General features: G+C 70.8%; 54 protein-coding genes and 3 pseudogenes (1 of these 57 running past the window's edge). 27 read left to right on the plus strand and 30 right to left on the minus strand.

Features of this window, described 5'->3' with window-relative positions:
* Window positions 1-255: 255 nt before the first annotated feature.
* A complete protein-coding gene (locus tag ABZ635_RS15995; RefSeq protein WP_357765249.1) occupies window positions 256-1,059 on the plus strand; it encodes an alpha/beta hydrolase in 804 nt (267 codons plus the stop codon).
* Between the two features lie 41 nt (window positions 1,060-1,100).
* Here the strand turns inward: ABZ635_RS15995 and ABZ635_RS16000 are convergent, their stop codons facing one another.
* The gene (locus ABZ635_RS16000) at window positions 1,101-2,687 is read right to left on the minus strand and encodes an alpha/beta fold hydrolase (protein ID WP_357765085.1); all 1,587 of its coding nucleotides are present in this window, start codon (window positions 2,685-2,687) and stop codon (window positions 1,101-1,103) included.
* 294 nt (window positions 2,688-2,981) lie between these two features.
* Here ABZ635_RS16000 and ABZ635_RS16005 point away from each other — a divergent pair, with 294 nt between their 5' ends.
* From ABZ635_RS16005 to ABZ635_RS16015, 3 genes are all read left to right on the plus strand, one after another.
* Complete coding sequence (locus tag ABZ635_RS16005; RefSeq protein WP_357765088.1) at window positions 2,982-3,857, plus strand: glycoside hydrolase family 16 protein; 876 nt, start codon at window positions 2,982-2,984, stop codon at window positions 3,855-3,857.
* A gap of 131 nt (window positions 3,858-3,988) precedes the next feature.
* Window positions 3,989-4,435: a helix-turn-helix domain-containing protein gene (locus tag ABZ635_RS16010; RefSeq protein WP_357765091.1), complete on the plus strand. Its 447-nt coding sequence runs from the start codon at window positions 3,989-3,991 to the stop codon at window positions 4,433-4,435.
* On the plus strand, window positions 4,432-5,184 hold the full coding sequence (locus ABZ635_RS16015; RefSeq protein ID WP_357765094.1) for a DUF4097 family beta strand repeat-containing protein: 753 nt from the start codon (window positions 4,432-4,434) through the stop codon (window positions 5,182-5,184). The genes ABZ635_RS16010 and ABZ635_RS16015 overlap by 4 nt, the downstream gene beginning before the upstream one ends.
* A gap of 87 nt (window positions 5,185-5,271) precedes the next feature.
* Here the strand turns inward: ABZ635_RS16015 and ABZ635_RS16020 are convergent, their stop codons facing one another.
* The 5 genes from ABZ635_RS16020 to ABZ635_RS16040 form a co-directional block, all read right to left on the minus strand.
* Window positions 5,272-6,372 carry a hypothetical protein gene (locus ABZ635_RS16020; protein ID WP_357765097.1) on the minus strand — a complete coding sequence of 367 codons (1,101 nt, stop codon included), beginning with the start codon at window positions 6,370-6,372 and terminating at the stop codon, window positions 5,272-5,274.
* Window positions 6,373-6,646: 274 nt separating this feature from the next.
* A complete protein-coding gene (locus ABZ635_RS16025) occupies window positions 6,647-6,877 on the minus strand; it encodes a hypothetical protein (protein ID WP_357765100.1) in 231 nt (76 codons plus the stop codon).
* Between the two features lie 287 nt (window positions 6,878-7,164).
* Window positions 7,165-7,422 carry a hypothetical protein gene (locus ABZ635_RS16030; protein WP_357765102.1) on the minus strand — a complete coding sequence of 86 codons (258 nt, stop codon included), beginning with the start codon at window positions 7,420-7,422 and terminating at the stop codon, window positions 7,165-7,167.
* 260 nt (window positions 7,423-7,682) lie between these two features.
* Window positions 7,683-10,001 carry a hypothetical protein gene (locus ABZ635_RS16035; RefSeq protein ID WP_357765104.1) on the minus strand — a complete coding sequence of 773 codons (2,319 nt, stop codon included), beginning with the start codon at window positions 9,999-10,001 and terminating at the stop codon, window positions 7,683-7,685.
* 32 nt (window positions 10,002-10,033) lie between these two features.
* The gene (locus ABZ635_RS16040) at window positions 10,034-10,396 is read right to left on the minus strand and encodes a hypothetical protein (protein ID WP_357765107.1); all 363 of its coding nucleotides are present in this window, start codon (window positions 10,394-10,396) and stop codon (window positions 10,034-10,036) included.
* Window positions 10,397-10,793: 397 nt separating this feature from the next.
* Here ABZ635_RS16040 and ABZ635_RS16045 point away from each other — a divergent pair, with 397 nt between their 5' ends.
* The 3 genes from ABZ635_RS16045 (at window position 10,794) to ABZ635_RS16055 (ending at window position 13,388) form a co-directional block, all read left to right on the plus strand.
* The gene (locus tag ABZ635_RS16045; RefSeq protein WP_357765110.1) at window positions 10,794-12,092 is read left to right on the plus strand and encodes a YeeE/YedE family protein; all 1,299 of its coding nucleotides are present in this window, start codon (window positions 10,794-10,796) and stop codon (window positions 12,090-12,092) included.
* 62 nt (window positions 12,093-12,154) lie between these two features.
* A complete protein-coding gene (locus tag ABZ635_RS16050) occupies window positions 12,155-12,826 on the plus strand; it encodes a YdcF family protein (RefSeq protein ID WP_357765113.1) in 672 nt (223 codons plus the stop codon).
* A 79-nt stretch (window positions 12,827-12,905) separates the two neighbouring features.
* A complete protein-coding gene (locus tag ABZ635_RS16055; RefSeq protein WP_357765116.1) occupies window positions 12,906-13,388 on the plus strand; it encodes a YbaK/EbsC family protein in 483 nt (160 codons plus the stop codon).
* Between the two features lie 99 nt (window positions 13,389-13,487).
* Here the strand turns inward: ABZ635_RS16055 and ABZ635_RS16060 are convergent, their stop codons facing one another.
* A complete protein-coding gene (locus ABZ635_RS16060; RefSeq protein ID WP_357765119.1) occupies window positions 13,488-13,964 on the minus strand; it encodes a hypothetical protein in 477 nt (158 codons plus the stop codon).
* A 228-nt stretch (window positions 13,965-14,192) separates the two neighbouring features.
* On the opposite strand from ABZ635_RS16060, the gene ABZ635_RS16065 reads away from it, so the two are divergent.
* The gene (locus tag ABZ635_RS16065) at window positions 14,193-14,792 is read left to right on the plus strand and encodes a hypothetical protein (RefSeq protein ID WP_357765122.1); all 600 of its coding nucleotides are present in this window, start codon (window positions 14,193-14,195) and stop codon (window positions 14,790-14,792) included.
* A gap of 55 nt (window positions 14,793-14,847) precedes the next feature.
* Here ABZ635_RS16065 and ABZ635_RS16070 read toward each other — a convergent pair whose 3' ends face one another.
* The 3 genes from ABZ635_RS16070 to ABZ635_RS16080 all read right to left on the minus strand — a co-directional run bounded on the left by ABZ635_RS16070 (window position 14,848) and on the right by ABZ635_RS16080 (window position 17,544).
* Window positions 14,848-14,976, minus strand: coding sequence for a hypothetical protein (locus ABZ635_RS16070; RefSeq protein ID WP_357765125.1), 129 nt, complete (start codon window positions 14,974-14,976; stop codon window positions 14,848-14,850).
* Window positions 14,977-15,047: 71 nt separating this feature from the next.
* Window positions 15,048-16,406 carry an OFA family MFS transporter gene (locus tag ABZ635_RS16075; RefSeq protein WP_357765128.1) on the minus strand — a complete coding sequence of 453 codons (1,359 nt, stop codon included), beginning with the start codon at window positions 16,404-16,406 and terminating at the stop codon, window positions 15,048-15,050.
* Between the two features lie 169 nt (window positions 16,407-16,575).
* Complete coding sequence (locus tag ABZ635_RS16080) at window positions 16,576-17,544, minus strand: LysR substrate-binding domain-containing protein (protein ID WP_357765131.1); 969 nt, start codon at window positions 17,542-17,544, stop codon at window positions 16,576-16,578.
* A 150-nt stretch (window positions 17,545-17,694) separates the two neighbouring features.
* Between ABZ635_RS16080 and ABZ635_RS16085 the strand changes: the two genes are divergently transcribed.
* Window positions 17,695-19,980 carry an FdhF/YdeP family oxidoreductase gene (locus tag ABZ635_RS16085; protein WP_357765252.1) on the plus strand — a complete coding sequence of 762 codons (2,286 nt, stop codon included), beginning with the start codon at window positions 17,695-17,697 and terminating at the stop codon, window positions 19,978-19,980.
* Window positions 19,981-20,092: 112 nt separating this feature from the next.
* A complete protein-coding gene (locus ABZ635_RS16090) occupies window positions 20,093-20,431 on the plus strand; it encodes a hypothetical protein (protein ID WP_357765134.1) in 339 nt (112 codons plus the stop codon).
* Here ABZ635_RS16090 and ABZ635_RS16095 read toward each other — a convergent pair.
* Window positions 20,425-21,636, minus strand: a complete 1,212-nt coding sequence (locus ABZ635_RS16095) for an FUSC family protein (RefSeq protein WP_357765137.1) — start codon at window positions 21,634-21,636, stop codon at window positions 20,425-20,427. The genes ABZ635_RS16090 and ABZ635_RS16095 overlap by 7 nt on opposite strands.
* Before the next feature lie 256 nt (window positions 21,637-21,892).
* On the opposite strand from ABZ635_RS16095, the gene ABZ635_RS16100 reads away from it, so the two are divergent.
* Entirely contained in the window at window positions 21,893-22,420 is a 528-nt protein-coding gene (locus ABZ635_RS16100) for a hypothetical protein (RefSeq protein ID WP_357765140.1), read from the plus strand.
* Between the two features lie 174 nt (window positions 22,421-22,594).
* Here the strand turns inward: ABZ635_RS16100 and aroQ are convergent, their stop codons facing one another.
* Complete coding sequence (gene aroQ / locus ABZ635_RS16105) at window positions 22,595-23,062, minus strand: type II 3-dehydroquinate dehydratase (protein WP_357765143.1); 468 nt, start codon at window positions 23,060-23,062, stop codon at window positions 22,595-22,597.
* Between the two features lie 124 nt (window positions 23,063-23,186).
* Between aroQ and ABZ635_RS16110 the strand changes: the two genes are divergently transcribed.
* On the plus strand, window positions 23,187-24,983 hold the full coding sequence (locus tag ABZ635_RS16110) for an acyl-CoA dehydrogenase (RefSeq protein WP_357765146.1): 1,797 nt from the start codon (window positions 23,187-23,189) through the stop codon (window positions 24,981-24,983).
* Between the two features lie 85 nt (window positions 24,984-25,068).
* Here ABZ635_RS16110 and ABZ635_RS16115 read toward each other — a convergent pair whose 3' ends face one another.
* Together ABZ635_RS16115 and ABZ635_RS16120 are read right to left on the minus strand one after the other, a co-directional pair.
* Entirely contained in the window at window positions 25,069-25,422 is a 354-nt protein-coding gene (locus ABZ635_RS16115; RefSeq protein WP_357765148.1) for a hypothetical protein, read from the minus strand.
* Window positions 25,419-26,180 carry a MerR family transcriptional regulator gene (locus tag ABZ635_RS16120; protein WP_357765151.1) on the minus strand — a complete coding sequence of 254 codons (762 nt, stop codon included), beginning with the start codon at window positions 26,178-26,180 and terminating at the stop codon, window positions 25,419-25,421. Before ABZ635_RS16120 ends, ABZ635_RS16115 begins: the two co-directional genes overlap by 4 nt.
* Window positions 26,181-26,986: 806 nt before the next feature.
* Between ABZ635_RS16120 and dnaE the strand changes: the two genes are divergently transcribed.
* The 3 genes from dnaE to ABZ635_RS16135 all read left to right on the plus strand — a co-directional run bounded on the left by dnaE (window position 26,987) and on the right by ABZ635_RS16135 (window position 32,441).
* Window positions 26,987-30,142 (plus strand): DNA polymerase III subunit alpha, encoded by a 3,156-nt coding sequence (dnaE, locus tag ABZ635_RS16125; protein WP_357765153.1) that lies wholly within the window; start codon window positions 26,987-26,989, stop codon window positions 30,140-30,142.
* A 368-nt stretch (window positions 30,143-30,510) separates the two neighbouring features.
* Entirely contained in the window at window positions 30,511-31,713 is a 1,203-nt protein-coding gene (locus ABZ635_RS16130; RefSeq protein WP_357765156.1) for a methyltransferase domain-containing protein, read from the plus strand.
* Between the two features lie 38 nt (window positions 31,714-31,751).
* A complete protein-coding gene (locus ABZ635_RS16135; RefSeq protein ID WP_357765158.1) occupies window positions 31,752-32,441 on the plus strand; it encodes a protein kinase in 690 nt (229 codons plus the stop codon).
* Window positions 32,442-32,634: 193 nt separating this feature from the next.
* Here ABZ635_RS16135 and ABZ635_RS16140 read toward each other — a convergent pair whose 3' ends face one another.
* The 4 genes from ABZ635_RS16140 to ABZ635_RS16155 all read right to left on the minus strand — a co-directional run bounded on the left by ABZ635_RS16140 (window position 32,635) and on the right by ABZ635_RS16155 (window position 34,380).
* Window positions 32,635-32,796 (minus strand): DUF397 domain-containing protein, encoded by a 162-nt coding sequence (locus ABZ635_RS16140; RefSeq protein WP_357765255.1) that lies wholly within the window; start codon window positions 32,794-32,796, stop codon window positions 32,635-32,637.
* A gap of 263 nt (window positions 32,797-33,059) precedes the next feature.
* A complete protein-coding gene (locus tag ABZ635_RS16145; RefSeq protein ID WP_357765161.1) occupies window positions 33,060-33,230 on the minus strand; it encodes a DUF397 domain-containing protein in 171 nt (56 codons plus the stop codon).
* Between the two features lie 152 nt (window positions 33,231-33,382).
* Window positions 33,383-33,559, minus strand: a complete 177-nt coding sequence (locus tag ABZ635_RS16150; protein WP_357765164.1) for a DUF397 domain-containing protein — start codon at window positions 33,557-33,559, stop codon at window positions 33,383-33,385.
* Window positions 33,556-34,380, minus strand: a complete 825-nt coding sequence (locus ABZ635_RS16155; protein ID WP_357765167.1) for a helix-turn-helix transcriptional regulator — start codon at window positions 34,378-34,380, stop codon at window positions 33,556-33,558. The genes ABZ635_RS16150 and ABZ635_RS16155 overlap by 4 nt, the downstream gene beginning before the upstream one ends.
* Before the next feature lie 355 nt (window positions 34,381-34,735).
* Here ABZ635_RS16155 and ABZ635_RS16160 point away from each other — a divergent pair, with 355 nt between their 5' ends.
* The 5 genes from ABZ635_RS16160 (at window position 34,736) to ABZ635_RS16180 (ending at window position 37,551) form a co-directional block, all read left to right on the plus strand.
* Window positions 34,736-35,203, plus strand: a complete 468-nt coding sequence (locus ABZ635_RS16160; protein ID WP_357765170.1) for a hypothetical protein — start codon at window positions 34,736-34,738, stop codon at window positions 35,201-35,203.
* A gap of 297 nt (window positions 35,204-35,500) precedes the next feature.
* Entirely contained in the window at window positions 35,501-36,100 is a 600-nt protein-coding gene (locus ABZ635_RS16165) for an ATP-binding protein (RefSeq protein ID WP_357765173.1), read from the plus strand.
* The gene (locus tag ABZ635_RS16170) at window positions 36,100-36,414 is read left to right on the plus strand and encodes a hypothetical protein (RefSeq protein WP_357765176.1); all 315 of its coding nucleotides are present in this window, start codon (window positions 36,100-36,102) and stop codon (window positions 36,412-36,414) included. The genes ABZ635_RS16165 and ABZ635_RS16170 overlap by 1 nt, the downstream gene beginning before the upstream one ends.
* A 250-nt stretch (window positions 36,415-36,664) precedes the next feature.
* Window positions 36,665-37,063 (plus strand): ATP-binding protein, encoded by a 399-nt coding sequence (locus ABZ635_RS16175; RefSeq protein WP_357765179.1) that lies wholly within the window; start codon window positions 36,665-36,667, stop codon window positions 37,061-37,063.
* 143 nt (window positions 37,064-37,206) lie between these two features.
* Window positions 37,207-37,551: a hypothetical protein gene (locus ABZ635_RS16180; RefSeq protein WP_357765181.1), complete on the plus strand. Its 345-nt coding sequence runs from the start codon at window positions 37,207-37,209 to the stop codon at window positions 37,549-37,551.
* A 207-nt stretch (window positions 37,552-37,758) separates the two neighbouring features.
* On the opposite strand, the gene ABZ635_RS16185 is transcribed toward ABZ635_RS16180, so the two are convergent.
* From ABZ635_RS16185 to rpmG, 3 genes are all read right to left on the minus strand, one after another.
* The gene (locus ABZ635_RS16185) at window positions 37,759-40,167 is read right to left on the minus strand and encodes a lysylphosphatidylglycerol synthase transmembrane domain-containing protein (protein WP_357765184.1); all 2,409 of its coding nucleotides are present in this window, start codon (window positions 40,165-40,167) and stop codon (window positions 37,759-37,761) included.
* A gap of 118 nt (window positions 40,168-40,285) precedes the next feature.
* Complete coding sequence (locus ABZ635_RS16190) at window positions 40,286-40,531, minus strand: type B 50S ribosomal protein L31 (RefSeq protein ID WP_357765186.1); 246 nt, start codon at window positions 40,529-40,531, stop codon at window positions 40,286-40,288.
* 58 nt (window positions 40,532-40,589) lie between these two features.
* Window positions 40,590-40,754, minus strand: coding sequence for a 50S ribosomal protein L33 (gene rpmG / locus ABZ635_RS16195; protein ID WP_357765189.1), 165 nt, complete (start codon window positions 40,752-40,754; stop codon window positions 40,590-40,592).
* Between the two features lie 197 nt (window positions 40,755-40,951).
* Between rpmG and ABZ635_RS16200 the strand changes: the two genes are divergently transcribed.
* The 3 genes from ABZ635_RS16200 (at window position 40,952) to ABZ635_RS16210 (ending at window position 45,146) form a co-directional block, all read left to right on the plus strand.
* The gene (locus tag ABZ635_RS16200; RefSeq protein ID WP_357765192.1) at window positions 40,952-42,727 is read left to right on the plus strand and encodes an alkaline phosphatase PhoX; all 1,776 of its coding nucleotides are present in this window, start codon (window positions 40,952-40,954) and stop codon (window positions 42,725-42,727) included.
* A gap of 257 nt (window positions 42,728-42,984) precedes the next feature.
* A complete protein-coding gene (locus ABZ635_RS16205; protein WP_357765195.1) occupies window positions 42,985-44,502 on the plus strand; it encodes a sensor histidine kinase in 1,518 nt (505 codons plus the stop codon).
* Window positions 44,484-45,146 (plus strand): response regulator transcription factor, encoded by a 663-nt coding sequence (locus tag ABZ635_RS16210; protein ID WP_357765197.1) that lies wholly within the window; start codon window positions 44,484-44,486, stop codon window positions 45,144-45,146. The genes ABZ635_RS16205 and ABZ635_RS16210 overlap by 19 nt, the downstream gene beginning before the upstream one ends.
* 16 nt (window positions 45,147-45,162) lie before the next feature.
* Here ABZ635_RS16210 and ABZ635_RS16215 read toward each other — a convergent pair whose 3' ends face one another.
* From ABZ635_RS16215 to ABZ635_RS16225, 3 genes are all read right to left on the minus strand, one after another.
* A complete protein-coding gene (locus tag ABZ635_RS16215) occupies window positions 45,163-45,978 on the minus strand; it encodes a GNAT family N-acetyltransferase (protein WP_357765200.1) in 816 nt (271 codons plus the stop codon).
* Between the two features lie 126 nt (window positions 45,979-46,104).
* A complete protein-coding gene (locus ABZ635_RS16220; protein WP_357765202.1) occupies window positions 46,105-46,464 on the minus strand; it encodes an MmcQ/YjbR family DNA-binding protein in 360 nt (119 codons plus the stop codon).
* 215 nt (window positions 46,465-46,679) lie between these two features.
* Entirely contained in the window at window positions 46,680-47,195 is a 516-nt protein-coding gene (locus ABZ635_RS16225; RefSeq protein WP_357765205.1) for a lytic polysaccharide monooxygenase auxiliary activity family 9 protein, read from the minus strand.
* Window positions 47,196-47,820: 625 nt separating this feature from the next.
* Between ABZ635_RS16225 and ABZ635_RS16230 the strand changes: the two genes are divergently transcribed.
* Complete coding sequence (locus ABZ635_RS16230) at window positions 47,821-49,038, plus strand: MFS transporter (protein ID WP_357765208.1); 1,218 nt, start codon at window positions 47,821-47,823, stop codon at window positions 49,036-49,038.
* A 52-nt stretch (window positions 49,039-49,090) separates the two neighbouring features.
* On the opposite strand, the gene ABZ635_RS16235 is transcribed toward ABZ635_RS16230, so the two are convergent.
* From ABZ635_RS16235 to ABZ635_RS16255, 5 genes and pseudogenes are all read right to left on the minus strand, one after another.
* On the minus strand, window positions 49,091-49,963 hold the full coding sequence (locus ABZ635_RS16235) for a sulfite exporter TauE/SafE family protein (protein ID WP_357765258.1): 873 nt from the start codon (window positions 49,961-49,963) through the stop codon (window positions 49,091-49,093).
* A 168-nt stretch (window positions 49,964-50,131) separates the two neighbouring features.
* Window positions 50,132-51,493 (minus strand): annotated as a pseudogene (locus ABZ635_RS16240) (MBL fold metallo-hydrolase); the annotation flags it as partial.
* 138 nt (window positions 51,494-51,631) lie between these two features.
* Window positions 51,632-52,204, minus strand: coding sequence for a rhodanese-like domain-containing protein (locus tag ABZ635_RS16245; RefSeq protein WP_357765210.1), 573 nt, complete (start codon window positions 52,202-52,204; stop codon window positions 51,632-51,634).
* Window positions 52,205-52,434: 230 nt separating this feature from the next.
* Complete coding sequence (locus ABZ635_RS16250) at window positions 52,435-52,686, minus strand: metal-sensitive transcriptional regulator (protein ID WP_067599109.1); 252 nt, start codon at window positions 52,684-52,686, stop codon at window positions 52,435-52,437.
* Between the two features lie 335 nt (window positions 52,687-53,021).
* Window positions 53,022-53,497: pseudogene (locus ABZ635_RS16255) on the minus strand (NUDIX domain-containing protein).
* Window positions 53,498-53,609: 112 nt separating this feature from the next.
* Here ABZ635_RS16255 and ABZ635_RS16260 point away from each other — a divergent pair.
* From ABZ635_RS16260 to ABZ635_RS16270, 3 genes and pseudogenes are all read left to right on the plus strand, one after another.
* A pseudogene (locus ABZ635_RS16260) lies at window positions 53,610-53,819 on the plus strand (hypothetical protein); the annotation flags it as partial.
* Between the two features lie 561 nt (window positions 53,820-54,380).
* Window positions 54,381-55,316: a hypothetical protein gene (locus ABZ635_RS16265; protein ID WP_357765213.1), complete on the plus strand. Its 936-nt coding sequence runs from the start codon at window positions 54,381-54,383 to the stop codon at window positions 55,314-55,316.
* Window positions 55,317-55,767: 451 nt separating this feature from the next.
* Entirely contained in the window at window positions 55,768-55,896 is a 129-nt protein-coding gene (locus ABZ635_RS16270; RefSeq protein WP_357765216.1) for a hypothetical protein, read from the plus strand.
* Between the two features lie 299 nt (window positions 55,897-56,195).
* On the opposite strand, the gene ABZ635_RS16275 is transcribed toward ABZ635_RS16270, so the two are convergent.
* Window positions 56,196-56,336, minus strand: the 3' portion of a protein-coding gene (locus tag ABZ635_RS16275; RefSeq protein WP_357765264.1) for a hypothetical protein. The gene runs 72 nt beyond the window's last position; only the last 141 of its 213 coding nucleotides appear in the window; the start codon falls outside the window, past its right edge; the stop codon is at window positions 56,196-56,198.

Here is a 56,336-nt window from a genome sequence, read left to right on the forward strand (position 1 = left end):
CCAGGGCCAGTCCGACGATCCCCGCTCCGATGATGCCGATGTGTTCGGTGCTGCGCATGGGCGCACGCTAGCTAGCGCCCACCCGGCGCTCCGCCGACCGCGACCTGGACGCGTCGTGGCGACGCTCGATCGACGCTCTCCACCACGTTCTGACCGACTGGTCGAAGTCCTGAAACCGAAGAGGAGCCCCCCATCCACACGCTCACCCTCGACGACTCCACCGTCGGCTACGACCGCATCGGCACCGGCCCCGGCCTGCTCCTCGTCCCCGGAGGAGCCGGACACGGCGGCGTCCTGGAGCGGTTCGCCCTCCGCCTGGCCGACCACCACGACGTCGTCACCATGACCACCCGCGCCGCCTCCGCGCAGCGGGGCGGGACCAGGGGCGACCAGTCCCCCACCGCCCACGCGCAGGACGCGATCGGCCTGATCGACCACCTCTTCGACACGCCTCCGATCGTGTTCGGCTTCAGTTCCGGGGCGGTCACGGCCCTCGAACTCCTGGCCCGCCGTCCCGACCGCGTCCGCCGGGCCGTCGTCCACGAGCCTCCGCTGGTGCGCCTGCTCCCGAACGCCCCGGCCCACCGCGCCGCCCTCGAAGCGGTCCGTGACGCCGCCCTCGCCGGGGACCGCGCCAAGGCCGATGAGCTCATGAACGCCGCCATGACCGCCCCGGTCCCCAACGACACCGCACCCCCCGAGATCCGCCACACCGGCACCTGGATCGAGGGCTACGCCGACACCGCTCCCGAACCCCCCTCCCCCGCGCTCCTGGAGCTCTTCGCGAGGACCGAGGGCCTCCACCGACTCATGCTGGAGCACATCCTGGTGCCGTTCGCCTCCCACGAACCCGATCCGGCGGTGCTCCGTGCGCACGGGGATCAGCTCGTTCCGGTGGCCGGTGTCGACTCCCGGGGTCAACTCCCCCATCGAGCGGTGTCCGCCCTGGCGGCGGGGCTCGGCCTTCCCCTGACCGAACTCCCCGGCGGCCACCTGGGCCCGGTCGAGCGACCCACCCAGTTCGCGGCCGCCTTCACCGAGCTGTTGGCGACCCTCTGACCCCGGTGCGCCGGGGGTGCTCGCCCGGGCGGCGCGGAGCCCTAGTCGAGGGCGCACCGCGTCCCGGGCGCGGGCAGCGCCCCGTCGACGAAGTACCGGTTCGCGTGCCCGACCACGCACGTGTTGGTCTCGAAGAAGTACAGGCCGTGGCCCCGGCCCTCCACGGTCACCACCACCGATCCCGGCACGTGGTCGGCCACCGGGGCCGTGTAGGGGTACTCCAGCTCCGAGGCGGCGACCAGGAACGGCGGCACACCGTCCGCGTCGATGGGCCCGGGCGGGTTGACCCCCTCCTCCGGCCAGGCCGCGCACGGCAGGTGGTGCAGGCTCCGGCCGTGGCCGAAGTTCTCCGAGACCGCGACGGCGCGGTCGGTGGCCTCCCGGTACCCGGCGAAGTCGTCGAAGGGCGCCCAGTCACCACAGATGTCGGCGACGACCGTGTTCGGCTCGAACATCGGCCCTCCCAGGACCTCAAGGAAGGGGGTGGCGTCCCCACGCTCCAGGGTCCGGGCGACCGTCTCGGCCAAGCGCGGCCACACCGCTTCGGAACGCAGCAGCGCGGCTCCGGCCAGGGACAGCTCCGCTCGCCCGAACCGGGCCCGCCCCGCGTGCAGCGGCTCCTCGGCCGCCGTGTCAAGGAGGGTGCTCCAGCGCTCCTGGACGTCCTCTCCGTGCAGGGCGCACCCCGGGTCGTCGGCGCACCAGCGCCCGAACCCGGCGAACAGCTCCTCCTGGCCCAGCAGAAGCCGTTCCTCGATGACCGCCGGGTCGCTCACGTGGTCCACGGTGCTGTCCATGAAGACGGCCCGGAGACGCTCGGGGTACCGCTCGGCGTAGGCGGTGGCCCGCACCCCTCCGTAGGACTGCGCGTAGAGGCTGAGCCGCTCCTCGCCCAGGGCCACCCGCAGGGCCTCCATGTCCCCGACGTGCTGGGAGGTGTCCATGCTGGCGAACATCACCGGGTCGCGGTCGCGGCACTGGTCCATGACGGCGCGGTACTCGTCCATCCTCTCGTCGAACTCCTCCTCCGAGCCGACGTCCCGGTAGACGGGACCCAGGTCGCCGCAGACCTCGTGCGGGAGGAGCCCGGCGGTGGCGCCGACGGTGCCGCGCGGGTTCCACGCGACCACGTCGAAGTCCGCCCTCAGGTCGGTGAGGGTCTCCCGTTCGAAGGCCAGGTCCTGGACTCCCCCGGCTCCGGGCCCTCCGGCCACGTACAGGACCGTGCCCCGGCTGGCGCCGTCACCGGTGTGGGGCAGGGTGCCCACCTGGAGGGACGTGGAGCGCCCGGCCGGGTCGCCGTGGTCCACCGGAACCTCGATCCCGGCGCACCACAGGTCCTGCGGGATCTCCAAGGGGGGCGCCTCCACACCCTCCGGAGGCGGCGGGAGGAGGTCATCCACGGTGCACTCTCGCCACTCGGGCCCCGTCATGGGCGGGCCCCCGGCGTCGGCGCCGGGGTCCGCCTCGGCCCGCCCCGTGAGGGCGGTGACGGACGCGGTGAGCAGTCCGAGGGCCGCCACGGCGCAGGCGACGGCGGTCAGGCGCCTTCTCCCGGTTCTTCCGGGGGCCGGACCCTGCGGGGGGTCGGAGGCGCGGGGGTCGGGGATCGGCACGGAACTCGGCATCGCTGGGCCTTCCGGTCGGTGGTTCGGAGTGGCCAACGTAGGAGGCCGGTCACGCGCCGGTCGTCTGCCGAACCGCATAGGGACCGCGAGGAAACACGTCGAACGGGGACCGCGAGAGCACATGGGAGCGTTCCCAAATACTCTCCGAAACCCCCTTGTGACACCCCGGAGCGCGACCGTACAGTCACCTCACACCCTCCAGCGGGGCGTGCCGACCCCCTCGGACCCGCGCGAGACCCGCTAGCCCGCGCGTGCCGACGGACCCGGCTCCGCCCCCCGACCCCGGGAGCACCCATGAGCCGACGACCGACCACGAGCGCCGCCGCCGTGCGCCGCACCGTGACCACCACCGTGGGGCTGGGAGCGGCCACCGCCCTCCTCGCCACCGCCCTGACCTGGACAGAGAACAACGTGACCGACCACAGCGAACTGACCTCCACCGACACCGCACAGGCCGCGCTGGTGTGGTCCGACGAGTTCGACGGCGCGGCGGGCCAGGCCCCCGACCCCGCCTACTGGAACCACGAGACCGGCGACCACGGCTGGGGCAACGAGGAACTCCAGAACTACACCACCAGCCGGGACAACTCCGCCCTGGACGGCGAGGGCAACCTCGTCATCACCGCCCGCCAGGAGGCCGACGGCGGCTTCACCTCCGCCCGCATGACCACCCAGAACAAGGTCGAGCACGCCCACGGCCGGGTGGAGGCCCGGATCAAGGTGCCGACCGGACAGGGCGTGTGGCCCGCCTTCTGGATGCTCGGGGCCGACTTCCCGGACACCCCCTGGCCCGACTCCGGCGAGATCGACGTCATGGAGCACATCGGCAGCGAACCCGGGACCGTCCACGGCACCGTGCACGGCCCCGGCTACTCGGGCGGCGACGGCGTGGGCGGCTCCTACGACCACCCGGACGGCGGCGCCTTCCCCGACGACTTCCACGTGTACGCGGTAGACTGGGCCCCCGGCTCCATCACCTGGTCCGTGGACGGCGTGCCCTTCCAGACCGTCACCCCCGACGACGTCAGCGGCGACTGGGTGTTCGACCAGGAGTTCTTCCTCATCCTGAACGTCGCCGTGGGCGGCCAGTGGCCCGGCTACCCGGACGAGACCACCTCCTTCCCCCAGGAGATGGTCGTGGACTACGTCCGCGTCTACGACACCGAGTAGCGCCCTCGCCGTCCGAACGGGCGGGGTCCACGGCGCTGTGGACCCCGCCCCCCGTGCACCGACCCGCGGCCCCGGCGCACAGTTCGATACCCACGGGTATCCGACACCCGCGGCCATGCTAGGTTCGCCCGGTGGACACACCGCGCCGACCCGCCTCCCGCGTACCCCGCGCGCAGGTGCGCGGCCGCCTGCTCACCGCCGCCGCGGGCGTGTTCTCCGAGCGGGGCCACGCCCACAGCCGCGTGGACGACGTGGCGCGCGCGGCCGGGTTCACCAAGGGCGCCGTCCACTCCGACTTCGGCGGCAAACAGGACCTCTTCGCCGCCGTCCTGAGCGAGCGTTCCGAACAGGAGTCCGCCTCGGTCGCCGCCCTGGTCACCGACCTCCCCGCACGGCACGGGGTCCGGTTCACCGCCGCACCCGAGACCGTCGCCCTCGCCCCGCACTGCCACACCAACGGCCTGTCCATGGAGCACCTGGCCGACCCCGAGGCCGTCGACGCCCGCACCATCGAGGAAGCGCCGACCACCGCCCTGGCCGGATTCGCGGCCCGCCCCCAGCACGAGGAGACCCCATGAACCCGCCGACCACCCGCGCCGCGCTCGCCGCCGGAGGCGCCCTGCTCTCCCTCGGCCTGATCACCGGGTGCGGTGAGATCACCGGTCTCGGCCAGCCCGAACTCGGCGATCCGGAGGAGAAGACCTACGACGACGTGCCCACGCTCCTCATCGTCGAGGTCGACAACTCCTCGGTGGAGATCGTCCCCGACGACACCGAACAGGTCCGGGTGGTGCGCAGGGACTCGGGCAACGCGGGCGGGGACTGGGAGCTGACCGGCGACACCCTCTCCCTGGAGATGACGTGCGGCGCCGTCTCCGACTGCCGGGTCCGCTACCAGGTCTTCGTCCCCGCCGACACCGCCCTGGCCGTGGAGACCGACAACGGGCCCGTCTCCGTGTCCGGCTTCACCGCACCGGTCGAGCTCACCTCGGCCAACGGCACGCTCGACGTCGCCGACACGACCGGCCCCCTCACCCTGACCTCCGACAACGGCGACATGAACCTCACCGGGATCGGCTCGGACACCCTGAGCGCCGCCACCGACAACGGCAGCATCGAAGCGGTCTTCACCGCACCGCCCACCGAGGTGGAGGTCAGTACCAACAACGGCGACGCGACGGTCACGCTGCCCGGCGGCCCCTACGCGGTGTTCGAGACCGTCGACAACGGCGTGATCGACAACGACCTCCCCTCGGACGACTCCAGCGACAGCACGGTCACCGCACGGACCGACAACGGGACCATCACCCTGCTCACGGCAGACTGAGCCGCCCGATGGCCGACGCGCCGCGCGCGGAGGTACCGGGAGCGGGAGCGCCGACCGCACACCCCGGCCCTCCGGGGCGCCGCACGCTCACAGCACACTCCACCGGGCTTCGAGGCGGCGCAGGAACACGCACAGGGGAAACGCGTCGAACCGCATCCGCCCCACGCTCTGTCCGGGGGTGAAGCGGGCCGCGAACTCGTCCAGGACCTCCGCGATCACCAGGGCGTACGCGGGCGACAACACCAGCCTCCGAGGCCTCTGGATCGGCCAGGACGAGGACTGGTAGTCCTCCAGCGCATCCCATTCATCCGGTTTCTGAGGGGCCTCCTGTCGCCCGAACCGATCCCGGAGCCTCCGGCCCTGCTCCTCCAAGGACACGACCATGGCGGCATCACGCACTTGATCAACGGAGGGTTCCACCCCCTCCGTGGGCTCCACCCACGCGGGTTCCGGGCTGCCCTCCAGAATCCGCGACACCCTCCGGGCCACGTCCGCCACCGTCACCGAGACGCTCATCTCCCGATCGGCGATGATCTCCTCCCGCGAGGGCACCGCCTCGGCCGCGGCCCCGGCCAGCTCACACAACCTCCGGTAGTCGGCCTCGGACACCGCCCGCTCCCGTGTGGGCGTGTCGGCGGCCACCGGCTCCGCCACCGCGCGACCCGGAGCCCCGTCCCCCAGGGGAGCGCGCAACTGGGCGGCCAGGTCGCGGTAGGCCTCCGCCAGTTCCCGGCTCTGGGGGCCGAAGGTCACCGCCGGACGCCCCGGAGCCAGACGGGAGTCGAACTCCCCCCTGAACATGAACCCGAACATCATGTGCCAACCGGTCGTGAGGATCACCGCGCTCCCCGGGGCCAGACTCGGATACCCCGACGGACCGATCACCGGCGCGATCTTCGGCCCCCGGGTGATGCGCTGGTGCCAGTCCTCGGCCGCGTCCCTCAACGTGATCGGCTGCCCCTGAGGCCCCCGCCGCGACAACAGGTGATGGGCGGGGTCGAAACCCTCCAGCGCCGCGACGTCCTCCTCCGCCAGACGCTCCAGCTCCCTCTCCAGCTCCGACCACGCCCGACGCAGGTGCGGGGGCCACTCCTCACCCAGCCAGGGATAGATGTCGTCCTGTGCCCACATCATCTGTGAGGCGGCGGTACGGACACGACGAAAATGCTCGGCGCGCTGCTCGTTCACACACTCTCCAAGGGGAATCCGGAACGGCCGTGCCCCTCCCGTCCCACGGGTCCCGGCGCCGCGCCGTCACCCGGGAGGCGTCACGCCATGACCCACGGAACCCCGGACTCGGAGGGGCGCGGTTCGGTGGGGAGTGCCGCGGGGCGCGCCCCGGGGACTCGACGAGCCAGGACGCAGGGGCTCCGGGGACGAACGGTAGCGGCTCCACGGGCGCAGGGTCCGTCCCCGGACCGCGGCCCGCGGACGGCCGCGGCCCGGGGGCCCGCGCGTCGACCTAGTCGACCGGGAACACCGGACCGGTGCGGAATCCGGTGGCACGCACCGACTGGGTGACCTCGATGTCGTGGTTCTCCGCCAGGGAGGCGAAGAACGCCTGCGCGGCCGCCTCCAGGTCCTCCGTCAGACTGGACGCCTCCACGGTCAGCTTGATCACCTCGGTCGGGGCCTGCCCCTGGTCGACGAGGATCTGGTAGGTGGTCGCGAGGTCGTTCCGGTACTCGTACACGTGACTCCTTCGTGCGCGTGGGGGGATCACACCCGGCCGGGGGCCGGCGCCTGGGGCACGCCGGAGCCCGAACCGGGTTCCGTTCGCGGAGGACCTGACGGGCGACCACGCGGCGGCCTTCCCCAGGGAAGGCGGCGGGGGCGCCGTGGAACGCCGTCCTCCACAGGCCCATCCAACCAGCCGCCGGAACGATCGTGACGGCGCCCCCTCCCCCGCACGTAGGCGGGCGCGCCCCTGCGGGTGGCCCCGGGTCCGGGGGGCACACACAGCGCCGGTGCGAACCACCGTCAGTCGTCACTCCTGGCCTGCCAGACTTCTCGTCCCCCGGAGAAGTTCTCGATGTATTGATCAACGGCGTCCCGGGCCAACAGGTGATCGGAACCGGGCCACGGCTGGTCACCCATCTCAGCCAGGACGCTCGTGACGATATTCTCCGGATTTCGATGCTTCCAGTCCGACGTGATCTCGGGAATGTACCGATCAGACCCCGACCCCTCGACCACCCCACCAGGGTATTTGGCCTCGATTCGGTCGATCAGATGCACGTTGCGGCATTCGACACCTTGGCCCGTAATACACGAGCGTTCACCGGTGAGGAGACAGGAGACCCCGGGCTTGGTGTACGACCGGACCCGAGCTGGGGGCTTCACCGACGGCCTGTTCGGCGTTGATGAGGTTGCCGTTGGTCATGAGGGCGGGGCGAGAACGCATCCGCTAACAAGGGCGGTACCGGATCACGCTCCCGCAGTGCAAAATAACTAGGGCACACCCCGAATCCCCCAACCCTAACCAAACAGTTCCCAAATCAGTTATTCCCCCAACTGCTCCACTGGCCCCGCTTGGTGTTGAAGGTTCCAATATAGTCGTTGACAGCATCCTTTGCCGTCTCACCCTCGGAACCGGGCCACGGCTCTTGGCCAACCTCGGCCAAAATACTGTCAATGATGTTCCCACCGTCAGGGTGATCCCAATCCTGCGGGGAGAACGGTATTCTCCGGCCAGAACCAGATCCCTTAACTACTCCCGGGTACTTACTCTCGATCTGGTCCATCAAGCTTGGGTCCTGCGCGACCAGCGCCTGAATGGCTACGCTAGTCATATATTCTTTCTCGACCCCATCATTACCGACCGGCACATGAGGGGAGGCGCTCCCACCTCCTTCAACTGACCAGGCATCTTCAACGAACTGTTTGAGACCAACCGCAACGACGTTGGGCACCTTAAGGTCCACCAGGAGAGCTGCACCCAAATCCGCTGCTCGGGTTCTCGCCTGGTTGCTCCTGGCAACGGCTTCTTCGTCGTTCTCCTGCCGCCTGTCGGCCTCATTGAGCAGTGCCTGCTCGACCAGACCAGTAAGAACACCCGTCCTACCGCCAATTTCGGCAGCGGTGGCGTCCACTGCGTACAAGGACATCGCCTGAGTGGACATGGCCCGAACCCCCCCATAGAGACGCGCGGCCGTGTTCGGATCACTCACTGCCAACTGTGTGAGGGCGAGTCGTGATTCCGCAGACAATCTAGGCACATTATGGCGCATCCCAGTCTCGACAGGATTGTGAGGATCGAGCCAAGTGCCATTTCCGAACGCTTCTGGATATGCAAAAACAAGGTCTGCTAGGCCTGCGGCCAGTTCCGGATTCAACTGCGTCGCAGAGACACCCCTCCATTCGCCTTTATGGCCACCTTGTTCATACTCGATACTGGATTTCGTCGAACTCAGAGCCTCGACGACGGCTTTATTATCCATGATCTTCATAAACTCGACCATGGCGTTGTTCTGGGCTCCCGCCGGGATGTCACGCGCCATGTCACCCTCAAATGTAATCCAGCCAACGAGCCCCCGCACCGCCTCGCCCTCATCAGGCCACGGGACGGAGTACAGGTTTACCAGCATTCGCTCCGAGGTTAAGTGTTTGTGCGCCGCGTGCACCGGGTATTTGTTCCCGCTGAAATCCTCACCAGTAAGGATGATGTTGCTGGCTTCAGGATTGCGCGTGGCCACACTGACGAGCGACTGGAGGGCCTCATGGCGTTGAGGCCTGGAAAATAAGGGTTCTAGATCCAGAGGGCTAATATCTGAACTGGTGCGCAGCAGGCTAGTCGAGAACTCTGTCCCGCCCCTAATCTCGGGTGACGAGTGCATCAACAAAGAGGCCAAACCATCCAGGTTATCGGTTTGCCCTAGCGCTGCTTCTCGGATGTCTTCCGGAAGCCGGCCCATGGCTCCGCCCACCTGCTCATTGGATAACACCAGAACTCCGTTCGCAAGAGTGCGCATGATCTCCTGGCGCTTGTTGCCGTCGAATCCGTCACCCCTATCCTCATACCACGAGAGGAAACCCAGGAAACCGTCATAATCGCCATTTGCACCCAACTCGGAATACAGGTCTTCGTAAAATTGGATTTCAGACTCGCTGAGCTCTAGTCCGTTCTTCTCAGCATACTGGGCGCGGCGTTCGAGGCTCTGGAGTAGCGCCAGGCCGTGATCCTCGCCGAGTTTTCCCAAGTCGTGTTCCGAGGTGGGAGTACTACGTATCCATTTTGCGAGAAGTCGGGGGTTGATGGCTGAAACCAGCATGAAGTCGGCTTCCCCCGTGGACTGGTATCCGATCTGCTCGTTGTCGCCGAAGTGTCCCGCCTCGGCCAACTGGCGGATGCGGTATGCGGTGGGCCCGTCCTGGAGAATGTCCTCGATCTCCTCGCACTGCTCGACCAACCAGTACCACGCGCGACGGGCCTCGATGTTGATGAGTGCCAGCCTGTCGACCCCGACGTAACTGTCCAGATCTTCAGAAGGAACGTGATTCCTCGCCTCGGCGAACCGCGCCTTGAGGTCGTCGATCTTCTGGTTGTACAGGCCGGTGGCCTTGGCCGCTCTGTCGAGCACACCATAGGCATGCAAACAGGCCAGAAGGGAATCGCCCCAGGACTGCTGGTTGCCGGTCGCGAGCCGCTTGATTCCGTCGCCGAGAAGATCACTGAACTCGTCGCCGGTCGGGCGAGTGATCGAATTGTACCCGTCGCCCCTTCCGGTGATTTTAGCGTGGAGCGACTCGAACCCGTCCCGAGCCAGGATGAGTTTGTCCTTGTCGATCTCGCATTCGGTGTACCTCAGCTGGGACACGTCGGCTGCTCCCCTCTTGTCGACCCGACCACCTACCAGCCCACCCGAATGTTGCGCTTGAGGTGTTGGATTCCCTCGACGATGGGGGCCTGTGCCCGTTCACCCGTGAACTCCTCCTCCGCGGACTGGTCGGTGCCGCTGATCCGACCCGAGGCACCGCGAATGTTGGAGGCGAGAGTGGCGGCGTGCGACTGGACCTCTCGCATGTGGGTCTCGTGCTCCTCACCGAAGGCGTCCCACCCCGCGATGGTGGGGGCATGGCTGAGCAGTCGCTTGGCCTCGTCGACCGCCTCCTGGAAGTCCTGCGGTAGTTCACGCAGATGAGCCGCCGCGGTCTCCGCGTCCTGCCCACCGCTGTCGGCGTCCTGCGGATTGGCCGCTGTTTCATCTGACACGCACTCACGCCCCTCGCTCGACAGCCGGGCACGCTCCCGGCCCTATCCAGGTTCTCTCGGTCACTCATTCGACGCACCGGGAGCGCGGAGAGTTTGCGGCGTTCCTCCACCTGGGCTCTGACGGTCGTCCCTACCCCAGCCTTGCGGGTGGCCCCGGGTCGGGGGACGCGCCGCGCCATGCCCTAGAATCTTCCCCATGTCCGGTCCCGCCCGTTTTCTGCGCATGGCTCTGATCTCCATGTCGCTGACGAGCACCGATGACGGCCTCTGTCGCCGCCGGTGCCGTCCACGCGTGCGCTGACCGACCCGTTCCTCCGCGCCCGACGCGGCACCGGTGTGCTTCCGACGACCCCGCGACCACACGTCGCCCCACCCCGTCACGTCTGGACACGTCCCTGTGACCGCAACACCCACCCAACCGACCGACAATCCCGACTCCGGGGTCTCGCCCGCCCTGGCCCTGAAGTGGAACCCCACCCTCTCGGTTCCGCCGCCGCGCGCTCCCGCCGCCGAACCGGTGCGCTGGTGGCCGCTGGGGGTCGCCCTGATCGGCGCCCTGGGCCTGGCCGCCTTCGTCTGGTCCGAACACGGCCCTCTGCCCGCCGTCCTGCTGCTCCTGGGCACCGGTCTCGGCTTCACCCTGTTCCACTCCCGGTTCGGGTTCACCTCCGCCTGGCGCCAGTTCCTCGCGGTGGGCAACGGCACCGGGCTGCGCGCCCACGCCGTCCTGCTCGGCACCACCGCCACACTGTTCGCGCTGGTCATCGGCACCGGAACCGGGCTGTTCGGCAACGAGCCCGCCCCCTCGGCGGGTCCGATCGGCATCGCCCTGTTCGCGGGGGCGTTCCTGTTCGGCATCGGCATGCAGCTCGGCGGCGCCTGCGCCTCCGGCACGCTCTTCGCCGTCGGCTCCGGACAGTCCGCCATCCTCATCACACTCTTCGGGTTCATCGTCGGCTCCCAGCTGTACAGCCTCGCCTGGCCCCTGGTGTCCGACCTGCCCGCGATCCCGCCGGTACTGCTCTCCGACCACGTCGGCTGGGGCGGCTCCTGGCTCCTCACCATCGCGGCCCTGGTCGCCGTGGTGGTCATCACCCGCTTCGTGCAGAACCGCCGCGTCCCGCCGCCCGTGGGAGCACCGCCCTCCGCCGAGGGTGTCGCGCGCGTCGTGCGCGGCAGCTGGCCCCTGGTGGCGGGCGCCCTGGTCCTGGCCGCCCTGGGCACCGCCGTGCTGGTCGTCTCCGGCGGCGCCTGGGGCATCACCTCGGCGTTCAACCTGTGGGGAGCCAAGGCCCTCCAGCTGGTCGGGGCCCAGCCCGAGACCTGGGCGTTCTGGTCCCAGCCCGGCCAGGCCGAGCAGCTCGCGGGGCCCGTCCTCCAGGACAAGAACAGCCTCACCAACATCGGCATCATCCTGGGCGCGGCCGTGGCCGCCGGGGCCGCCGGCACCTGGAAGTGGCACACCGGACTGAGCTGGAAGCTGGTGGCCGCCGGGCTGGTGGGCGGTGTCCTGATGGGCATCGGCGCCCGACTCGCGGGCGGGTGCAACATCGGCGCCTACCTGGCCGGGATCGGTTCGGGCAGCCTGCACGGGTGGCTGTGGGCCGTCTTCGCCCTGGCCGGAACCTGGGTGGGCCTGCGGGCCCGCGCCCTCTTCGGGCTGGGCGTGCCCAAGCCCGGCGACAGCGTCTGCTGACCCCCGCACCGCTCCGCCGCCGTAGGGTGCCCCTGACACGCGACGGCGGCGGAGGGAGCGGTGTGGGAGCGAACGCGCGCGGGGAACTGACCGAGGAGGTCCGCCGACGGGCCCGGATCGTCTGGGACTACCAGCGGCTGGGCCGGGAACCGCGACCGTGCGACGTGGCGGTGGTCCTGGGCAGCCACGACCTGGGAGTGGCCACCACCGCCGCCGACCTGTACCGGCGCGGGTTCTTCCCCCGCATGGTGATCAGCGGTGCCAACAGCCCCACCACCCTGGCCCGGTTCCCCAGGGGCGAGGCCGTGCACTACCGCGAACACGTCCTGAGCCTGGGGGTACCCGACCTGGCGGTCCTGACCGAGACCCGGGCCACCAACACCGGCGAGAACCTGAGCCGCTCCCGCGCTCTGCTCGCCGACTCGGGGATCGCCGTCCGCTCGGTGATGTTCGTGTGCAAGCCCTACATGGAGCGCCGCGCGTACGCCACCGCGCGCCGGATCTGGCCCGAGGTGGAGGCGGTGTGCGCGTCGGCCCGGACCGGGTTCGACTCCTACCTGGGCACCGTGGGCGACGACCGGCTCGTCATGGACACCATGGTGGGCGACCTGCAACGGGTGATGGAGTACCCGGCACGGGGGTTCTCCGTACCGCAGGAGGTCCCCGAGCGGGTCCGCTCCGCCTACGCGTACCTGGTGGGGGCCGGGTTCGACGGCCACCTCATCGCGGACTGAGACGCGGGCACGGAACCGCCGAACACGCGGGCGGGGTCCCCTCCGATAGCCTGCGGCCGAGAACGACGAGGGGAACGACATGGACCAGCTCCAGGACCTGCCCGAACGCAGCCGCGAGGTCGCACACGCCCTTGAGGCCAGCGGAGTCCAGGGACGGATACGCGCGCTTCCAGCGTCCACACGGACCGCCGCGGAGGCCGCACAGGCCCTGGACTGCGAGGTCGGCGCCATCGCCAACAGCCTGGTCTTCATGGCCGACGGGGCGCCCCTGCTGGTGATGACCAGCGGTCGGCACAGGGTCGACGTCGACCTGCTGGCCCAGCGCCTGGGCAAGGGCACGATCCGGCGCGCACGCCCCGAAGAGGTACGTCAGGCCACGGGCCAGGCCATCGGCGGCGTCGCCCCCCTCGGCCATCCCGCTCCCGTGGAGACCGTGGTGGACCCCGCTCTCGCCGAGCACCCGTGCCTGTGGGCGGCGGGCGGTACTCCGCACACCGTCTTCCCCACCGACCACACCGAACTGCTCCGCATCACCGGCGGCTCCTCCGTCGCGGTCAACTGACCCGGCCGACCGCACCCCACCCCCGCACCGGGCCGGCGTCCGCGCGCGCGACCACACCTCGCGGACACCGGCCCTCGGCGCGCCCGGCTCCGGCGCGGGTCAGGAGGTAGGGACCGCTCTGGCCACGCACCGGTCCACGCCCCAGGCGGCCGCACCGCTGACCGCCCCGACCAGGGTCCCGGTGACGACACTGCTCACCGCCGCGAAGCCGCGCGTGATCACCGCGTGCGCGACCGGCGGCAGGTCACTGAGGTTGCCCCCCAGGGTCGGCGGATCACCGTCCCAGGCCGTGGTCCACAGCAGCTGGTGGCCGAGCATCAGGAACACCCCGTACACCACCCCCACCACCAGCAGGGTCAGGAACGGGTTCGGCACCCTCCGCCACACCACCACGGCGATCCACACCAACGGCGGCACGAACACGAAGAGGGCGTTGACGAGGGTGCCCTCCTGAAGCACCCCGAGGTCGTGCAGGACCACCCGGGGCGCGGCCAGCAGGGCCAGGGCGACGACGGCCGGAAACGGTAGGCCCAGCCCGGTCCGGCGGGACGGGGCGGGGCGGTCGGTGGAATTCATGCCCCCACGCTAGGAAGCCCGGGCCCGCGACGCGTCAGCTCACGGTCTCGACCCCCTACGTCCACAGGCGTCACCCGGCCGGGCACCGGACCGGGCACGACCCGGCCCCGGCCCCGACCCGGCCCCGACCGTCCTCGCACCGCCACCGCCACCGCGCCCGGGAGCGCGTGCGGTACGGTCACCCTGAGCCTCGGGCCGCGCGCCCGCCCCGGGAAGGGACGCCCCCGCATGACCAGAACCGGCTGGATCGTCACCGTGATCAGCACCGTGGTCGCCCTGGCCGTCGGCTTCGGCGCCGGATGGTGGGCCCGGGAACCGGTCTCCGCGCCCGCCCCGGCCCCGCCCACCGCCAGGGGGTCCCACCCCGACGGCGTCGAGGACCAAGAGGACCGACCCGAGACCGGGTTCGACCCGGTCGTGGTCGGCCTCGACCAGACCCACGACTTCGGCGACGGCCTCTCCATCGGCGTGGGAGGGTTCGCCCGCGGCGTGGAGGAGGGCGGAGTCCACCCCTCCACCGGGGAGGAGGCCGACCTGCCCTACCTGTCGTGGACGGTGGAGGTCACCAACGAGGGTTCCGAGGCCGTACCGACCGGCCTGGTGACCCGCTCGTGCTCGGTGGGCGACCCCCTGCGCGAGTCCGGTTCCCCGGCCCTGGGCGACAACGTCAACCCGCCCGAGAGCCTGGGCCCGGGCCAGTCCGCCACCTGGGACGAGGACTGCTGGGCCGACGCGCGGGACCACCAGGTCCAGTACACGGTCGAGTTCCACGACCAGGACTTCACGCCCCTCTACCCACCGGTCACCTTCGTGGGCACGGTCGACTGAGACCGACCGCGTCCCCCGGCGGGCGTCTCCCCCGGTGGCAGCCCCCGCCCGCCCGCTAGCCGGTGAACAGGGCGGCCGCCTTGATCGCGGTGTTCACCACCCCGTAGGCCAACGCGAGCACCACCACCACCCACAGCAACAGCGCCGCCGCCTTCGACACCCGGTCGCCCGTCCCCTGATCCATCGCCCTCTCCTCCACCGGCTCCGACGGGGGCCGTCCCCCCGACTGCTCCGCGCCCGTGTGGGCGCCCCCGCTCACACACGCTCCCTGGAGGGGTCGGCGGGCTCGTCGGACGACGCCCCGGAGTCCTCGGGCAGCGCACGCACCAGGGCGTTGGCCGCGAACCCGACCACCATCACCGCCGCCATGAGGTACAGCGAGACGGTGTACAGGTCAGCGCCCGAACGGCCCGCGGCCAACTGCTGGTCGGCGACCACGTTCACGATCAGCGGCCCGGCCAGGCCCGCGCACGACCAGGCGGTGAGCAGGCGCCCGTGGATGGCGCCGACGTTGAACGTCCCGAACAGGTCCTTCAGGTACGCGGGAACGGTCGCGAACCCCCCGCCGTAGAAGGACAGGATCACACCGGTCACCGCCACGAAGAGCACCACCGAACCGGTCCCCGCCACGGCGATCAACGCGTACAGCAGGGCGCCGATCCCCAGGTAGCCGATATAGGTGCGCTTGCGGCCCAGGAGGTCGGAGGTCGAGGACCACACGAAACGGCCGAGCATGTTGCACAGTGACAGGAAGCCGACGTAGCCCGCCGCCTCGGCGGGACCGACCCCGGCGAAGAAGTCCTGCACCATCGGCGCGGCCTGTTCGAGGATGCCGATCCCCGCGGTGACGTTGCAGAACAGCACGATCCACAGCAGCCAGAACTGGCGGGTGCGAAACGCCCGCTCCACGCTCACGCCCTCCGACGCCGGTTCCGCGACACGCGCTCCCCCGGCCGGGACCGGGGGCTCCCACCCGTCCGGCCGCCACCCCGGCGGCGGAACCCTGACCGTCGCCGCGCCGAGCATCATGGCCGTGAAGTAGACGGCGCCCAGGATGAGGAACGCCGGCACGATGGCGTCGGCGGGGGTCTGCCCGAACCGGTCCAGGAGCGCCGCCGACAGCGGCGAGGCGATCAGCGCGCCGCCACCGAACCCCATGATCGCCAGACCGGTGGCCATACCGGGCCGGTCCGGGAACCACTTGATGAGCGTGGACACCGGCGAGATGTACCCGATACCCAGGCCGATCCCGCCCAGCACCCCGTAGCCGAGGTAGAGCAGCCACAGCTGCCCGGTGGCCACCCCGAGGGCCCCGACCAGGAAACCGCCACCCCAGCACAGCCCCGAGACGAACATGGCCTTACGGGGCCCGTTGGCCTCCACCCACTTGCCGCCGAAGGCCGCCGACAACCCCAGCATCACGATGGAGATGCTGAAGACCACACCGATCGCCGTGAGCGAGGTGTCGAAGCGCTCCACCAACGCGGTCTTGAAGACGCTGAACGCGTACACCTGGCCGATGGACAGGTGGACCGCGAGCGCGGCCGGGGGAATGAACCACCGGCTGTATCCGGGCGGCGCCACACTCCTGGCACGATCGAGAAACGACAGCACTACCCAACCTCACGATTGTATTCCGACCCGAATAGGCGTCCGCTTTCCCGGCTATTGCCGGATGTGCGTCCGCGAGCATGGGACATCGTCACACCTCATGTGACGAGAATCAAATACACGTTCATTGTCGGGCGATAACGTCCGCTTATCGAGCCCGCCGCGACCCGGCTCAGAGAGCGGGGCCGGGGACCGGCCGCGCCTCGGCGGGCTCACCCGGTCGCGGACCCGAGGGGTGGTACAGGTCCAACCGCGCCTGGAGGTCGGCGCCCGCCACCGTGTCCATGAGGGCGCGGGCCAGCACGGGTTCGGGGTCGCGGTCCGCGACGACCAGCCCGATCTCCTTGCTGACCTCGGGTTCCACCAGGGGGATGGCGCGCATGCCCTCCGGCACCGCGTGCAGCGCCAGCCAGGCGTGCGGCATCACCGCCGACCAGCGGGTCTCGTGGACGTACGAGCACAGCGCGCTCACCGAGTTGGTCTCCACCCTGGGCACCGCCTCGACCCCCGCCCGCCGGAACGCCCGGTCGACGATGCGGCGGTTCTGCATGTCCGGGGAGAGCAGGCACAACGGCACCTCGGCGGCCTCGGCCCAGGTGAGGGTGTCGCGCCCGTTGAGCAGCCCCCGCTCGTCGGTGAGCAGGGCGTAGCGCTCCCGGTAGACGGACTGCCGACGCACGTTCTCCAGGGGTTCGTTGTCGACGTAGGTCAGCCCCACGTCGATCTGGTAGTCGACCAGCGCCCGCTCGATCTCCTGGGAGGTCATGGACACCACCGACAGGGTCACCAGCGGGTGGAGCTCACAAAAGGCCCTGGTGATGAGGGATATGGAGCTCAGGGTCGTGGGGATGGCACCGATACGCAGGCGCCCGCTCAGCCCCTCCCGCAGGCTGCGGACGTTCTCCACCAGGGTGTCGTGCTCGGCCAGGACGCGCTGGGCCCAGGCCACGATCCGCTCCCCCTCGTGGGTGAACCCGATGAACCGGTTGCTCCGCCTGACGATGGGGACCCGGAACTCGGCCTCCAACCGACGGATGGCCGTGGACAGCGCGGGCTGGGACACGTGACACGCCTGGGCCGCACGGGCGAAATGCCGTTCCTTGGCCAGCGCGGTCAGGTACTTCAGCTGGCTCAGCAACATCGCGCAAGAATACACGCGCCGGACCCCCGCAACAACAACGCCCGGGTCCTTGATATCGTTCGCCCCATTCGGAGACAAAACTATTCGGGACCTCTGGACAGAGGGCGACTCGGTGAGAGAATTCGGACTGTGACACACCACGACTCGGACATGCCCGACCCCGCCCAGGACACGCCGGAGGTCGGGCCTCCCAAGGAGAGCGCGGCGGGCGTCCCCGCGGTCATCAACAGCGTGCGGCACGTCAACGACCAGGCCGGAGTGCGGCGCGGCCTGCCCGCGATGCTCGCCGTGAACCAGAAGAAGGGGTTCGACTGCCCCGGGTGCGCCTGGCCCGAGCCCGGCAAACGCCACCGGGCGGAGTTCTGCGAGAACGGCGCCAAGGCCGTCGCCGAGGAGGCCACCCGCCGGACCGTCGGCGCGGACTTCTTCGCCCGGCACCCGGTCGCTGACCTGTTCGAGCGCTCCGGGTACTGGCTGGGCCAGCAGGGCCGTTTGACCGAACCGGTGTACCTGGCCGAGGGCGCCACCCACTACACGCCGATCCCCTGGGACCAGGCCCTCGACATGATCGCCGAGGAACTGCGCGGGCTCGACTCGCCCGACGGCGCGGTGTTCTACACCTCGGGCCGCACCAGCAACGAGGCGGCCTTCGCCTACCAGCTGTTCGCCCGCCAGCTCGGCACCAACAACATGCCCGACTGCTCCAACATGTGCCACGAGTCGTCCGGCTCGGCACTCACCGAGACGCTGGGCGTGGGCAAGGGCAGCGTGTCCCTGGAGGACCTCTACGAGGCCGACCTCATCATCGTCGCCGGGCAGAACCCGGGCACCAACCACCCCCGGATGCTGTCCGCGCTGGAGAAGGCCAAGCGCGGCGGAACCCGGATCGTCACGGTGAACCCGCTGCCCGAAGCCGGCATGAAGACGTTCCGCAACCCGCAGTACGCCCGGGGCCTGATGGGGCGCGGCACCGACCTCACCGACCTGTTCATGCAGGTCCGGGTCGGCGGCGACCTGGCCCTGTTCTCGGCGGTCAACCGGCTCCTGCTGGAGGCCGACCGGCGCGGCGAGGACGTCCTGGACCACGCGTTCGTGACCACCCACACACACGGGTACGAGGCGTTCTCCCAGGCCCTGCTGGCCGAACCCGACGACACCTTCTGGGCCCGGACCGAACGGGACACCGGACTCTCCCGGGCACTGATCGAGGAACTCACCGCGATGGTGGTGGCCTCCGAACGCGTCGTGGTGTGCTGGGCCATGGGCCTGACCCAGCACAAGCACTCGGTACCGACCATCCGCGAGGTGGTCAACTTCCTGCTCCTGCGCGGCAACGTCGGCCGCCCCGGCGCGGGCGTGTGCCCGGTACGCGGCCACTCCAACGTCCAGGGCGACCGCACGATGGGCATCTTCGAACGCCCCGACGACTCCTTCCTGGACGCCCTGGGCACGGAGTTCGGCATCGAACCACCGCGTGAGCACGGACACGACACCGTGAACGCGATCCGGGCGATGGCCCGCGGCGAGGTGGGCGTGTTCCTCGCGATGGGCGGCAACTTCGTGGCGGCCTCACCCGACACCGGGGTCACCGAGGACGCCATGCGCCGCGTGGGACTGACGGTGCACGTGTCCACCAAGCTGAACCGTTCGCACGTGGTCACCGGGACCCGGGCCCTCATCCTGCCCGCCCTGGCCCGCAGCGACCGCGACCACTGGCAGGGCCGCGACCGCTGGGTGACGGTGGAGGACTCCATGGGGCTCGTCCACGCCTCACACGGGGTGCTGCGCCCCCTCTCCGAAGGAATGCGCTCGGAGGTCGACATCGTCCGCGAACTCGGCCGCAGACTGTTCGGGAACACCCCGGTCGACTGGGACCGCATGGCCGACTACGACCGGGTACGCGACCACGTGGCCGGGGTCGTCCCGGGGTTCGAGGACTTCAACGCACGCGCACGGCGACCCGGCGGGTTCGCGCTGCCGCACGCCCCGCGCGACGAACGCAGGTTCCCGACCGCCACCGGACTCGCCAACTTCACGGCCAACGGCACCTACGCGCCCCAGGTCCCCCAAGGACGGCTGCTGCTCCAGACCCTGCGCTCCCACGACCAGTACAACACGACCATCTACGGCCTCGACGACCGCTACCGGGGCATCAAGGACGGCCGCCGAGTGGTGCTGGTCAACGCCGAGGACGCCACCGAACTGGGCCTGGCCGACGGAGCGTACACCGACCTGGTGGGCGAGTGGACGGACGGCGTCGAACGCCGCGCACCGCACTTTCGCGTGGTGCACTACCCGACCGCGCGGGGCAGCGCCGCCGCCTACTACCCGGAGACCAACGTGCTGGTACCGCTGGACTCCACCGCGGACGTGAGCAACACCCCCACCTCCAAGTCGGTGGTGGTGCGCTTCGAACCGTCCTCACAACGGAACTGAGCCGGAACCGGGCTCTGAGTACGGGGACGCGGGCGGGTTCCTGAGTACCCGTACTCAGGAGCCCGCCGAGCCGGTGCGGCACCCTGGTGACACCTCGGAACCAGGGAGCATCGTGCGCCATATCCTCGCCGCCTCGATTGACAACCGAGCCTCTCGCGTCTACCTCGCCCTCGCCACCACCCTCCTCACCGCGGCGGTCGTCATCCACCTCGGCCCCGGCTTCGGCTCGGGCATGCCCGAGCTGGCCCTCGCGGTGTGGCTGCTTCCGTGCAGCGTGCTCTCGGTCCTGACGTTCGCGGCCCTCGACACGGCCGGCATGCCCGTCGACGCGCAGGCTCCCGTGTTCCTGGTCCTGTACGTGCTGGGCGCGTACGGGAACGGGCTCCTCCTCGGCCTCGCCGTGCGCGGGGTCCGCTCCCTGGCCGGAAGACGCCGCGCCGCCCGTCACTGACCCCTCGGACGGCGCCACGGGAAACGCACCCGGACCGGCCGCCACCGGGGGCGCCAGCTCAGCCACGGCAACCACGGCTCGCCCTGCGGATGCGGGACGGTGGGGTCCTCCAGATCGCCCTGGAGGACGTCCTCGATCTCCTCGAACCTGATCCCCGCGAACACCATGATGTCGGTGGCGACCATCTCCACCGCCAGATGGGTGGCGTGCGTGACGGGGTCGTCGTCGGGCGCGCCCGCCCCATAGGCGCGCGCGGCCGTCAGCGCCCGCTCCACCGCCTCCTCACGGGCCTCACGGCTGCTGAGGTCGTCGGCGAGGATGGTCAGGACGTCGGCCATGTCGGTCACGATCGGCGCCAGTTCCCGCTGCTCCTCCACACCCATGGCGGTGGTGGTGCGGGCCAGGAACAGACAGCTCTCGCCCAGCAGGATCAACCGCTCGATGACCTCGTCCTCCTCCAACACCGGCTCGGGGTTCCCCCAACGGATGGTGGACAGCCGCACCGTGGACCTGCTGCTCTCGCGCGCCTTGCTCAACTCGGCCATGGGCCGGCTCAGATCCCCCAACCGGTTGACCAACTGCTCGCTGGAGTCCTCCCCGTCCTCCCCCAGGGAACGACCGACCAGCGCGAGCATGCTCGCCATCTCGTTGAGCGCGTCCTCCTCGATCCGGCGGAGCAGGGCCACCAACCGGGCGGGAAAGAACAACTGGCTGAAGGCGAGGGCCACACCGGCGCCGATCAGGGCGTCCACGAGCCGGTCCGTGCCCGGACTGGCACCACCGACGAAGATCGTGGTGAGGATGGCGCTCGCCGCCGCCTGACCGATGATGATGCGCTCGGCGTTGATCGCCGCGGCCACCGTCATGGCACACGCCGTGGCCAGCACCATGGCCACCACGTTGTAGTCGGTGATCCACAGGCTGAACTCACCCGCGAGGATGCCGATGAACACACCCATCAGCAGCCGAAGCGCCTGGGCGCCGCGCTCCCCGCCCGAGACGTTGAGAGCGATGACCGCGGCGATGGGCGCGAAGAAGGGCTGGTGGTCCTGGACGAGACCCCCCGCGATGGTCCACGCCAGCGTGGCGGCGATGACCGCGAGCACGATCAGGGCGGCGTTGGCGCCCACCCGGGCGCGCACCTCCTTCGCCACGGCCCGCGACCGCGCCCACCAGGTACGACCCTCAAGGGGCAGCTCTGCCATGATCTCCTCACCGGCGAAGGGACACGCCTTCGGGGGTGGGGGGCCGCCGGTTCCATTGATACCGGCCGGAGGAGGGATGTGTCGGTACCGCGCCCGGTGTTTCGCGCCGACGGTTCGGTACCGCCCGGGCTCGCGACGCGTGCTCCTTCGCCCCGCGCCCGGCCCACCACCGACCGGGGCGGTCGGGGCGCTCACCCCGCCGGACGACCCGCGCGCCCGTGTGCGGGGCCCGACAGAGCAGGGCATCCTGGAGGGCATGACCGAACACCCCGCCCACGACACCGGCCCCATCCCGGGTTCCGTCCCCCTCCCGGGCTTCGGCCCCGTCCCCCGGGTCCAACCCGACCAGGACACCGAGCCCTACCCGGGCTCCATCCCGCTACCCGGCTTCGAACCGGCCCCACGGTCCCGCACCGCCGACGAGCCAGCCCGGGAGGGCGGCTCCACCCTCGAGGGCGACGCAGCCCGGGGCGACGCGGCCTCCGAAGGCTCGACCCCACCGGGACACGCGCCGGAGGTCGAGCACCTGGCCGCCACCCTGCACCGCCGCCGCGCCGAACTGGCCGAGGCCAAGGCCGCGCGGATCGGCGACGGAAGCATCGTCCACGAACTCACCACGCGCGTCTGGGTGGGCGTGGAGATCCCGGCCGTGGTGTGCGCGGCCGCCGACGACCCCATGCGCCTGCGCCCCTCCACCCACCCGGTCACCTGCCTGCGGTGCAGGTCGCGGCGCTCGGGCTCCGGCGCGGAGCAGATGCCCGGCCAGGAACTCCTCTGGCACTGAGCGGCCGGGGCGCCGGGCCCCGGGCGGGGTCACCCCCGCGAGAACCGGGAACGACGGAGCGCCCCGCCCAGCGAACCGGGGACCGGCCCGGGCGGGCCGCCCCGGGGCGTCTCGCACCGCGAACGGCCCCCTTCCCCCGCCCCTCACCGAACGGTCCGGCAGCAGGGGCGGCCCTCAGCCCTCCGGCCGGGCGGCCCGCTCCGCCGCGCGGGAGAGTACCGCGCGCAGACCGAGCTCGTAGCCGAGCACCCCGCACCCCGCCACGTACCCGGCGGCGACCGGCGCGGTGACGGAGGTGTGGCGGAACTCCTCACGGGCGTACACGTTGGAGATGTGCACCTCCACCACCGGCGCCTCGATCGCGTCCACGGCGTCCCGCAGCGCGATGCTGTAGTGGGCGTAGGCGCCGGGATTCATCACCACGCCGGCGTAGTCGCGGGCCGCGTGGACGTGGTCGACCATGCCGCCCTCGCTGTTGGACTGCGCACAGACCACCTCCACCCCCATCTCCGACCCCAGGGCGGCCACCCGGGCCTCGACCTCGGCGAGGGTGGTGCTCCCGTACTGCTCGGGGTCGCGCGTGCCCAACAGGTTGAGGTTGGGGCCGTTCAGCAACAGGACGGTGGGTGTCTTCTCGGTCATACGGGGCTTCCTGGTTCCGAGTCGGGCTGGAGACACCAGCGTAGACCCGCACACCAGGGTGGTTCCCCGCGCACCGAACCGGTATCATACCGACCAGTCGGTCCAACTCTTCGGGAGGCAACCCGTGACGTCCACCCTGCTGTCCAGGCGCGACCTCCGGTTCCTGCTCTACGAATGGCTCGACGCCCAGGCCCTCACCCGGCGCCCCCGGTACGCCGACCACTCCCAAGAGACCCTGGACGGCGCCCTCGACCTGGCCGAACGCGTGGCCACCGACCACTTCGCCCCGCACAACAAGACCAACGACGCCCACGAACCCCGCTTCGACGGCGAACGCGTGCACGTCATCCCCGAGGTGGGCCGGGCCCTCAGGGCACACGCCGAGACCGGACTGTCCTCCCTCGCCCTGGACGCCTCCGTGGGCGGCGGCCAGCTCCCCCGCGTGGTCTCCAGCGCCTGCGACGCCTACTTCCAGGCCGCCAACCCCGGCACCGCCGCCTACCCCTTCCTCACCGCCGCCAACGCCAAGCTCCTGCTGGCACACGGCTCCCCCGAACAGGTCGACACGTTCGTGCGCCCCATGGTGGAGGGACGCTTCACCGGCACCATGTGCCTGTCCGAACCACAGGCGGGCAGCTCGCTCGCCGACATCACCACCCGGGCCGAACCCGCCGAGGACGGCACCCACCGGCTCTTCGGCAACAAGACGTGGATCTCCGGCGGCGACCACGAACTCTCCGAGAACATCGTCCACCTGGTGCTGGCCCGCATCCCCGGAGGCCCGCCCGGGGTCCGGGGGATCTCGCTGTTCGTCGTACCCAAGCACCTCGTCCGCGAGGACGGCGCGCTCGGCGAACGCAACGACGTCGTCACCGCCGGGCTCAACCACAAGATGGGCTACCGGGGCACCGTCAACGCCCTGCTCAACTTCGGCGAGGGCCGCCACACCCCCGGCGGGGTCCCCGGCGCGGTCGGCTACCTCGTCGGCCCGCCCCACCAGGGTCTGCGGCAGATGTTCCACATGATGAACGGCGCCCGCATCGGAGTGGGAGCGGGCGCGACGGCGGTCGGCTACACCGGTTACCTGAAGTCGCTCCGCTACGCCCGCGAACGCCTCCAGGGCCGTCCCCTCGGCGCGAAGGACCCCGAACACCCCCCGGTACCGATCATCGAGCACACCGACGTGCGCCGGATGCTGCTCGCACAGAAGAGCTACGTGGAGGGCGCCCTCGCGCTGGTCCTGTACTGCGCCCGCCTGGTGGACGAGGAGGCCAGCGCCGAGGACCCGGCACACGCCGAGCGGGCACACCTGCTGGTGGACGCCCTCACCCCGATCGCGAAGAGCTGGCCCTCCCAGTGGTGCCTGGAGGCCAACAGCCTCGCCATCCAGGTACACGGCGGCTACGGATACACCCGTGAGTACGACGTGGAACAGCACTACCGGGACAACCGGCTCAACGCCATCCACGAGGGAACCCACGGCATCCAGGCCCTGGACCTGCTCGGACGCAAGGCGGTGCTCGACCACGGCGCGCGCCTCTCCCTCCTCCTGGAGACCGCCCGCGCCACCGTGGAGCGCGCCCGCGCCCTGGGCGGCCAGGAAGCCGCGTACGCCGAACTGCTCGCCGCCGCCCTTGACCGCACCGCCCGGGCGACGGCCGACGCCTGGTCCGACGGCGACCCGTCCGTGGCCCTGGCCAACGCGACCCCGTACCTGGAGGCCACCGGCCACGTCGTCATCGCCTGGATGTGGCTGGAACAGCTCACCGCCGCCCACGGCAAGCAGGGCACCTTCTACGAGGGCAAGCGCGCCGCCGCCTCGTACTTCTTCCGCTACGAGCTGCCCCGCACCGAAGCCTGGTTCGCCCTGGTCGCCTCCCGTGACCGCACGGTCCTGGACACTTCCCCCGAGGTCCTCTAGGGACCCGAGCCCCTTGAGGCCCCGCCGACACCCCGGTTCCCGTCCACCCCCGGTCGCCCTGCGGACCCGCCGGACGCCCTCCGGTTCAACCGGCGCGCAACCGTCCGGGCTCGGGGACGTCCAGGACGAACACGTGGCCGATGTCCGCCTCCTCGTATCCGTAGTCGGCGTTGGCCACCCGCATCCGCTCCGGGGTGACCTCGACGATCCGGACCGTCACCGGTTCCGCCCGGCCCGGCAGGGTCAACAGCCACGGCTCGGCCAGATAGGCCAGGCCCAGGGAGTCCAACGCGGACCGGGCCTCGGCCTCCTCCACCGCACCGTGCACGGGGTGGCCGAACGGGTTCACCGGGACGTAGCCCGCCCCCTCGGGGCGCAGGTAGCCCAGGATCTCGTCGTCCTCCTCGCGCCGGTGCGGTCTCCACGACCGGGGAATCACGTTTCCCGCCCCTGCGCGCCCAGGCGCTGCTCGGCGAAGACCTCCATGGCCTCGCGCTGGTAGTCGGCCAACCCCGGCTCGATCCGTTCGTACACCTCACGCCAGGGGCCCTCCTGCGCGTACACCCGCCCCAGCTGGGCGAAGGCCTGCGCGTCCGGGGTCCACATGCGGCTGACCTGCTGGAAGTGGCCCTCGATCTCCACCTGCACCGGTGGAGCCTCGGCGGGTGTGCCCGCACGCAGGTACGCGGCCATCCGCCGCATCCCCTCCACCGACTCGGCGCGCATCCGCTCGGCCTCCTCGGGAGCCATCTCCTCCCCCGCCCGCCGGGCCTGTTCCCACTGCTCGGGCCAGTCGGCACGCGCCCGCTGGGCGTAGTGGGCGGTGTCGAAGCCCTCGAAGAGCTCCTCGGGTCTACTGGTCACGTCGGTGCCCTCCAGTGAGTCCACCGTGCGGCGCACGGTGTCGACCAGGACGCTGAGGCGGTCCCGTTCGGCTTCGAGGTCGTGCAGGTGCTGCCGCAGGGCCGCGACCTCGTCCTGTTCGGAGTCGAGAACCCGGCGGATGTCCGCCAGACCGAGCCCGAGTTCGCGCATCACCAGGATGCGCTGGAGCCTGTGCAGTTCGCGCTGGCCGTAGTGGCGTAACCCGCCCGGTCCGGTGCTCTCCGGGAGCAACAGGCCGACGTGGTGGTAGTGGCGCAGCGTCCGGGAGGTCACCCCGCTCATCCGGCTGACCTCACCCATGGACCATGACATCCCGTCTCCCCTCCGGCCGGGGAGTCCGGCCTCAGAGACGACGCTAGATGTTGACGCAACGTCAACCGCAACCCCTGCCCGAGGCCTCTTCCTCGGGAACACCCGTGTCCGGTCCTTCCCACCCGGCCGGGCGGGCGCCCCCAGAGATGGCCGCCGGAGACGGCCGACGAGCGGCCCCCCGCGCCCCGCCCCCGCGCACGGCGCGGTCTCCCACGTCCGGCCCGTTCGCACTCGGGCCGCTCGGGCCCGGGCCACACGACTCCGCCGGGAGGGCGCCCGCGCGGACACACCCGCCAGTGACCTGTTGTGGCCAAGCGCAGCGGAGAGTCACCGCCGGATGGTACCCAGGTTCGGTTCCCTTTCCCCTGAATCGGAGGCTCCCGTGGCCGCACGCAACTTCAAGGGCCAGTATTCGGACTGGCCGTGGACCGCAGCCGTCATCATCTGCCTGTTCATCCTGGCCGCGGCCGTCACCCGCTGACAGGAGGCGCAGACGGCGCCTCCCGGGCGTTCGTCCCGGGAGGCGGGAACACCATGGCTCCGCTCCCCTCCGCGCGGCAGCGAAAACGAAGGACACCGGCCTTTACGTCGTAGATTTTCTACTGCCCCCCAGACCCCCGCCCCCGACGACAACACCGTTCGCCACGGGCCCGCCCACCGCCCCGACCCACTCCGCGCACGGAGAAACGGCGCGTCTTCGCAGCTCAGAGGATGCGCCGTTGGACATCATCGGATACAGTCATCGAACTGATGTTCGAACGGTGGCTCTTCCCCTGCCGCTCCGCAGGAGGGGAGGAATGTAGGCCGTGCACCTGCGCGCCGCGTCGTCGTTCTCCTTCCGGCACGGCACCGCGCCGCCCGCCGCCCTGGTCGAGCGGGCGGCGCTCGACGGCCAGACGGTGATGGCCCTCACCGACCGGGACGGCCTCTTCGGCGTCGCCGAGCACATCCGGACCTGCGAGCGGACCGGGGTGCGCCCCGCCCTGGGCGTCGATCTCGCCCTCTCCTCCCCCGAGGGCGGCCGCGTCGTGGTCCTGGCCCGGGGCGCCCGGGGCTGGGCCAGCCTCTGCCGCCTGGTCACCGACGTCCACCGCGCCCCCTCCCCCGTGGCCGTACGACCCGACCAGCTCACCGAACACGCCGACGGACTGGTCGTCCTGCTCGGGCCCGACTCCGACGTGGGCCGCGCCGTCGCCCAGGACCGCCCCCTGCACGCCCGGGCCCTGGTGTCCGCCTGGCGGGGGGTGGGTGTGGAGATCGCCCTGGCTCCGCACGACCACGGCGCCTCCGGCCAGCGCCGCGCCGCACGGGACATGGTGCGCCTGGCCGACGAGGAGCACCTCCTCGCGGTGCTGACCAACGCCGTGCGCTACCCGACCCCGGACGGTGCCGGGGTGGCGCTCGCCCTCGACCGCATCCGCCAGCACGCCCCGGGCGGCTACCACCCCGCCCCGCGCACCGAGAGCGCCCACATGGCCACCGCCGAGGAGATGTCCCGGACCGCCGTCGCCGTGTGCGGCGGCGACCGCACGCGCGCCCGACGCCTGATCGCGCACACCCTCGCCCTGGGCAGCTCCTGCGCCCTGGACCCCGCCGCCGACCTGGGCTGGGGCCGCCTCCACCTGCCTGCCCGCGCCGAGGCCACCGCCGAGCTGCGCGACCGCGTCGCGGGAGGGGCCGCCCTGCTGGGCCTGGACCGCGACCGCCGCGCGGACGAGCGGGCCCGGCGTGAGCTGGAGGTCATCTCCCGCCTGGGCCTGGAGAGCTACTTCCTGACCGTGGCCGACGCCGCCCGGGCCGTCCGGGACAAGGGCATCCGCTGTTTCGCGCGGGGGTCGGCGGTGGGCAGCCTCGTCGTGCACCTGTTGGGCATCTCCGCGATCAACCCCCTGGACCACGGTCTGCTGTTCGAACGGTTCTGCACCCCGAGCCGTCCCGGCCTGCCCGACATCGACCTGGACGTGGAGTCCGACCGCCGGTTGGAGGCCTACGACGCGGTCATCGCCTCCCACCCCGGGGCCAGCGCCACGGTGGCCATGATGGAGACCTACCGCGCCCGCAGCGCCCTGCGGGACGCCGGTGCGGCGCTGTCGCTGCCCTCCGTGGAGGTGGACCGCATCGCCTCGGTGTTCCCCCGGGTCCGTGCCTCCCGCATCAGCGAGACCGCCCGCGAGCTTCCCGAGCTGCGGAATCTGGACGGGCTGGACAGCGAGCACGTGCGCAGGCTCTTCTCCCTCGCGGAGCGGCTGTCGGGCCTGCCCCGGCACGTGGCGATGCACCCCTGCGGGCTGGTGCTGTCCGACCACGCCATGGGCGACCGGGTGCCCACCCAGCCCTCCGGGGCGGGCTACCCGATGGTGCAGGCCGACAAGGAGGACGTGGAACACCTGGGGCTGCTCAAGCTCGACGTCCTCGGGGTGCGGATGCAGTCGGCGCTCGCGCACACCCTGGACGAGATCGACCGCACCGAGGGGGCGAGCCCGGACCTGGAGGCCCTGGCCGACGACGACCACGCCACCGCGCACATGGTCGCGGCCTCCAACACCCTGGGCTGCTTCCAGATCGAGAGCCCGGGCCAGCGCGAGCTGGTGTCCCGGCTGCGGCCGCGCGGGGTCCCCGACCTGATCGCGGACATCTCCCTGTTCCGGCCCGGGCCCATGGGCACCGACATGGTCTCGGCCTACCTCGGGGCCAGGGAGGGTTCCGAGCCGCCCCGGCTGCCCCACCCCGACCTCGCGCCGGTGCTGGCCGAGACCGGCGGGGCTCTGCTCTTCCACGAACAGCTGCTGCACACCATCGACACCATGACCGGGTGCGGGCTGGACCGCGCCGAGGCCATGCGCAGGGCCCTGGGCACCGTGGAGGGGCGCCGCGAGGTGGAGACACAAGTGCGCTCGCTGATGGCCGAACGCGGGCACGACGGCCGGACCGTCGAGGACACCTGGCGGCTGGTGGCGGCGTTCGGCAACTTCGGTTTCTGCAAGGCCCACGCGGCCGCGTTCGCCCTGCCCACCTACCAGAGCGCGTGGCTCAAGCGGCACTTCCCCGCCGCGTTCTTCGCGGGGGTGATGACCCACGACCCCGGCATGTATCCGCGCCGGGTGCTCCTCAACGACGCCCGGCGCATGGGTGTGCGGGTGCTCGGCCTGGACGTGAACGCCTCCTGGCGGCACTGGCGGGTGGAGCCGGTCGGGGAGGGCAGGTGGGGGCTGCGGCCGTCCCTGGCCGATCTCGGGGCCCTCACCGGGGCCGAACTCGACCGCCTGTTGGCCCGGCGCCCCTTCACCGGGCTGCGGGACCTGGTGGCGCGGGGGTCCCTGTCCCGTGAGGCGTTGGACAACCTGGTCCTGGCCGGGGGGCTGGACACCCTGACCGGGGTCACCGGAGCCCCCGGCGCCCCGGACCGGCGCGACGTCCTCGTGCACGCGCACGCCCTGGCGCAGGAGGGTCCGCGTCCCGAGGACTCCCCCGGGCAGCTCTCCCTGGAGGAATCGGAGTCGGAGTCGACCGAGACCGTGCCGGTGGGGACGGCCGCCCCGATGACCCACACCGACCGGGTCGCCGAGGAGTCGCGTGCCCTCGGCTACGAGATCTCCGGGCACCTGTTGGACCGGTACGTGGACCGGTTGGCGGACCTGGCCGCCCGCCACGGGCTCGTCACCGCCCAGAGGCTGCCCCGGGTTCCGGACGGGACCCGGGTCACGGTGGCGGGGGTGAGGGTGAGCGTGCAGACGCCGCCCACCAGGTCCGGTAGGAGGGTGATCTTCGCCAGTGTCGAGGACCGCACCGGTGTCGTCGAGGTCGCCCTGTTCGGGAACGTCCAGGAGCACTCCGCCAGGGCGGTGTTCGACTCGAGGCTGCTCGTGGTCCAGGGCCGGGTCCGCCGTTCCAGCCCGGAGGCGCTGCCCACGCTGACCGTTTCCAGGGTCTGGCCGTTGGACCCGGGCCCGAAGAAGCCCTGAGCCGGGGAAGGGACGTCACCCGCCCTCCCCCTGCGGCGGTGCCCGGAGGGACGCGGTGATCACAGGTACAGGACCCCTCTGGAGGAGGGGGTTGGGGCAACCGGGGCCCCGGTGAGGGGTACCCCGCGCGGGTGTCGGGCGGTGGGGGTTGGCCGGTTCCAGCCAAACCCGTCATGGAACAACCACACCGAGTTACTGTTCAGGGGTTGACCCCCAGTGGAAACGGAGCGTGACGTGGGCAGGCCCGAGAACCCGGACGTACCCACCGACAGCGGCACTGGTGGCCCCGCCAGCGACGGCCAGAAACCCAATGACCATGGGTCAGAGGGAATCCCGCCCCAAACCGGCGACGGGCAGAGGCCCACCTAGTGGAAGCCCAGATCCCTCCAGGTGCGGCGCTCGCTCGTCTGCTCACCACACGGGGCAGCATCATCGCCCCCACGTGGCACCGCGCCGTCCTCAGCACCGATCGGGCCGCCTTCCTCCCAGAGACGATCTACGGACCCGACCCCGCTCACCCCGGGTGGGAGTGCCCCGTCACCCGAGCTGACCCACGGTGGGACCGCTGGGTGGCCGGAGATTTCGCGCTCGTGACCCAGGTGGACGACGGCGCCCCGGTCGGGCCCGACGGACGGGGGCGGGTGGCCACGTCCAGCGCCTCCCAGCCATCCCTGGTCGTCACCATGCTCCAGGCCCTGGATGCTCGGGAGGGGCACCGGGTGTTGGAGATCGGCACCGGTACCGGCTACAACACGGCGTTGTTGTGCCACGCCCTCGGAGAGGAGGCCGTGGTGTCGGTGGAGATCGATCCGCGGCTGGCAGAGATCGCGGTGAAGAACCTCGCGCAGGCTGGCCACTCCCCCAGGGTCGTGACGGCCGACGCGGCCGGGCGCCCGGCGGCGGGCGAGGGCGAGTTCGATCGGGTGTTGTCGACAGTCGCGGCGCGTGGCGAGGTTCCGTGGTCGTGGGTGGAGCAGAGCGCGCGGCACGGGGTCATCGTGACCCCGTTCGAGGTGGGCAACACTCCGGGGGTCCTGTTGAAACTCCGGGTTCACGGGGACGGGAGCGCCACCGGACACTTCATCGGGGACGCGCCGTTCATGGTGCTGCGGTCCCAGCGGGCGGACATGCGCCGGGCCCGTGAGCTGGTGGACGAGGACGACCCGGAGGCGACGGACGGTCTGATCGAACTCAACCCGAGAGTGGTCGCCTACCGCAACTCCGGGTGGCAGCTCGCGTTGGGGCACCTCGTGCCGGACCTGCGGTACGCGGTGTACGAAGCCGCGGAGGACCGGCCGGAGTGGGCTGGGGAGGCGACGGTGTACGTGGCGACCCTGGACGGGTCCTGGGCGCTCGGCGAGTACACCCCGGCGGGCAGCCCTTTCGAGGCACGCCGGGGCGGACCCCGGGATCTGTGGGCCGAGATCCGCGCCGCGTGGGACGCGTGGGTGAAGTTCGACTCTCCGGGCCGCGACCAGCTGGGGGTGACCGTGGACGAGCGGGGGACGCACCTGTGGGCGGGGAATCCGGCGGCCGAGGTCGGCAGCCGCGATCAGCGTTCCCGGCTGTGAGGTTCCAGCTAGCGGCAACCCCCGCCGCTGAGGACACCATGATCCCGTTCACCGACCTCATTCGCCCCCACACCGGGGAGGTCATCCGGGTCCGCCCCGCTGGTGAAGGCCACGGCTGGAGCACCCCGGCTCTCGTCAGCAGCGAACGGGGCGAGTTCTTCGTCAAAGGAGTCCCGAACCGGCCCGGTGGGCGTCTGGACTCCGCTCAACGGGAAGCGACCATCAACCCGTTCGTCCGGAATGTCACCCCGACGATGCGGTGGCAGGCCGAGGACGAGCACTGGTTCGTGATGGGCTTCGACGCCATCGAGGGCAGGCCCGCCGACTTCCTGCCGGGCTCGTCCGATCTGGGCCGGGTCGTGGAGGTCCTGAACAGGGTGTCGGAGATCCCCTTGCCCGCGGTGGCCCGGGGTTGGGAGGAGACCCGGTGGGACCGGTTCGCTACCGATGACGAGAAGGCTCTCCTGCGTGGGGACTCGTTGACCTACACCGACGTCCACGAACTCAACTTCCTTCTCACCGAGGGCGGGACGTGGCTCCTGGACTGGGGGTGGCCCACGCACGGAGCACCGGTCATCATGCCCTCGGACCTGGCTGTTCAGCTCGTCGCCGCCCGCCACTCCCCTGAGTCCGCCGAGGGGTGGGTGGGGCAGCTGGAGGCATGGAAGGCGTCTTCGCCGGAGAGCGTGATCGCGTTCGCGCGCGCCAACGTGGGCCTGTACGAGTAGCAGGTTGAGGCCCGCCCTGAGCAGGAGTGGTTGGTGGCGATGTTGGACGCGGCGAAGGCGTGGCACCAGCACGTGCGGGGGTGACCAGGGATCTCAGTCCATCGACCCTGTGCACGCCGTCGCTGTACCCTGACCGAGCGAACAGTAACGGGCTCCGCCTCCTTGCCTGGCGGGGCCCGTTGTGCGTGGTCGTCTACTTGGTGATGGCCAGCAGTGCGGTCCACTCGGCGGAGGTGAAGGACAGGTTCCCAGCCTCGCGGTTCTGGGTATCGCGCACACGGGTTTCAGCACCTTCTGAAACCTCGACGCAGTTCTCAGCAGCGTTGCTGTACGAGGACTTGTACCACTCCGTCATGGGTTCCCTCACTTGCTCACTGAACGACTTCCTGGGGGACAATGAGATCGCCACCACGATCTCACTTCCGCAGGTTGATGGGAAGAAGCTTCTTCCACCGGCCGTTGAGTTCCCAGCACCTGAGCGGCAATGCGGCGATTGTTGCGGATGGATCTCAGGCCTTTGGTCCTGGAGGCATGTGCCGTCCCCCGGATACTCTGATTCGGCAGTATGCAGAACCGTCCCCGCTCAACAGGCCTGAGCGGGGACGGTTCTGCGTGCTGCTACTGGCCGCGTACTGCTGCTACCAGGGCCGCCCACTCTGGAGCTGGGGCGACCAGGTGACCCAAGTCGCGATTCTGGGTGTCTCGAAACTGGGTGACTCGGCCTTCCGAGACTTCGACACAGTTGCCGCCGGTCCCGTCACTGTAACTGGACTTGTGGTATTCACTCATGCCATCTGCCCCTTCACGGCCTGCATCAACTCAAGGGTGCCACGGGTGGTGAGCGCCTCAGCCTGCATCGCGCTGAACAACATGGACGTCGCGGGTACGCTGACCCAGCACACACGGACCACCCCCGCCCACCGGGCCGGTTCGTTCTCGTGTCAGAGGCGGACGGCCTCGACGAACGCCTTCCACTCAACAGCAGACGCGTCAAGCTGGCCCAGGTGACGGTTCTGCGTATCGCGAACGGCGGCACCCTGCTCGGTCGTGCGCGCCTCCACGCACTGACCTCCCTGCGCGTTGCTGTAAGTGGACTTGTTCCACTGCTGGGTCATCATGTGATGCTGCCTCGAATCTCTTCCATACGGTCCCGGGACGCGGATACTGGCAGAGCGGCGCTTCCTAGATCCGCGAATGTCCGGTCGTAGCTTGCCACAGCCTCAGGTTGCTTGAGCGTCCACCCAGTCTGCTGACTTTCGACGTAGACGAACGCGGGGCTCTCTAGCTCCTCGATGATCGTAAAGGACCCACCTAGACCTGGATGTCCCTCTGTCGCGATCGGCACCAGCTGAATCTTGATACGTGGCCGCCGAGAGAGTTCGATCAGACGCGCGATCTGATCCTTCATGACCTGGGGATCATGGAAGCGGCGCAACAGCACCACTTCGTCAAGCAGCATCATCATCGCAGGAGGATGGGCTTGTTCGAGGATTCGCTGACGATGTTGTCGCCCCACAACGATCTGATCGACACTGCCTCGGGGAGTTTCCGGCCTCGCTACCTCGTTGATCGCCCTGACGTAGCCTTCCGTCTGCAACAACCCGTGGACCAAGCCGCCGTGGGAGTAGTCCCGAATCCGAACGGCCCTCTGCTCGGCCCCCGCAACTTGCCGGAAGTACTCGGTCATTCCAATGCGGGAGAACACTGCGTCCCACGCGTCCACCAGCTCACCCTGAGCGGTAAGGGCCTCGTCTAGGCGCACCACCGGGACCCTTTTTGTCCCTTTCTTTCCCAGCTCCAGATCACTCACGGCACTCTGTGAGACGTGGGCCGCATCAGCCAACTCCTGCTGCGAAAACCCCTTCTGACCTCGAAGTTCCCTGAGTCGCTTCCCAAACCGAAGTCTCGCGAATACCTCTTCACTGTCAGCGTCACTCATCTCACCACCACCTCATCTATTTTCACCGCTCCCCAAAGAACCTTCACCAACTTAAGCGGTAAGCATAGACCAGGAGGCTGATCTCTTGGCAAGGTCAGTGCTGAAGGCGCACCGAAGGGCCGTTCAGCCAATAGTCCTCTATCGAATGAAATATGAGGATCTTGGGATGAAGGCCCTGGCGATTTCCTTGCGGGGCCGATCCAGATCACACCGCCCTTTACTGGGCAAGAGCAACGTCAGCCCCCGCACCGGCCGTGTGAGGCCTGGCTGACTCCCACTAAAACGCCCAGGCGTCCGATGTTGAGAGCGATCGTCCAGGGTTGAGACCCACCCCGATGTGACCGAGGTGAGATATATGCAGGCCAACCAGGAGGCACCGGTGGTGCCAGTTGTTCCCGGGCGCTTCCCTCGGGTGCTCCGGTTCTCTGAGCCCGCCCGTCACGGCATCCTGCTCGGTCCCAGTCGTGAGTACCGGGCCCTGTCGTCCTGGTGTCGGAACGTGCTCCCGGTTCAGGGCACGCGGTTGGCTCGTATCGCGCGCATCCTGGTCAGCAACTCCCATCAGCACTCCCGGTCGGGTCTGCCCGGTGGGACCGTCCGCGTCGTTCTGGACCAGACCCACCCCAAGCTCCCGCGCTTGTACGTGACCGACCAGGGACCACGCACCACCACTGCGCCCCAGCACCCCCGGTTGGACCCCGGAGTGCACGTGTCCGGGCTCGCGGTCCTGGACCGCCTCGCCTTCTCCTGGTCGCCCTCGTGGACTTGGGACGGCGACCGCGTCCAACAGACCACCGTCGAAGCCGTCCTCGACCTCAGTTAGCCCACACCGCACTCGACTCTTTCAACACACAGATACAGAGCCCCAAGCCCGAGCACCCGGCGCAACGCCCACCGCCCAGGGCTGACTCAGTCAACCCAACGAACACCTCCGAGAAAGCAGAATCATGAACCCTGACCACCTGAGGCCCCCGCCTGAATGGCCCACCCAAGCGCCCCACAGTCCTTCCGGCCGTCTGCGAGGCCCGGTGATTCCTTCGCCTCGCAGGCCTGTCGAAACCGTCCCGGTGGAGGTCCTGCGCAAGGTCCTGGCCGGACTGCGACGTCTGGAGGTGACCTCGTGAGGCCCGCTCCGCCGTTCTCGCCCGAGCTGGCTCGCCGTGAGGTGGTGGCTCCGGTGGCGAGTTTCATCAAGCCGTTCCACTCGCACTACTTCTCCCGCACCGTCGGCCCCCCGTACCGGAAGCGGCAGTACTCCTTCGCTGGGCTGCCTGGCCTGATGCCTCTGGTCCGCGCGTTTCTGGACACCAGCGCGGCGGAGCGGTGTGAGGAGTACCAGTTCCTGTTCACCCTGCTGGGTTGCGAGTTGGCGAACAACGCGATCGCCCACAGCCGGTCCAGTGAGCGCGGCAGTACGTACACGTTGACGGTGGATCGGGGTGCGAAGGGGATGACGTTGATCTGCCGCGACCAGGGCAGCCGTCTGCCGCAGGAGAAGGGCACCTTCACCGCCGCCACGTTCGAGGAGATCGAGGCGGGCACTGCGACGGGTCGGGGGTTGGCGCTGATCGACGCGCTTGCGGATCGGTGGGGCGACAACGGCGATCCGAAGTTCCGGCAGGTGTGGTTCTTCCTGGCCTACGACCTCACCGACAACCCGTGGAGCCACATCGACACCGAAGACACCGAAAACTTCCTCAAAAACGGGGTGGAGTGCTGATGTTGGACATCGACACCAGGGACCTGCTCTCCTGCGCCGGAGACGCCCTCACCGCACCGGGGCACCTGACTCCCGCCCAGGTGGACGTGTGGCACAACCACACCCTGCGCAACCGCATGCCTCTGGTTCTGGAGGCGCTGCGGATCGCCGGAGACGAAGGCGACGCCGAACGGGCCATGTCGCTCATCGACCAGGCCGTACACGACTACCCCGCACCCACCCGGATTCCTGGTAACAGGCCGGTCCCGGGGTCCCGACTGCTCTCCCGCCGCCACCACGCCAACCACGACCCGGAACCCCCGACCGCCGCCTGAGCGCTCCGCACCGCCCGAAGGCGTTCACGAAAAAGGCTCTGGCGGGTGCTGGCACACCCCCAGAGCAGGCCGACAACCCGTCCCCTTCAAGAGAAGAGATTGCCGACATGGCCATTGTGCCGCACACCCTGCCCTCAACCACACGAACAACCCTCCCCCGGCTGAGTCCCGGTGGGAGTGCCGGGTCTACCCCGGACACCTCTCCCACACCAGCCAGGTCCGCACCGACCTGAACACCGACCTCAACCGCATGACCGGAATTCCGGGCGAGGTGCGGGAGGAGATGGTGTTGTGTACCAGCGAGATGTTCGCCAACGCCTGCGAGCACTCCCGCTCCGGACAGGACCCGGATGGCAGGGTGGTCCGCACCCTGGAAGCACCGGTCCCGGGGCTGGTCCGGATCTCGATCATCGACGACGGCACCCGCACCGACATCACCACCGACCGGCTCCCGAGGGTTCCGCGTAGGCGCACCCGACAGGACTGGGAGCAGGCCGAACGCGGCCGAGGCCTGCTCATGGTCGGCCACCTCGCCTCCCGCTGGGGGTTCCGGCCGGTGCTCGACTTCCCCTTCTGTGAAGGACTGGGCACGGTCATCTGGGCCGAGTTCACCCTCCCCACCCCGGCCGCTGCTGGCGGCACCCGATGACCAGCGCGCAAGTCAGTACTCAGGTGCGGTCGGTCCTGACCGCACCCCAAGGCCGTCGCTTCCACCGCCCCGCCGCACACCCACGACGCGGGTCCACCCCTTCCCGGAGCGTTCCAGTTCCGTCGAAGGCGCCTCGGGCGGAGGTGCCCTGGGAGGAGACCCACCAGGCCCGCCAGGAACGCCTGCTCCGTCAGATGCGCGGCAACCCCCGAGTCGCGTACATGCTCCAACACGGCCCCGTCCCGCACTGGGTCAAGGTCGCCCGCCACCACCGCGAACAAGCCGCCCGCGAAGCCCGACAGGCCGCAGCCGACGCCCGAACCGAGCTGACCGAGGCGGAGCCGGTGCGCACCCGGGGCCGTCACCGGGCACCCCGCCGCTGGTGGGGCTGGCCCGCCACCGCCGTCGGCTCCGCCCTCCTCCTCGGGCTGAAGACGCTGGGAATCCTGGGAGCGAGCCCGAACCCCGACATGGGTAGCCCGACCTGACCCGACGAAGAGGCGGGGCCCGGCGACGACTCCCGTCACCGGGCCCCGCACCGCCCCCGGCGCGTGGGGTCCACCTCACCGGAGCCCGAGCCGCCCACGCCACCCACGAACCCACCCCGCGTCCACGCCCCACAGGCGAACGGCCCCCGCCACGCGGTCCGTGATCTCCGCTCGGCCGCGGCCCGGCACCGTGCGCCCACGCACCGCTCAGATCGCCTCGCGCCGCTGTAGGTAGCTGAAGGCCGCCCACCCCGGCAGGACCGGGAACCAGAAGGTCAGCACCCGGAACAACAGCACGGCGGGCAGCGCCACGTCGGCGGGTAGCGCGGCGACGGTGGTCAACCCCCCGATCAGGGCGGCCTCGACCGCCCCGAGCCCGCCCGGGGTGGGGGCCGCCGAACCGATCGCGTTACCCGCGAGGAACACCACCGCCACCGCCACCAGGCTCACCTCCAACCCCGGTCCCGCGAACGCCAGGACCGAGAAGTGCAGGCACAGCACGAAGGCCACGGTCAACAACAGCGACCCGCCCACCCCCAGAACCAGGCTGGCGGGACGCTGGAACAGGTCCAGGAGCTGCGGCAGCACACCCCTGAGGTACGGGCGCAGCCGCGAGGTGACGGCGCGGCGCAGCCTCGGATGCATGAGCACGGCCCCCACGCCGACGGTCGCGACGATGGCGATGACGGTCACGGTCGGAGACGGGGTGAAGCCGGTCCAGTAGGAGGTACCGGTGAGGTACGCGCACACCAGCAGCAGCGGCACGTGGATCAGGAACCCCACGAGCTGGGTGAGGCCCACCGCGGACAGGGACAACGACACCGGCACGCCCGCCTTGATCACGAACCGGCTGTTGACCGCGATCGAGCCCAGCCCGGCCGGTGCGGCGATGCGCACGAACGACCCCGCGTACTGGGCCAGGACCGTGCGCCACCAGGGCAGGGGCGCGGGGACGAAGCCGACCAGCACCATGGCGGCGGCGAACATGCACCCGGTGCCCATGGTCAGCGCGGCCAGCGTCCACCCCGGGTCCGCGTAGCGGATGGCCCCCAGCTCGACCCCGGACAGCTGGTAGACGAGCACGAGCCCGACCAGCGTGACCACGACGAAACTGACGATGGTGCGGGGGCGCATCCTCTCCAGGCGGGCCGGTTCGCTGGGGGCCTCGGGGGCGACCGCGGCGATGTGCCGTCTCAGGTCCGCCATCAGGCCCTTGTCGGCCCGGCCCAGCTCGGCGCGGAGCGCGTGGGGCAGTCCCGGGGGTTGCAGCAGGGGGAGGACGGCGGCGGTCGCGGACACCCCCAGGGCGCGCACGGCCGAGGCCACTGCCCGTTCGGCCCCCACACGCAGCGCCATCAGGGTGACCATGGCGGCGGTGTCGAGGGCGGTGCGGATCTGCGGCGCGGCCACCGCCCCCCGGTCGAAGCCGGTGAGGGCGGCGGTGACGGGGTGCGGCGCTCCGGTGTGCGGGTGGTCGAGGACACCGACCGTGGTGGCGTTGAGGTCGCCGTGGGCGATCCGGTGCCGGTGCAGTATGCCGAGCTGGCGCCACAGGTCGTCGAGCAGGGTGTCGCCGACGTGCTCCGGATCGAGGGTGTCCAGGCTCCGCAACCGGGAGCGTTCGCGGGCGAGGACGAGGGTGCCGGGGGCGATCTCGCCCAGCGCCCACACGCGGGGGGCGTCCACTCCGGCCTCGCGGGCGGCGGCACTCATGAGCACGGCGTGTTCGGCGCGGCGGCGTGCGCCGTAGAGCATCCGGGGGGCGACGGGCCCCCGCAACAGGAGCAGGTCCCGCAGTCGCGACCAGAACCCGCTGGTGTTCTCGGTGGTGAGGACGGACAGTTCGACCTGGCGTCCGTCGGCGAGGTCGGCCAGGTACAGGGCGTCGCCGTCGCGACCGGTCCCGGCGGGGGTGATGCGGTCGGCGCGCAGGCCGAAGCGGTCGAGTTCGGCGTGGATGCGTCCGGTGGCGGGCGGCGGCACGCTGGTGCCGACCGCGTAGCGTCCCAGCGCGGCGCAGGTGAGGCCGACCAGGATGGTGAAGAGGACGGCGAGGATGCTGGTGACCCCCGCCATGACCGAGGTGACGGCGATCGCGGCGTTGGTGCCCCACAGCAGGGAGCGCACCCGCGGGTGCCCGCTGGGCATACTGCGCGCGAACGCGATCCCGGCGGCGACGTAGCCGAGGGTGGCCGCGGTCAGGACGTCGTCGGGGAGGCCGGGCAGTGGACCGGCGCCGTAGGTGGCGTTCTCCAGGACGGCGTTGACGTAGGAGGCCATGGCGTAGGCCGTCACGGCGGCGACGACGGCCCGGGTCAGGTCACGGAGTTCACCGACGAGGAGCGTGCGCAGGACGACGTAGGCGATCAGGACGATGAGCAGCAGGTTGGCGCCGAGGGCGGCGGCGAAGAGGAGCCAGGACGGGATCACCGCGCGGAGCTGGCTGGCGTCGTCGGTGGGCGCGCCCTCGGAGATGGCGTCGCTCACCAGCAGCAGGACCACGAGGACCAGGAGCAGTCCGGCGACCCCGACGAGGAGGTCGACGGGGCTGCGTGGCGCCCTCGCGGCTGCCCGGCCGGGGGTTGGGGCCGGTGTGTCGGTCGGGGTTGATCTCACGGGTCCAAGCCTGCCCGACCCCCGCGGATTCGGACGTCAGGGACGAGGGTGTTTCGTCCTGTCCCCTCCCCGGACACGACGGCGCCGCCGGGAGGGGTCCCGGCGGCGCCGTGGGCGGTCAGCCGCGCTGGTAGCGCCGCTGGAAGCGTTCCACCCGGCCCGCGGTGTCCACCACGCGGGCGTTACCGGTGTAGAAGGGGTGGCTGGCGCTGGAGATCTCGACGTCGACCACCGGATAGGTGTTGCCGTCCTCCCACACCACGGTGGTGTCGCTGCCACGGGTGGATCGGGTGAGGAAGGCGAAGTCGGCTGCCTTGTCGCGGAAGACGACGCGGCCGTAGCCGGGGTGGGTGTTCTTCTGCATGGGGTCCTCCGTTGGGTTTCGGTCCTCGCGCCAGCGGTCCTGGGGGGTGCTCCCCGGGTCAGCGTTCCTCGCGGAACTCCGTGTGGCGGCGGAGCCTGGGGTCGTACTTGTTCAGGACCAGGCGGTCGGGGGTGTTGCGGCGGTTCTTGCGGGTCACGTAGGCGGTTCCGGTGCCTGCCGTCGACCTGAGCCGGGTGACGGGCCGGGCGTCGTCTCGTGCCATGGGCTCCTCCTCTGCCGGGTGTCAGGCCTTCCAACCAATCGATAATCGTTTTCATTCCCAGCCAAACCCCACCCCCGACCAAACGAAGAACGGGTGCGTCACACACCACCACAACCAGCAAAAACTACTTATCGTAATGACTTGACAGCAAAGAGTGGAGACCGGTGCGACCCCGCACCAGGCCGGAGGAGAACCACATGGCGCCAGAACACGGACCCAACCGACGCCAGGTCCTGCGCGGCGGAGCGGCACTGGGAGCCCTGACCACGGCCGCCCTGTTCGGCGACACCCTCCGCCCCGCCCTGGCCGCCCCCGACACCGGATCGTCACCCGGCTTCACCGGCGTACCCGTCGCCCGGGCCGACGCCGTCACCGTCCCGCCCGGCTACACCGCCAGGGTCCTGCTCCCGTGGGGCGCCCCCCTGCGCCGGAACACCCCCCGGTGGCGCCCCGACGCCTCCGACACCGCGACGAACGCCGCCCGGCAGGTGGGCACCGGCCACAGCGGGCTGCGCTACCTCCCCCTCCACCCCGGCCACGAGGGCGGACGGCGCGGACTCCTCGTACTCAACCACTCCTGGGCCGACCCCGTCCTGCTCCACGCGGACGGTGGCGGCGCCGCCACCGCCGACCGCACCGGCAAGGAGATGGCCTCCCTCGGGGTGACCGTGGCCCGGATCGAACTCACGGACGGGCGCTGGCGCGTGATCGACGACGAACTCAACCGGCGGCTCACCGCCACCTCACCCACCCGACTGTCGGGACCGCTCGCCGACCAGCCGACCCTGGACACCGGCACCGACACGGCCGGGGTCATCGGCGGCACCGCCCACGCCACCACGCCCTGGGGGACCTACCTGACCGGCGAGGACACCCTCGCCGACGTCTTCGGAACCTCCTCCGGGGAGTGGTCGGCCACCGACAGCCAACGCCGCTACGGGCTGTCCTCGGGAGAGGCCTCCTACGGGTGGCACACCCATGAGAGCCGCTTCGACCTGGCACTCACCCCCCACGAGGCCCACCGGTTCGGCTGGACGGTGGAGATCGACCCCCTCGACCCCTCGTCGACACCGGTCAAGCACACCGCGATGGGCCGAGTGGCCCACGGCGGCGCGACCGTCACCGAGTCACGCGGACGCGCGGTGGTCTACATGAGCGACCGCACCCACCTGTACAAGTTCGTGGCCGAACGGCCCTGGCGCTCGGCACGCGACCGGGGCCCCGGCCCCCTGGACGAGGGCGTCCTGTACGCCGCGCGCCTGGACTCCGACGGGCTGGGCACATGGCTCCCCCTGACCCACGGCCGCACCGGACTGACCGCGCGCGAGGGGTTCGCCGACCAGGCGGACGTGCTCCTGCGAGCGCGGGAGGCCGCCGACGCGGTGGGGGCCACCCAGCTCCAAGGACCGGGAACCCCGGCGGTGCACCCGTCGACCGGGACGGTGTACTGCACCGAGGCCGAAGGGGAGGCCGGTGGCCGTGTGCTGGCCTGGACCGAGGGGGCCGCGGACCACGGGGCCACCCTCTTCTCCTGGAACGAGTTCGCCCGATCCGGAACAGCGTCCGACCAGGCCCGGGGGACGGTGTTCGCCGCTCCAGGCGGAGTGCACTGCGGTGACGACGGCCGACTGTGGATCAGGACCGACGTGGCACGGCTCGGCGACCCCTCGGCACACTCCCGAGAACAGGTGGGCAACAGCGCGCTGCTGTGCGCCGACCCCGAGAGCGGAGAGCTACGGCGGTTCCTGACCGGACCGCGCGGCTGCGGGATCGCCGGGACGGCCACCAGCCCCGACCAGCGCGCCCTGTTCGTGACGGTGCAGGGGCCGGGGTCGGCGGCGCAGCAGTGGGGGGCGCCCTCGGTGGAGGACCCCCGCGCGGTGAGCAACTGGCCGGGGTTCGATCCGGCGGGCCGCCCACGGTCGGCGGTCGTGGTGGTGCGCAAGGACGACGGTGGGATCATCGGGACCTGACCCGACCGGGGCGGGCGGGGTGACGGGCCCAAGCGAAGGCGGGCAGGGTGTCGGGCCCAAGCAAAGACGGACAGGGTGACGGGCCCAGGCGGAGACGGACGGGGTGGCCAGCCCAGGCGAAGACGGGCGGGGTGACGGGCCGATGCGAAGGCGGAACGCGGAACACCACGACCGCACCCCGGGGTGGGGCAGGCACGTAGTCGGAGGGTGGGGTGTCCGGTCTGGGTACCGCCGCCCCGCTCCCGTAGGTTGGCCCCGTGAGCGAGCACACCGACGCCCCGGGACCCGATCGTCCGGCGCCGGGTTCCCCGCGCCCGCCGGGCACCGGGCACCGGCCGCCAGACGCTCCACACCCGGGACCAGAGGGGGCCGCTCCCCCGCCGACCACCCCGCGGAAGGACTCCCCCGGACCGCACCCCGCGCACCACGGCGACCCGCGCCGGACACGAGCGCCCCGCACCCCGTTCGAGGCGCTGCGCCGCCTCCGCTTCCCCCTCTCGTCCTGGCCCTGGCGGAGCCTGGGGTACCTGGCCTCCACCGTGCTCGTCGGCACCGTGCTCGCGGCCCTGATCGTGCCGATCACCTTCCCCCTCCTCGCCCTGGGCACGGCCGTGGAGGAGATCGCCCTGGGTCGGGAACACCCCACCTGGCTGCTGATCGCCCTGCTGGCCGCCGGGCTCGCGCTCCTGCTGGCGCTCGGGCCCCTGGTGGCCGTGCCCGTCGCCCACCTGGAACGGTGGCGGCTACGAATGGTCCACCCCCGGATCGCGAGCGGGTACCGGCCCACGGGCCCCGGCCCGCTCGCCTGGGTCCGGGCCCGCTACACCGAACCCGCGACCTGGCGGGCGTTCGCGTACCTCCTCCTGCTGGTGACCGTGCTGGACGCCGTCAGCTGGAGCGTGCTGTACCTGTTCCCGGTCATGGGCGCCTACCTGACCGCCCTGCCCTTCGTCACCGCTCTGGGAAGGCCCGTCACCCTCTTCGAGTGGACGGTGGACGACCCCCGACTCTCCCTCCCCCTGGCCTTCGCCGGGGTGCTCCTCCTCCTGGTCACGCCCTACGTCGCCGCCCTCACCGCGCACGGGCACGCCGCCCTGGCCCGTCTCCTGCTGGAGGACCGGGGAACCGACGAGCTGCGCTCGGAACTGGTGGAGGTCACCCGCTCCCGCGCGCGTCTGGTGGACGCCTTCGAGGCCGAGCGCCGACGCATCGAACGCGACCTGCACGACGGCGCCCAGCAACGACTCATCTCCCTGGCCGTGCAGATCGGGCTGGCCCGCATGGACGCCCCGCCCGGAAGCGACATGGAGCGCGCGCTCGCCACCGCGCACGACCAGGCCAAGGAGGCCATCGGGTCCCTACGCGAGATCGTGAACGGCATCCACCCCAAGGTCCTCAGCGACCGGGGACTGCCCGCGGCACTGCCCGAGCTGGCCGACCGCACCTCCGTTCCCGTGCGCGTGCGCGTGGACCTGCCCCGACGGCTACCGGCCCACCTGGAGAGCACCGCCTACTACGTGGCCGCCGAGGCCCTGGGCAACGTCGCCAAACACGCCGGGGCGACCGAGGTCCGGTTGAACGCCTCCCTGGACGGTGACATGTTGGTGCTGGAGGCCGTGGACGACGGCCGGGGCGGGGCCGACCCCGCGCGCGGAACCGGGTTGACCGGCCTGGCCGACCGCGTGGCCGTGGTGGGCGGACGTGTCCTGCTGTCCAGCCCCCACGGCGGACCGACACGGCTGAGAGCGGAGATCCCTTGTCTTCCATCCGGGTAGTACTGGCCGAGGACGGCGCCCTCCTGCGCGAGGGGCTGGCGGGCCTGTTGCGGCGCTTCGGGTTCGAGGTCTCGGCCGCGGTCGGCGACGCCGACGCCCTGGCCGAGGCGGTGGCCGCGCACGGCCCCGACCTCGTGGTCACCGACATCCGCATGCCACCGGACTTCGGTGACGAGGGGCTGCGCGCGGCGGTCCGGCTGCGCGTCGACCATCCGAGGCTGCCCGTCGTGGCGCTCAGCCAGTACGTGGAGTCGAGCTACGCGGCGGAGCTGCTCGACTCCCACGAGGGCCGGGGCATCGGCTACGTCCTCAAGGAGAGGGTGGTGGACGTCGCCGACTTCGCCGACACGCTCCGGCGCGTGCACGCCGGTGGAACGGTCATCGACCCCGCCGTCGTACGCCAGCTGGTCCGGCGTCGCAGCACACCCCTGGAACGCCTGTCCGAACGCGAACGCGAGGTGCTGTCGCTGCTGGCCGAGGGGCGTTCGAACGCGCGCATCGCCCGCGACCTCCTGGTGTCCGAGCCCACCGTGGGCAAGCACATCGGCAACATCCTCGCCAAACTGGACCTGCCACCGGAGGGCACCGACGTCGACCGTCGCGTCATGGCCGTCCTCACCTACCTGAGGGAGCGGCCCGAGTAGGCGCCCCCGGGGGTGGTCAGGGCGTGAGCGCGTGCTCGGCGAACCGGCCGTACGTACGGAACCCCAGACGGCGGTAGACCGGTTCACCGTCCTCGGAGGCCTGGAGGACCGCGACCGGCCAACCCTCGGACCGGGCCGTGTGGAGCGCGGCCAGGGTCATGGCGCCGCCGTAGCCGCGTCGGCGGTGGGCGGCCAGGGTGGAGACGTTGTAGAGCCCGGCGACCCCCGCGTGGAGGAACACCTCGGCCGACCCCACCGGGCGGCCGTCGACGTAACCGACCAGGTAGCGGGCCGGGGACCCCGGGGCCAGGGCCTGTTCGGCGGCCCGGGCGAGGAAGCGCGGGACGGTCTCCGAGGGCGGGGACCAGTTCGCGGCCAGGACGGCGGCGTGGTCGGCGAGCTGTTCGGGGGTGTCGGCCACCCGGATCTCGAGCCCCGGGGCGTCGGGGTGGGGCAGGGTGTCGTCGAGTTCCGCCCACATGGCCGTCTCGTGCTCGGAGACGGGCGCCCCGGCCCGTGTCAGGCGGTCCGAGAGGTCGGTCGGCAGAGTGGCCGGACCCACCCACCAGGAGAAGGGGCGTCCGGTGCGGGCCAGGGCGCGAACGGTCTCGGCGATCCGCTCCTCCGCGGCCGAGGGCGCCAGGCGCGCGGCGGCGACGATGTTGAAGGTGTCGTCGTCCAGGCCGCTGTCGGCGACCACGAGGTCGGAGGTCTCGGTGACGGTGGCTCCGTCCAGACCCCGGTGCAGGTGGCAGGCGTGCTCGGCCAGGTTCCGTTCCATCCGGTCGGCGAGGTCGGAGAGATCGGCGTCATCGCGAAAGGAGCTGCTCATGGGGGACGATCCCACCACATCCGGGCGTGCGCCGCACCCCGATTCCCCCGGTCGTCCCCCAGGCGCCCGGGCCTCGGCCAGGACACCCGGATCAGCCACATGCCACCAACACGCGAAACAGGGGCCTCAGGCCCGCACCAGGGCCTGCGGGGTGGGCGGGGCGGCGAGCAGCTCCTCGGGAGCGGTCAGGCGCCAGGCCTCCAGGGTGAGTTCACTGAGTTCGTCCAGCTCGATCCCGTCCAGGTGGACCACCACCCAGCCGAACCCTCCGGCCGTGAACTGCTCCTCGAACACCTCGGGGCGTTCGGCGACCAGTGCCGCCTGTTCGATCAGGGTCTGCTTCAACCCCACCGTGGCGGTGCGCGGCCACAGGTACCCGAAGGGGCGGCCTCGCACCCGGAACGTCGTGTAGCGCTCGGAGTCCTGGTCCTCGCACTCCGGAAGCGCGCGCACCAACCGCAGGAACCGCTCGATCTCAACACCCATGGCAAGAGCCAACCACACGCCACCGACATCGGCGCGTCCGCCCGCGAGCGCACGGGCCCCGAACGCGCCACCGGCCGACCACCGCCCCGCCCCGCCGCCGACCGGGCCGACGGCCACACACCGCGTTCCGGCCCCCGGCGGTACGGCGGACACACGTGCGCCCCGGCCCGTGGACAGGCACGGACCGGGGCGGGAGGCTGCTCAGACGACCCTCATCAACGGATGTTGACGTCGACGCAGGCGTAGAAGGCGTTGCCGGTGTCAGCCACGTTCCAGCGGGCCAGGACCGTCTGCCGACCGCTGTAGCCGGAGAGGTTGACGTTGTGGCTGAAGTTCGACGGCGGCCGGGCGCCGTTGTCGTTGAAGCTGGCGATGCGGTTGCCGTTGATGAAGTACTCCCACGTGGAGGTGGAGTGCGCGGCGGTGATCGTCCAGTTGAAGGTCGCGTTCGTGCCGACGTCCGCGACCCGCCAGCCGTAGTTGTTGTCGTCGAGCTCGGCGAAGCGGGAGTTGCCGCCGGAACAGCTCATCAGGCCCTTGGGGCCCTCGACGCTCTGGGGCTCCCACTGGATCTGCCCACACGAGACCACACCGGCGGCGCACTGCGCCTGGCGGCTCTGGGGGTTGGAGATGTAGCCGTGGGCGTTGGCCGTCCCGGCCGGCATGAGGGTGAAGAGGAGGGCGGCGGCAGCGGCCACCGCGGCGGAGGAGCGGAGCTTGCGGAACTTCATGAGGTCTCGCCCTTCTGGGGGTCACGAACACCCGGAACGCGCCGGGGTCGTAGCGGGGGACCCGGACCTGCGTCCGGCCCAGGACGGCTCGGTTCGCGTCCATGGGGGTCGAACAATTCCCTGTGTTCGCGAGATCGGCGCCGACAGGAATTCGGAAATTCTCGGTCTTTCCTCTACCTGTTGACGAGCAGCGTAGACAGCGCCCAATTCGTCCGTCAAGACCGGTTTTCACCTTGGAAGCACGTTCCATATTGGGACTCCATGACTGGTACTGCCAGCGGATCGGCAACACGACCCCCCAAACTGGAAAGACTCTTATCAGATCCTGGACTGGTCTACTGAAACAGCTCCGGTATTCTCTTGTCGGAAGTCCTTCGACAACAGCACAAACTGTCCCCGAAGACAGATTCCCTTCCCTTCACCGGAAGCGTCCGACCACGACTCCTTCGGCCCCGGACGGCCCGCGGGGCACCACCGCCCCCGGCCCGCCCCTCCCGCGGCCCCCTCGACGGGCCGCGCGTGCGCGCCCCACCTCGCGCGTGACGGACACCCCGCGCGGACAGCCATCCCCCGCGTCGGGTGCCCGCGTTCCACGGCACGTCGCGAACGAGAGAAGGAACGCCGCATGTCCGCACCCAAGCCCACCCAGGGGTCGACGCCCCCACCCCGCCCAGCCCTCTTCGTCCTGCTCGCCGCGCTCTCGGTACTGCCCGTGACGGCCCACCTGCCAGCGCTGGCCGACATCGCCGACACCTACGGAACCGGTGCCGCCACCGTCAATCTCTCCATCGCCGGATACGCGGTCGCCGCCGTCGCGGCCGAGGCGACCTCGGGAGCGCTCGCCGACCGGTACGGCCGCCGCCGCGTCGTCCTGGTCTCCATCACGGTCTTCGTCCTCGCCTCCCTGGGCTGCGCGCTGGCGACCACCGTCGAACTGTTCCTCCTGTGCCGCGTTTCCCAGGCGGCGATCGCCGCCTGCTTCCCCGTGGCGATGGTCGCCCTGCGCGCATCGGCGCACACCGACGACGCGGTGAGGCGGTTGGGACGGGCCGGCATGTTCTGGGCGCTCGCCCCGATGCTCGGCACCGTTGTGGGCGGCACCCTGGCCCAGCACGCCGGGTGGCGGTCGATCTTCCTCGCGCTGACGGCGCTCGGAGGGCTCGTGCTCGTGGTGGTGCTGCGCCACGTGGGAGAGGCCGCCGCCCACGCGGGAGCACACCGGCCCGGCTTCGGCCGGGCGCTGCCCCACATCCTGGGTTCGGCCAGCTTCTGGACCCTCTCCCTGTGCATGGCGTTCTCCATGGGAACGCTCTACGTCTTCCTGGGCGGCGCTCCCCTGGTCATGGAACACCAGTACGGTGCCTCGGGCACCGCCCTGGGGCTGTACATGGCGATGGTCCCGGCCGGGTTCGTCGCGGGCGGTCTCGTCGCCGGGCCTCTCGGCGACCGCCTGCCGCGCGAGCACCTCCTGGTCGTCGCGCGTCTGCTGACCTGCGCGGGGCTCCTGGCCGGGATGCTGGCCGCGACGGCTCTGCCCCTGCACCCGCTCGTTCTCTTCTCCGCCTGCGCGTTCGTCGGTGTCGGCAACGGGATCACCACCCCCGTCGTGAACGCGGGCGTGATGTCGGTGCGCGACGACGCCGCCGGAACCGCGCTCGGCCTGTCGGCCGCCGTGGGCATCGGCGGAGGAGCGCTCGTGTCGATGGCCGCCGGTCCGGCACTGGAGACCACCGTCTCCGCCGACCAGCTCCTGGTGCTGCTGCTGGCACCGTCGGCCCTGGCGCTGGTCGCGGCACTCGTCGGGGCGGCGGTCGAACGCACCCGGCGCACCGTGCCCGGATAGGTCCACGGGCGCCGCGCCACCGGTCCGCCAGACGGGGGCCCGGGGCTGCGGCTCAAGGCTGGGGCCTGGGCCGCAGCACCAGCGGACAGGCGTCCCCCACCAGCCGACACACCAGGACCAGGAAGGCCGCCACGACCGCCGCCACCACGACGACCTGACCCAAGGGCGCGGGCAACTCCTGGGTGAGCACGAAGACCCCCATGACCAGCACGAAGATCCCGAAACCCCGACGCAGGACCGTCTCCGGCACCAGATCCGTCAACCGTGCTCCGAGGAGCGAGCCGACCACCGCGACGGCGGTGACCGCAGCGACCAACCCCCAGTCCAAACTCACCGTGGTCAGGTACCCGGTGAGACCGGCGAAGGACTTCATCGTGATCACCAGCAGGGAGGTGCCCACCGCCACGGGCATGGCGAGCCCTCCGAGCAGGACGAGGGCGGGCACGACGAGGAACCCCCCGCCCGCACCCACCAGACCGGTGACCGCGCCGACCACCAGGCCGTCCACCACGATCCGCCGCAGCGGCAGCGGGCCGGGCTCGCTGCCGCCATCCCGGGGCGTCCTCCTCCCCCGGATCATGGTGACGGCGGTCGCCACCATCATGAGCGCGAAGGCGACCATCAGCAGGGTCCCCGGCAGGTGGCCGCCCACCAGCCCTCCCCCCAGGGCACCCGCCATACCCGCCGCCCCGAAGACCAGCCCCGTCCGCCAGCGCACGTTCCCCCGGCGCGCGTGGGCCACGACGCTGACGAGCGAGGTGACCCCCACGACGAACAGGGACGCCGCGATGGCCTCCTTCGGCTCCATGCCCGCGACGTAGGTCAGCAGCGGAACCATGAGGATGGAACCACCGCCTCCGAGCAGGCCGAGCGCCAGCCCCACCACGACGGCGAGACCCAGGACGAGGACGATCGAGAACTCCATGGTGACTCTTCTTTCGTGCGTCGGCGCCCGTGGGCGCGGCGGCCCGGTGCGGTCCGCGGTGTCGCGGACCGCCACCGCCGGGACCCCCGCCGGGGGGGGGCCGGGGGGCGGGCGCACCCCCACCGGGCGGAACCCCGGCCGGCGGCCCTCGGCCCAGCGCGCCCACTCCCCGTATCCGCGGTCGAGTTCGACCACGTCGTAGCCGGCGCGCCGCAGGGCGGAGGAGGCAACCGAGCTACGGGCGCCGGACTGGCAGTAGCTGACGATCGGGGCACCCTCGGGCAACGCGTCCAGGTTCCACAGCACGCGGCCCGCGCTGAGCTGGTGCGCGCCGGGGACGTGGCCGTCCGCGTACTCGCCCCGGTTGCGCACGTCCAGCAGGTAGACGCCCTCGGAGGCGTCGAGCTCCTCGGGGGTGAGGCGCGGCGGAACGCTCTCCGGCAGACCCGCCCGGGAGGTGGTGTAGCCGATCACCCCGTCGACGCCGACCCGCAGCAGGTGGTCGCGCACCCGGCGCGCGGTGTCCCCGTCCGGGGTGAGCAGGACCAGGGGACGGGTCTCGGACTCGGGGTCGAGGGCCCAGGCGCCGAAGGTCGCCGCCTTGGCCGGACCGGGAACGTTGAGGGCCCCGGTGACGGTGCTCCGGTGCACGTCGGTGTGGGATCGGGTGTCCACGAACACCACCGCGTCCGCCTCCAGGGAACGCGCGACCTCCGCGTTGGACACCGGAGGCGGTGAGGACAGCGTGCCCAGGACCCGGGGGCCCTCCCGGTTCTGGCGCTTCATCCGCGCGAAGTAGGCGTGGGCGTCGGGCTGGCCGTCGAGCAGTTCCTCGACGAACCCCGCCATGTCGTCCTCGCGCAGGTAACCGGACCACCAGGCGTTGAGCCGTTCGTACCCGACGGTCGTGCCCGGGAGAGCGCCGAGGGCCTTGCCGCAGGCACTGCCCGCGCCGTGGCCCGGCAGGACCTGGACGTGGTCGGGCAGGGTCAGGAACACGTCGCGCAGACTGGTGAACAGCTGGCGGGCGCCCTCGAAGCGGGTGTCGCTGCCCCCCGCCGCCTCGTCGAGCAGGTCGGGGCGGCCCAGGTCTCCGGCGAAGACGAAGTCACCGGTGATCACGTACCCCGGGTCGGCGCTGAAGGCTCCGTCGGTGACCAGGAACGACAGGTGCTCCGGGGTGTGGCCGGGAGTGTGCCGGGCCTGGACCGTGATGTTGCCGAGGGTGACGGTGTCGCCGTCCCGCAGCCGCTCGGCGGCGAAGCCGTACTGCCAGTCGTGCCCTCCCTCACCGGAGACGTAGACCGCGGCCCCGGTGGCGGCCGCGAGCTCGCGGGTTCCCGAGAGGTAGTCCGCGTGGATGTGCGTCTCGGTCACGGCCACGATCCGCATGCCGTGGTCGCGGGCCAGTTCCAGGTAGTCGCCGATGTCCCGGCGGGGATCGACCACGATCGCCTCCCCCCGGGCCTGGCAGCCGACGAAGTAGCTGGCCTGGGCGAGGTCGTGGTCGTAGAGGCGTTCCAGCAACATGTTCTGCTCCTTGGTGGATGGTGCGCCCACCGCCCCGGATACTCCGGGGAGTATCCGGGGATCAGAGGACTGCGGTGAGGACGGGTGCGAGGGTGGCGGGATGGGCCGTGGTCGGCGCCGGTCCCGGATCGGTCCTGACTAGCCCCGCGCGCCGATCCGGGCGAGGGAGTCCTCGATGTCGACGTGGTTGCGCGGCTGGTTGTAGGGCAGGCGGGTCAGGGCCATGCCCATGGCGCAGGTGTCGGTGACGGCCGCGAAGACCAGGCCCGCCCCCACCAGACCGGCGACCGCCACGGCGGGCGGCCAGACCAGGGAGGCGAGCACCGAGGTCAGCACGAGGCCTCCGGCCACCAACCGGACCTGGCGTTCGAGGGCCCAGCGCCGAGGCCCCCGTTCGAGCGGCGCCCCCGACGCCTCCCAGGCGTTCATGCCACCGTTCATAACCACCGTGTCGGTGAGCCCGGCGGCGGCCAGCTTGTCGCGGCACTGGGTCGCCCGGCCGCCCGACTGGCAGATCAGGACGAGGCGGCCCCCCGCCTCGGCCACGATGCGTTCCAGGTGGGCGTCCACCCGCCCCAGGGGCAGGTTGACGGCTCCGGCGATATGCGCGTTCTCGAACTCCGCGGGTGTGCGTACGTCGACGAGCAGGGCGCGGGACTCGCGCCCGGTCAGTTCGCGGACGGCTCCGACGTCGATGCCGTGGTCGTTCATGGGTCTCCTCAGGGTGTCGGGTGTGGTGAGGGTGGGTTCGGGTGTGCGCGCCCCGGGGCGCGCACCGGGGAGATACTCCGGGGAGTATCCGGACGCCGCTCTGCGGCGCGGTTCCGGTCGGGCTCGGTCCCGGCTTGGGATGGATACTGGGGGGAGTATGCGCAGGGCCTGGGTCGGCCCCGCACGCGGGACCGGAGAGGGGCGCCGGGCGCGATCCAGCGCCCGCGACCTCAGGCCAGGGCCAGGAAGAGCTTCTCCAGCTCCTCCTCGGTGAGTTCGGGCTCCTCGCCCCGCTCCCGAGCGGTGTTGCAGTGCCGCATGCCGCTCGCGACGATCTTGAACCCGGCCCGGTCCAGCGCGCGCGAGACCGCGGCCAGCTGCTGGAGGACCGCGGTGCAGTCCTCCCCCTCCTCCATCATCGAGATGACCCCGGAGAGCTGCCCCTGGGCCCGCTTGAGGCGCGTGATGGCGTCGCCCACCATTTCAGGCTTCATCTGGTCCCCTTTCGACTCACAGGCCCCAACATACCCCCGGGTGTATCTATTTCGCGCGTCGGGTACGTCACAGCCCGGAAAGACCCCCGCTCGTCGCCAGAGCGACCACGGTCGCACCGATGGTGGGCGGATGCCCGCGAGATCCATGGCCAGGCCGACTCACGGGCCGCGTGGCCCCGGGGGTCGTGCTCGCCCCCCCGACTCCTGCCCCATCCACGGACCGCACCGGCATGAGCGAATACCGTGGGACGCATGCGGCTGGTGGAGTGGGCTGAGCGGGTGGCCGAGGACCTGTTGTCGGATGTGGGAACCCGATTGGCGCATCACCCCAGGTAGGGCTCAACTCGATTCAAAGCGTGCCGTACCCGAAGGGCCATCGATGGATGCATCCCGAACTCGGTCAAGGTTTCGGGGTCTGCCCACACCACCTGTGTCGACTCACTGCTCGGGGTCGGCCGCCCACCCGTGGCACGAGCTCGGAACACGAAGGAACACTCCTGTCGGCACTCGCCGTCGCTGGTGTAGTAGATGACGTGTCCAGGGTCGGTGTACATCCCCACGAACCCGGTGACCTCGCAGTGGATACCGGTCTCCTCCAAGGTCTCGCGCACCGCGCACTCGGCCAGCCGTTCCCCCGTATCCATGGCCCCGCCCGGCAGAGCCCAGTTACCGTTGTCGCTCCGCCGAATGAGCAACAGCCGCCCCCCCCGCCGTCGAACACCGCCGCGTTCGCGGAGGGCACCAGGCTGTTGGGCTCGGGCGCGGCAGGATCGTCGAGATAGTCGATGCGTCGCCCCACGGAATCAGGACCTCTTCTCGTGCGATACGGACGTGCCGAGCTCCCACACCCTAGCGAAGCCGGACATGCAGCGGTCGAAAAGGCCGTGGTTCCGTGTTCTCAGGGATCTCAAGAGCTGGGACCGCTGGGAACGGCCCGCAAACCACTGAAGCCACCCGCGGTCTCCGACGGACGCGCCAACCTCTGGGAGCGGGGCCGCCTCGACCTGACCGCGCAGGCATTGGCGTTGCGCACGGAGTTCTCACCCCTGTTCACAGAGGAGGAGCTGGGCCGGGGGCGCACACGCCTGGAGTGGTTCGGGCACCGTTTCCCGGAGGACTGACGAGGTCGCCTGGGCCCCAAGTTCCCAAGGGCCCACACGTCCGGCCGGTAGCGAATTGCCCCGAGTCCAGGGACCAAGGTCCCGCCCCGAGAAACGCTCCCCTTCGCCATTTCGTTCCGGTGACTGCGGGCGCAGGGGCGAAATCACGGTGCTCTCACACTTCGGTCACACGGCACCCGTGAGGAGTGAAGTCGAGGACGGGGACGATTCCCTCGGAAACAAGCTCTGACCAGAGGTGACGTACCGTTCGTCGCGAACCGGAAAGAGAACTTCTACCCAAGGGAGTATCGCAGAGGAAACACCCCGAACGCCCGGTGGCGAAGGCCCGAACGCCCTCCACCACCTCAAGGTCACTCCGCACGAGCAGGGAGAACACACGGATCACCCTCGCCTTGCAAGCGGCGGGGCCGCCCCTTGTTCGCGGAGAACACCCATCGAATGACGGCGACCGCGCGCCATTACGGCGACCCGATACCGATCGCGAATCCGATATACGTGTCAGTGATACCTTGAAGAATCGATGCACCAGGCATCACGTGACACATCTCCGAGGAGCGCACCATGAATCCGCCAGGGCAGCGCGATCCCGCCAGCTATTCCGCGCAGGAACTGGCTGACCCGCGCGTCGACGCGACGACCCTGCGGCACGTCGCCGCCGCGCGTCCGGACCTTTGGCAGTCGATCCTGAACCACCCGAACTGCGACGCGGAGCTCGCCGCGTACCTCCGGCAGAACTCCCGCCCGGCCACGCCCCCTCCCGGAGGCCACCCGCAGGGCCCGCCGCACGCCCAGGGTCCCCAGACGCACCCGGGCGCCGCGCCGCAGCAGGGGCCTCCCCCGCAGTACGGCCCCCAGCCTCCCGCTGGCCCCCCGCCCCAGGGGGCGCCCCAGACCGAGGGGCAGCCGTCGCAGGCCTCCCAGGGCGCTCAGCAGATGGCCGCCGGTGCCAAAGACCTGGCGAACGGGGCGAAGGCCTACTTCACCAACACCGTCGCGCCCGCCGCCGTGAGCGCCGCGCAGACGGTCAGCCAGCGCTCCGGTCAGGCGTCCGGCACGCTGCACTGGTCGATCTGGTGCCGGTTCGCGATCCCCGCGCTCGCGCTGGTCGGGATCATCTCGCTGCTCCTGCCTCTCGGCTCGGTCTCCTACGGGGGGAGGACGGAGCACTTCAACTACTTCTCGCCGGACGCACCCGGCGAGGAGGGCGTTCTCATGCTCACCTTCTACATCTTCGTGATCGTCTTCGGAGTGGTGTCGCTCCTGACAGGGCAGCGGTGGGCGCTGATCACCGTGGCGGTCATGGGCATCGTCACGGGCGTGTTCGGGATGCTCAACGGCTTCGGCAACGCGTCGAGGATCAGCTCGGAGGCGTACGCCTCCGCTGGCTTCGGAGCGATCCTGTTGGGAATCTCGGGCCTCGCGCTCATCGTCGCGGCGGTGATCACCCTGCTCCCCCAGCAGAAGCTCGGAGCCCCCGCTCCCCCTCCTCAGGGCTGAGACGCGACGCGCCCTCGGACCGTCTGAGGGTGAACGGACCGATGTGCCCTCCGGCGTGGCCGGAGGGCACATCGTCGTTCCGGGACCCGTCGGGCGGGACGGGTACCGGGGTGGCGGAGTCCTTGGGCGGAGTCGTCTCCTGCGGGTTGAAACCCTGGAAACGTCCCTTTCTCACTGGATCACCTCCGAATCCTTCTCCCCAGTGTGCTTGGTTATCAGGGTTCGGAGACGGTTCCGACTTTCTTCAGGATCGGGGTCCGAAACCCTTGGGGTACTCCAACCACGGGAGTCCTTGCGATTCTCGGGGAAGTCCCAGCCTTCGCGCCGCCTCCAGCGACGCGGGGGGTTGGGACGCGCGGGACGCCTGTTGGCTCGGGGGTCCCGCGGGGCCCCGAGCCAGGCGGGGCCCGTCCGGTCCTTGAGCCCCGAGTTTCTCCCGCAGATTCCCGTGTTGGCACCCCCGTCGCCCCGCGACGGGGGTCAGCGGTGTCCAGGGGTGGAGGAGCGGGTGGCCATCAGGGACGACCGCAGCGCGGAGGCCTGCGCGGCCGGGGTACGCGACGACGGCCCGAGCACGTGAAGGGCACACCGACGCTCGGCGGGTTCGGAGGCGGTGCGCACGCGACGAGACGTTCGGTGAACTGGGCTGGGGTCGACAGCAGGGCGAGCACGAGCAGGCCGGAACAGGGGGCGAAGTGTCGCATGGGATCAGCCTCGCAGTCGCCGCGTACCGACACGGCTCCTTCGTGTCACGAACCGTGTCCGCTTCAGGCCAGGTCCACCAGGTGTGGAAACGGCGCTTCGATGGAAGCAACAGCCACCCTGATGTGCGCCTTTGCGCACGATCCGACCAGAATCGGGATGATTCTCCGCCGACCCCTAGGCGAACAGCTCCAGCAGGAGGACGACCAGTCCGATGGCGAGCATGGCGACCAGCATGAAGACGCAGCCCACGTTCGCCGTGGGTCCGGGGTCGCGGGTGGGTCCCCTGCGGATGTCGTTCCTGCCGCGCCCGGGTCG

Source organism: Nocardiopsis sp. NPDC007018 (genome assembly GCF_040635075.1).
GTDB lineage: Bacteria > Actinomycetota > Actinomycetes > Streptosporangiales > Streptosporangiaceae > Nocardiopsis.

Excerpts from the sequence above, each read along its gene's own strand:
- ABZ635_RS16005 (WP_357765088.1), top strand. The coding sequence starts at position 2,982 with ATGAGCCGACGACCGACCACGAGCGCCGCCGCCGTGCGCCGCACCGTG.
- ABZ635_RS16095 (WP_357765137.1), bottom strand. The coding sequence starts at position 21,636 with ATGGCAGAGCTGCCCCTTGAGGGTCGTACCTGGTGGGCGCGGTCGCGG.
- ABZ635_RS16065 (WP_357765122.1), top strand. The coding sequence starts at position 14,193 with ATGACCAGAACCGGCTGGATCGTCACCGTGATCAGCACCGTGGTCGCC.
- ABZ635_RS16250 (WP_067599109.1), bottom strand. The coding sequence starts at position 52,686 with ATGGTGGGCGACGCCATCACGCGCCTCAAGCGGGCCCAGGGGCAGCTC.
- rpmG (WP_357765189.1), bottom strand. The coding sequence starts at position 40,754 with ATGGCACGAGACGACGCCCGGCCCGTCACCCGGCTCAGGTCGACGGCA.
- ABZ635_RS16160 (WP_357765170.1), top strand. The coding sequence starts at position 34,736 with ATGCAGGCCAACCAGGAGGCACCGGTGGTGCCAGTTGTTCCCGGGCGC.
- ABZ635_RS16060 (WP_357765119.1), bottom strand. The coding sequence starts at position 13,964 with ATGAATTCCACCGACCGCCCCGCCCCGTCCCGCCGGACCGGGCTGGGC.
- ABZ635_RS16230 (WP_357765208.1), top strand. The coding sequence starts at position 47,821 with ATGTCCGCACCCAAGCCCACCCAGGGGTCGACGCCCCCACCCCGCCCA.
- ABZ635_RS16135 (WP_357765158.1), top strand. The coding sequence starts at position 31,752 with ATGATCCCGTTCACCGACCTCATTCGCCCCCACACCGGGGAGGTCATC.
- ABZ635_RS16150 (WP_357765164.1), bottom strand. The coding sequence starts at position 33,559 with ATGATGACCCAGCAGTGGAACAAGTCCACTTACAGCAACGCGCAGGGA.
- ABZ635_RS16070 (WP_357765125.1), bottom strand. The coding sequence starts at position 14,976 with ATGGATCAGGGGACGGGCGACCGGGTGTCGAAGGCGGCGGCGCTGTTG.
- ABZ635_RS16155 (WP_357765167.1), bottom strand. The coding sequence starts at position 34,380 with ATGAGTGACGCTGACAGTGAAGAGGTATTCGCGAGACTTCGGTTTGGG.
- ABZ635_RS16215 (WP_357765200.1), bottom strand. The coding sequence starts at position 45,978 with ATGAGCAGCTCCTTTCGCGATGACGCCGATCTCTCCGACCTCGCCGAC.
- ABZ635_RS16220 (WP_357765202.1), bottom strand. The coding sequence starts at position 46,464 with ATGGGTGTTGAGATCGAGCGGTTCCTGCGGTTGGTGCGCGCGCTTCCG.
- aroQ (WP_357765143.1), bottom strand. The coding sequence starts at position 23,062 with ATGACCGAGAAGACACCCACCGTCCTGTTGCTGAACGGCCCCAACCTC.
- ABZ635_RS16140 (WP_357765255.1), bottom strand. The coding sequence starts at position 32,796 with ATGACGGAGTGGTACAAGTCCTCGTACAGCAACGCTGCTGAGAACTGC.
- ABZ635_RS16085 (WP_357765252.1), top strand. The coding sequence starts at position 17,695 with ATGCCCGACCCCGCCCAGGACACGCCGGAGGTCGGGCCTCCCAAGGAG.
- ABZ635_RS16120 (WP_357765151.1), bottom strand. The coding sequence starts at position 26,180 with ATGTCATGGTCCATGGGTGAGGTCAGCCGGATGAGCGGGGTGACCTCC.
- ABZ635_RS16145 (WP_357765161.1), bottom strand. The coding sequence starts at position 33,230 with ATGAGTGAATACCACAAGTCCAGTTACAGTGACGGGACCGGCGGCAAC.
- ABZ635_RS16175 (WP_357765179.1), top strand. The coding sequence starts at position 36,665 with ATGACCGGAATTCCGGGCGAGGTGCGGGAGGAGATGGTGTTGTGTACC.
- ABZ635_RS16225 (WP_357765205.1), bottom strand. The coding sequence starts at position 47,195 with ATGAAGTTCCGCAAGCTCCGCTCCTCCGCCGCGGTGGCCGCTGCCGCC.
- ABZ635_RS16055 (WP_357765116.1), top strand. The coding sequence starts at position 12,906 with ATGGACCAGCTCCAGGACCTGCCCGAACGCAGCCGCGAGGTCGCACAC.
- ABZ635_RS16235 (WP_357765258.1), bottom strand. The coding sequence starts at position 49,963 with ATGGAGTTCTCGATCGTCCTCGTCCTGGGTCTCGCCGTCGTGGTGGGG.
- ABZ635_RS16000 (WP_357765085.1), bottom strand. The coding sequence starts at position 2,687 with ATGCCGAGTTCCGTGCCGATCCCCGACCCCCGCGCCTCCGACCCCCCG.
- ABZ635_RS16245 (WP_357765210.1), bottom strand. The coding sequence starts at position 52,204 with ATGAACGACCACGGCATCGACGTCGGAGCCGTCCGCGAACTGACCGGG.
- ABZ635_RS16200 (WP_357765192.1), top strand. The coding sequence starts at position 40,952 with ATGGCGCCAGAACACGGACCCAACCGACGCCAGGTCCTGCGCGGCGGA.
- ABZ635_RS16190 (WP_357765186.1), bottom strand. The coding sequence starts at position 40,531 with ATGCAGAAGAACACCCACCCCGGCTACGGCCGCGTCGTCTTCCGCGAC.
- ABZ635_RS16265 (WP_357765213.1), top strand. The coding sequence starts at position 54,381 with ATGAATCCGCCAGGGCAGCGCGATCCCGCCAGCTATTCCGCGCAGGAA.
- ABZ635_RS16100 (WP_357765140.1), top strand. The coding sequence starts at position 21,893 with ATGACCGAACACCCCGCCCACGACACCGGCCCCATCCCGGGTTCCGTC.
- ABZ635_RS16015 (WP_357765094.1), top strand. The coding sequence starts at position 4,432 with ATGAACCCGCCGACCACCCGCGCCGCGCTCGCCGCCGGAGGCGCCCTG.
- ABZ635_RS16080 (WP_357765131.1), bottom strand. The coding sequence starts at position 17,544 with ATGTTGCTGAGCCAGCTGAAGTACCTGACCGCGCTGGCCAAGGAACGG.
- ABZ635_RS16170 (WP_357765176.1), top strand. The coding sequence starts at position 36,100 with ATGTTGGACATCGACACCAGGGACCTGCTCTCCTGCGCCGGAGACGCC.